At 68.7% G+C, this 42,831-nt stretch carries 40 protein-coding genes; 23 read left to right on the top strand and 17 right to left on the bottom strand.

What is annotated here, in order from left to right; all coding sequences use genetic code 11:
* Window positions 1-196 precede the first annotated feature (196 nt).
* Window positions 197-583, bottom strand: a complete 387-nt coding sequence (locus tag C667_RS03330) for a hypothetical protein (RefSeq protein ID WP_004356982.1) — start codon at window positions 581-583, stop codon at window positions 197-199.
* 371 nt (window positions 584-954) lie between these two features.
* Between C667_RS03330 and C667_RS03325 the strand changes: the two genes are divergently transcribed.
* The 4 genes from C667_RS03325 to C667_RS03310 are packed head-to-tail and all read left to right on the top strand — an operon-like array spanning window position 955 to window position 4,878.
* Complete coding sequence (locus C667_RS03325; protein WP_004356979.1) at window positions 955-1,623, top strand: ABC transporter ATP-binding protein; 669 nt, start codon at window positions 955-957, stop codon at window positions 1,621-1,623.
* The gene (locus tag C667_RS03320) at window positions 1,617-2,417 is read left to right on the top strand and encodes an ABC transporter permease (protein WP_004356977.1); all 801 of its coding nucleotides are present in this window, start codon (window positions 1,617-1,619) and stop codon (window positions 2,415-2,417) included. The genes C667_RS03325 and C667_RS03320 overlap by 7 nt, the downstream gene beginning before the upstream one ends.
* 14 nt (window positions 2,418-2,431) lie before the next feature.
* Complete coding sequence (locus C667_RS03315; protein WP_004356975.1) at window positions 2,432-3,805, top strand: polysaccharide pyruvyl transferase family protein; 1,374 nt, start codon at window positions 2,432-2,434, stop codon at window positions 3,803-3,805.
* A complete protein-coding gene (locus C667_RS03310) occupies window positions 3,802-4,878 on the top strand; it encodes an alkene reductase (RefSeq protein WP_004356973.1) in 1,077 nt (358 codons plus the stop codon). The genes C667_RS03315 and C667_RS03310 overlap by 4 nt, the downstream gene beginning before the upstream one ends.
* Before the next feature lie 38 nt (window positions 4,879-4,916).
* Here C667_RS03310 and C667_RS03305 read toward each other — a convergent pair whose 3' ends face one another.
* The 3 genes from C667_RS03305 to C667_RS03295 all read right to left on the bottom strand — a co-directional run bounded on the left by C667_RS03305 (window position 4,917) and on the right by C667_RS03295 (window position 9,615).
* Window positions 4,917-5,801, bottom strand: coding sequence for a universal stress protein (locus C667_RS03305; RefSeq protein WP_004356971.1), 885 nt, complete (start codon window positions 5,799-5,801; stop codon window positions 4,917-4,919).
* 16 nt (window positions 5,802-5,817) lie between these two features.
* Window positions 5,818-7,833, bottom strand: a complete 2,016-nt coding sequence (locus tag C667_RS03300) for a monovalent cation:proton antiporter family protein (RefSeq protein WP_004356969.1) — start codon at window positions 7,831-7,833, stop codon at window positions 5,818-5,820.
* Window positions 7,834-8,019: 186 nt separating this feature from the next.
* On the bottom strand, window positions 8,020-9,615 hold the full coding sequence (locus C667_RS03295) for a glycoside hydrolase family 19 protein (protein WP_004356967.1): 1,596 nt from the start codon (window positions 9,613-9,615) through the stop codon (window positions 8,020-8,022).
* A gap of 166 nt (window positions 9,616-9,781) precedes the next feature.
* On the opposite strand from C667_RS03295, the gene C667_RS03290 reads away from it, so the two are divergent.
* The gene (locus tag C667_RS03290; protein ID WP_004356965.1) at window positions 9,782-10,357 is read left to right on the top strand and encodes a hypothetical protein; all 576 of its coding nucleotides are present in this window, start codon (window positions 9,782-9,784) and stop codon (window positions 10,355-10,357) included.
* A 137-nt stretch (window positions 10,358-10,494) separates the two neighbouring features.
* Here C667_RS03290 and C667_RS03285 read toward each other — a convergent pair whose 3' ends face one another.
* From C667_RS03285 to C667_RS03275, 3 genes are all read right to left on the bottom strand, one after another.
* The gene (locus C667_RS03285) at window positions 10,495-11,445 is read right to left on the bottom strand and encodes an AEC family transporter (protein WP_004356964.1); all 951 of its coding nucleotides are present in this window, start codon (window positions 11,443-11,445) and stop codon (window positions 10,495-10,497) included.
* The gene (locus C667_RS03280) at window positions 11,445-12,380 is read right to left on the bottom strand and encodes an AEC family transporter (protein ID WP_004356962.1); all 936 of its coding nucleotides are present in this window, start codon (window positions 12,378-12,380) and stop codon (window positions 11,445-11,447) included. Before C667_RS03280 ends, C667_RS03285 begins: the two co-directional genes overlap by 1 nt.
* A gap of 72 nt (window positions 12,381-12,452) precedes the next feature.
* Window positions 12,453-13,148 carry a FadR/GntR family transcriptional regulator gene (locus C667_RS03275; protein ID WP_004356960.1) on the bottom strand — a complete coding sequence of 232 codons (696 nt, stop codon included), beginning with the start codon at window positions 13,146-13,148 and terminating at the stop codon, window positions 12,453-12,455.
* 462 nt (window positions 13,149-13,610) lie between these two features.
* Here C667_RS03275 and gudD point away from each other — a divergent pair, with 462 nt between their 5' ends.
* From gudD to pyk, 12 genes are all read left to right on the top strand, one after another.
* On the top strand, window positions 13,611-14,960 hold the full coding sequence (gene gudD, locus C667_RS03270; RefSeq protein ID WP_039920678.1) for a glucarate dehydratase: 1,350 nt from the start codon (window positions 13,611-13,613) through the stop codon (window positions 14,958-14,960).
* Between the two features lie 3 nt (window positions 14,961-14,963).
* A complete protein-coding gene (gene glxR / locus C667_RS03265) occupies window positions 14,964-15,893 on the top strand; it encodes a 2-hydroxy-3-oxopropionate reductase (RefSeq protein ID WP_370701704.1) in 930 nt (309 codons plus the stop codon).
* Window positions 15,894-15,992: 99 nt separating this feature from the next.
* Window positions 15,993-16,757, top strand: coding sequence for an HpcH/HpaI aldolase family protein (locus C667_RS03260; RefSeq protein ID WP_004356954.1), 765 nt, complete (start codon window positions 15,993-15,995; stop codon window positions 16,755-16,757).
* 28 nt (window positions 16,758-16,785) lie between these two features.
* Window positions 16,786-17,607: an NAD-dependent epimerase/dehydratase family protein gene (locus C667_RS03255; protein ID WP_004356952.1), complete on the top strand. Its 822-nt coding sequence runs from the start codon at window positions 16,786-16,788 to the stop codon at window positions 17,605-17,607.
* A gap of 86 nt (window positions 17,608-17,693) precedes the next feature.
* Window positions 17,694-18,686: a TRAP transporter substrate-binding protein gene (locus C667_RS03250; protein WP_004356950.1), complete on the top strand. Its 993-nt coding sequence runs from the start codon at window positions 17,694-17,696 to the stop codon at window positions 18,684-18,686.
* Between the two features lie 71 nt (window positions 18,687-18,757).
* Window positions 18,758-19,291, top strand: a complete 534-nt coding sequence (locus C667_RS03245) for a TRAP transporter small permease (RefSeq protein ID WP_004356948.1) — start codon at window positions 18,758-18,760, stop codon at window positions 19,289-19,291.
* The gene (locus C667_RS03240) at window positions 19,291-20,574 is read left to right on the top strand and encodes a TRAP transporter large permease (RefSeq protein ID WP_004356946.1); all 1,284 of its coding nucleotides are present in this window, start codon (window positions 19,291-19,293) and stop codon (window positions 20,572-20,574) included. Before C667_RS03245 ends, C667_RS03240 begins: the two co-directional genes overlap by 1 nt.
* Before the next feature lie 7 nt (window positions 20,575-20,581).
* A complete protein-coding gene (locus tag C667_RS03235; RefSeq protein ID WP_004356944.1) occupies window positions 20,582-21,607 on the top strand; it encodes a lactonase family protein in 1,026 nt (341 codons plus the stop codon).
* A gap of 201 nt (window positions 21,608-21,808) precedes the next feature.
* Window positions 21,809-24,121 carry a glycoside hydrolase family 3 protein gene (locus C667_RS03230; RefSeq protein ID WP_004356943.1) on the top strand — a complete coding sequence of 771 codons (2,313 nt, stop codon included), beginning with the start codon at window positions 21,809-21,811 and terminating at the stop codon, window positions 24,119-24,121.
* Between the two features lie 80 nt (window positions 24,122-24,201).
* Window positions 24,202-25,764, top strand: a complete 1,563-nt coding sequence (gene garD / locus C667_RS03225) for a galactarate dehydratase (RefSeq protein ID WP_004356942.1) — start codon at window positions 24,202-24,204, stop codon at window positions 25,762-25,764.
* An 81-nt stretch (window positions 25,765-25,845) separates the two neighbouring features.
* Window positions 25,846-26,844, top strand: a complete 999-nt coding sequence (locus C667_RS03220; protein ID WP_051174615.1) for a DMT family transporter — start codon at window positions 25,846-25,848, stop codon at window positions 26,842-26,844.
* Window positions 26,845-26,908: 64 nt separating this feature from the next.
* Window positions 26,909-28,348, top strand: a complete 1,440-nt coding sequence (gene pyk, locus C667_RS03215; protein WP_004356938.1) for a pyruvate kinase — start codon at window positions 26,909-26,911, stop codon at window positions 28,346-28,348.
* Window positions 28,349-28,407: 59 nt separating this feature from the next.
* Here pyk and C667_RS03210 read toward each other — a convergent pair whose 3' ends face one another.
* Both C667_RS03210 and C667_RS03205 read right to left on the bottom strand, forming a co-directional pair.
* Window positions 28,408-29,562 carry a glycerate kinase gene (locus C667_RS03210; protein WP_004356936.1) on the bottom strand — a complete coding sequence of 385 codons (1,155 nt, stop codon included), beginning with the start codon at window positions 29,560-29,562 and terminating at the stop codon, window positions 28,408-28,410.
* Between the two features lie 128 nt (window positions 29,563-29,690).
* The gene (locus C667_RS03205; protein ID WP_004356934.1) at window positions 29,691-30,830 is read right to left on the bottom strand and encodes a sugar diacid recognition domain-containing protein; all 1,140 of its coding nucleotides are present in this window, start codon (window positions 30,828-30,830) and stop codon (window positions 29,691-29,693) included.
* Window positions 30,831-30,967: 137 nt separating this feature from the next.
* Here C667_RS03205 and C667_RS03200 point away from each other — a divergent pair, with 137 nt between their 5' ends.
* The 3 genes from C667_RS03200 to C667_RS03190 all read left to right on the top strand — a co-directional run bounded on the left by C667_RS03200 (window position 30,968) and on the right by C667_RS03190 (window position 34,550).
* On the top strand, window positions 30,968-32,350 hold the full coding sequence (locus tag C667_RS03200) for a class II fumarate hydratase (protein WP_004356932.1): 1,383 nt from the start codon (window positions 30,968-30,970) through the stop codon (window positions 32,348-32,350).
* Window positions 32,351-32,586: 236 nt separating this feature from the next.
* Window positions 32,587-32,805: a YMGG-like glycine zipper-containing protein gene (locus C667_RS03195; protein WP_004356930.1), complete on the top strand. Its 219-nt coding sequence runs from the start codon at window positions 32,587-32,589 to the stop codon at window positions 32,803-32,805.
* Window positions 32,806-32,942: 137 nt separating this feature from the next.
* A complete protein-coding gene (locus C667_RS03190) occupies window positions 32,943-34,550 on the top strand; it encodes a peptide chain release factor 3 (RefSeq protein WP_004356928.1) in 1,608 nt (535 codons plus the stop codon).
* Between the two features lie 238 nt (window positions 34,551-34,788).
* Here the strand turns inward: C667_RS03190 and C667_RS03185 are convergent, their stop codons facing one another.
* The 7 genes from C667_RS03185 to C667_RS03155 form a co-directional block, all read right to left on the bottom strand.
* Window positions 34,789-34,980 (bottom strand): hypothetical protein, encoded by a 192-nt coding sequence (locus C667_RS03185; protein WP_004356926.1) that lies wholly within the window; start codon window positions 34,978-34,980, stop codon window positions 34,789-34,791.
* A 61-nt stretch (window positions 34,981-35,041) separates the two neighbouring features.
* Complete coding sequence (gene hemG / locus C667_RS03180) at window positions 35,042-35,566, bottom strand: menaquinone-dependent protoporphyrinogen IX dehydrogenase (RefSeq protein ID WP_004356925.1); 525 nt, start codon at window positions 35,564-35,566, stop codon at window positions 35,042-35,044.
* Window positions 35,567-35,686: 120 nt separating this feature from the next.
* Window positions 35,687-36,067 (bottom strand): hypothetical protein, encoded by a 381-nt coding sequence (locus C667_RS03175; protein WP_004356923.1) that lies wholly within the window; start codon window positions 36,065-36,067, stop codon window positions 35,687-35,689.
* Between the two features lie 79 nt (window positions 36,068-36,146).
* A complete protein-coding gene (locus C667_RS03170; RefSeq protein ID WP_004356921.1) occupies window positions 36,147-37,016 on the bottom strand; it encodes an SPFH domain-containing protein in 870 nt (289 codons plus the stop codon).
* Between the two features lie 30 nt (window positions 37,017-37,046).
* On the bottom strand, window positions 37,047-37,502 hold the full coding sequence (locus C667_RS03165; RefSeq protein ID WP_004356919.1) for an NfeD family protein: 456 nt from the start codon (window positions 37,500-37,502) through the stop codon (window positions 37,047-37,049).
* A 622-nt stretch (window positions 37,503-38,124) separates the two neighbouring features.
* Complete coding sequence (locus C667_RS03160) at window positions 38,125-39,123, bottom strand: recombination-associated protein RdgC (protein WP_004356916.1); 999 nt, start codon at window positions 39,121-39,123, stop codon at window positions 38,125-38,127.
* Window positions 39,124-39,368: 245 nt separating this feature from the next.
* A complete protein-coding gene (locus C667_RS03155) occupies window positions 39,369-39,836 on the bottom strand; it encodes an SRPBCC family protein (RefSeq protein WP_004356914.1) in 468 nt (155 codons plus the stop codon).
* Between the two features lie 127 nt (window positions 39,837-39,963).
* Here C667_RS03155 and C667_RS03150 point away from each other — a divergent pair, with 127 nt between their 5' ends.
* Complete coding sequence (locus C667_RS03150; RefSeq protein ID WP_004356912.1) at window positions 39,964-40,710, top strand: 16S rRNA pseudouridine(516) synthase; 747 nt, start codon at window positions 39,964-39,966, stop codon at window positions 40,708-40,710.
* 223 nt (window positions 40,711-40,933) lie between these two features.
* Here the strand turns inward: C667_RS03150 and C667_RS03145 are convergent, their stop codons facing one another.
* On the bottom strand, window positions 40,934-41,890 hold the full coding sequence (locus C667_RS03145; protein ID WP_004356910.1) for a hypothetical protein: 957 nt from the start codon (window positions 41,888-41,890) through the stop codon (window positions 40,934-40,936).
* On the opposite strand from C667_RS03145, the gene C667_RS25545 reads away from it, so the two are divergent.
* Entirely contained in the window at window positions 41,890-42,138 is a 249-nt protein-coding gene (locus C667_RS25545; protein ID WP_157302161.1) for a hypothetical protein, read from the top strand. The genes C667_RS03145 and C667_RS25545 overlap by 1 nt on opposite strands.
* A gap of 109 nt (window positions 42,139-42,247) precedes the next feature.
* On the top strand, window positions 42,248-42,831 hold a 584-nt coding region (gene earP, locus C667_RS24720; RefSeq protein ID WP_004356908.1), incomplete at its 3' end, for an elongation factor P maturation arginine rhamnosyltransferase EarP.

Below are 42,831 nucleotides of genomic sequence, written 5' to 3'. Positions count from 1 at the left end.
CCGCGCGCGCGGCGGGCCAGGCGCGCGAGCAGGGTACCCAGACGCACGAGGGGGCCCGACGGGCGAGGCGCGAAGCGGCGCGCCTCCGCGCGCGCCCACGACTCGGCCTGCGCACGGGCGCAACATTCGCCCGCGCTGGCGTCGGGCATCGCCGCGGTCGGCTGCGTGGCTGGCGGCGTGACGACGGGGACGGGCGTCACGACGGCGTACGGCCGCCCGGGCCTTCCCTGCGCCCCTCGTCCTCGACCTCCACCTCGCGGATCACCTCGCCCTCGATGATCAGCCCGCGGTTGCCGCCAGCCGGGCCGTAGCCCTCCGCGCGCGCGCCGCGTGCGGCAGCCTGCGCATCCATCTGCGCGCGCATCGCCTTGCGCAGGGCGCGCGTCTTCCACCACACCCAGCCCCAGATCGCCACGCCGGCGGTCAGCAGCACCGCGAAGAAAGCGACCGAGAAGGTCAGCGCGAGCATGAAGACGCCCGCCATGACGACCGCGCCGACCACCTTCTGCAGCAGCGTGGGCGGCTTGGCGGCCGGCCCGCCGAGGGTCTGGAAGAGGCCGGAGAATCGGGGATCCCTGTACATGAGTCAGTCCTGTCGGGGGGCGCGGACCATCCGCGCCGCATGCGGAAGTGTGAGCCCCCGCCGGAAAAAAGATTCCACGCGGGCGGATGCGCGCATGGATTGCTTACACATTCTCGCCCAAGCGGACCGCCCTTGCCGAGTGCACCGCTCGCGAGCCCCCCCTGTGGAGCGGCGGCAGCAGCGAAGGAGGCGGTGCGGCGGCAATGAGCGAGGGTGGTTGCGCCGACGCCGGGCGAAGGCGGTCGTGCCGACGCCGCATTCGCGCCTGCCGGCGCTCCTACAGGACACCGCCGCGGCTTCGGGGGGCGAACGTGCGATCCCGCCGGCGCTGCCGCATTGAAAACCTCGCCCGGACACGCGAACATCCCGCCATGCCCACCCTCTCCCTGCAACAGCTCCGCACTCGCCACGTCGGCCCGATCGACCTCGACATCGCCGCCGGCGAATGCGTCTGCATCCGCGGCGCCTCGGGTAGCGGCAAGTCCTTGCTGCTGCGCGCGATCGCCGACCTCGACCCGCACGCCGGCGCGGCCGTGCTGGACGGGCGCGCGTGCGCGTCCATGCCGGGGCCGGCCTGGCGGCGCCAAGTGGCGCTGGTGATGGCCGAGGGCCAGTGGTGGGCCGACCGCGTGGGCGAGCACTTCCCCGGCGGCTGCACGCCCGCCTGGCTGGACCGCCTGGGCCTGCCCGCCGACGCGCTCGGTTGGCAGGTGGCGCGCTGCTCCACCGGCGAGCGCCAGCGCCTCGCCCTGCTGCGCACGCTGATGCAGCAGCCCGCGGTGCTGCTGCTCGACGAACCCACCGGCAACCTCGACGAGGACAGCACCGCCCGCGTCGAGGCCCTGCTCGGCGACTACCGGCGCGAGCACGCCGCCGCGCTGCTGTGGGTCAGCCACGACCCGCGCCAGGCCGCGCGGGTGGCGCAGCGCCGCTTCGTGCTCGAGGACGATCGGCTGGTCGAGGAAGGCGAAGAAGACGGAGGCGAGGCCGCAAGCGTCGGCCACGCCAGGTCTCTTGGCGCAGGGGACGCGGCATGGTGATCGAGCTCACGGTCCTCGACCTCGCGCTCGCCGCGCTGCTGATCCTCGCGCTCGCCGGCGTGTCGCTGCGCCTCGGGCTGGGGATCGGGCAGCGCCTGGTGGTGTCGGCGGCGCGCACGACGATCCAGCTGCTGCTGATCGGCCTGGTGCTCAAGCTGCTGTTCGACAACGTGCACTTCCTGTGGGTCGCGGCGATGGCCGCGGTGATGATCACCGCCGCCGGGCGCGAGGTGATGGCACGGCAGAAGCGCCGCTTCGTCGGGTGGTGGGGCTTCGGGCTGGGCACGCTGTCGATGTTCGTGTCCTCCTTCACCGTGAGCGTGCTGGCGCTGCTGGTGGTGATCGGCAACACGCCCTGGTACACGCCGCAGTACGCGATCCCGCTGCTCGGCATGGTGCTGGGCAACACCATGAACGGCATCGCCCTCGGGCTGGACCGCCTGACCCACGAGGCGAGCACGCGACGCGCGGTGCTCGAGGCCCGGCTCGCGCTCGGCCAGGACTGGGACGAGACCATCGCCGACACCCGGCGCGAGGCGATCCGCGTCGGCATGATCCCGATCATCAACGCCATGGCCGCGGCCGGCATCGTCAGCCTGCCCGGCATGATGACCGGCCAGATCCTCGCCGGCACGCCGCCGGTGGAGGCGGTGAAGTACCAGATCCTGGTGATGTTCCTGATCGCCGGCGGCACCGGCTTCGGCACCGTGGTGGCGGTGAGCCTGGGCGCACGCCGGCTGTTCGACGAGCGCCAGCGCCTGCGCCTCGACCGCCTGCACACCAGCGCGGATTGACGGGGACGCGCAGGATGAGCCCGGCCGCCCCCGCCTCGACGGCCGCAGGCGTCGCCGGCACGCACGTCGCGCCGACCGGTGTCGCCGCCATGGAAACCGCCGATGCCGGCGCCCGACGCTCCGCGCTCCTCCTCTTCGGCGCCTTCGACCGCCACAACCTCGGCGACCTGCTGCTCGGGCGCATTGCCGCCGAGCTGGCCACACGCCTGCTGCCCGGGCGGGAAGTGCGCTTCGCGGGCCTCGCCGCGCGCGACCTGAGGACGGACGGCGGTGCCCGCGTTCAGGTGCTCGCCGAACTCGCCCGGGAATGGAATCCCGCCCCGCGCGAGGGGGCACCCGCATGGCCGCCCGCATCGCCCCCCGCGCTGCTCCAGGTGGGCGGCGAGATCCTCGGCTGCAGCGCCGGGGAGGCGGCGGTGATGCTGCTCGACGCCACCGGCGCCGCACACGCGATCGCGCTGCACGACCGCGACCCGAGCGCGCGCGAGGCCTGGGCACGCGGCGTGCTCGGCAACGTACTCGGGCTGCCCTACCTCGCCCCGCATGCCGCCTTGCCGCCCGGCACCCGCATCGTGCACACCGGCATCGGCGGCGTCGACTTCGCGAGCCTGCCCGCGGCGCTGCGTGCCGAGGCCCTCGACGAACTGCGCGCGGCCGCCTGCGTCCAGGTGCGCGACCGGCGCACTCGCGACGCACTCGCCGCGGCGGGCATCGAAGCCGAACTCGTCCCCGACCCGGCGGTACTGGTCGAGCGCCTGCTCGGCGCCGAGGTGGCACGCCACGCCGCGTTGGGCGAACCCGCGGTGCTGCGGGCGCGGTTCGCACAGGGCTACGTGGCGGTGCAGCTCGCGGCAGAACTCGGCGACGACACCACCCTCGCCGCGCTCGCGGACGACCTTGCCGCGATCTCCCGCGCGCACGGTCTGGGCGTCGTGCTGTTCTGCGCCGGACGCGCACCCTGGCACGACGACCCGGAACCGCTGCAGCGCCTGCGCCGCCGCCTGCCCGACGCGGCATCCGCGGTGGTGGCCGAGTCCCGCCACCTCCTCGACCTGTGCGCGCTGATCGCGAGCGCCGCGCTATGCTGCGCGAGCAGCCTGCACGCACGCATCGTCGCCGACGCCTTCGCGCGCCCCGCCATCAGCATCGCCTGCGGCACGGCGCAGGCCGCCAAGCTGCGCGCCTGGCTCGACACCTGGTACCCGCCGCAACGCCATCACCTGGCCGCGCCGGGGAACCTCCGCGCGCTCGCCCGCTCCGTGATGGAGCCAGCGCCTGGCCAACGCGAGGCGCACGCCGCGCAGCTCGCCGACCTCGCCGAGGCTGCGGCGCGCAGCGCATTCGCACACCTTTTCGATCCGCTCGACCCCGAGGACAAGACCCCATGACCGATCTCTTCACCCCGCTCCAGGCCGGCGAGCTCGCCCTGCCCAACCGCATCCTGATGGCCCCGCTCACGCGCTGCCGCGCCGAAGCCGGCCACGTGCCCGGCGAATTGATGGCCACCCACTACGCCCAGCGCGCCAGCGCCGGCCTGCTGATCGCCGAGGCGACGATGGCGATGGAGGGCAACTCCGCGTTCTGGCACGAGCCCGGCATCCACTCCGAGGCCCAGATCGCGGGCTGGAAGAAGGTCACCGATGCGGTGCACGCCGCCGGCGGGCGCATCGTGCTGCAGGTCTGGCACGGCGGCCGCGCCTGCCACCCGCTGCTCAACGACGGCCGCCAGCCGGTGGCGCCGAGCGCGCTCGCGATCACCGGCGACGAGGTGCATACGCCCAAGGGCAAGCAGCCCTACGTGGTGCCGCGCGAGCTGCGCGACGACGAGCTGCCGGCCATCGTCGCCGGCTTCGCGCGCGCCGCCGAGAACGCCCGCGCCGCCGGCTTCGACGGCGTGGAGGTGCACGGCGCCAACGGCTACCTGCTCGACGAGTTCCTGCGTGACGGCAGCAACCAGCGCGGCGGCCCCTACGGCGGCCCGCGCGAGCACCGCGCCCGCCTGCTGTTCGAGGTGCTCGAGGCGGTGTGCAAGGTGTGGGGCAGCGGCCGCGTCGGCGTGCGCCTGTCACCGCTCAACAGCTACAACGACATGGTCGACAGCGACCCTGTGGGCCTCGTCGAATGGCTCGCCGGCTGCCTCAACGACTACCGCCTCGCCTACCTGCACCTGATGCGCGGCGACTTCTTCGGCAAGCAGCAAGGCGACGTGGTGACGCCGGTGCGCGCCGCCTACCGCGGCGTGCTGATCGGCAACATGGGCTACAAGGCCGACGAGGCCAACGCCGCGATCGCCGCCGGCAAGCTCGACGCGGTCGCCTTCGGCACCGCCTTCCTCGCCAACCCCGACCTGCCCGAGCGCATCCGCCGCAACGCCGCGCTCAACGCGCCGGATCCGGCGACCTTCTACACACCGGGACCGCACGGGTACACCGACTATCCAACCCTGGCCGCAGGCGCATAAACCCCAGCACGTAACGCCGGCGCCCCACCAGGGGGCGCCTAGACCGCCACCAGCACGTCAGCCTGCGCCTCGGTCAGCACCTGCTTGGTGACGCAGCCCAGGATCAGGTCCTCGAGCGTGCTCTCGCCATGCTTGCCGACCACGATCAGGTCGCAGTCGCCTTCCTGCTCCTGCTCGAGGATGTTGTGCCGCGGCGCCCCGACCAGCACGCGTGGCAACCAGTCCGCGTCGTCCAGCCCGACCTCACGCGCAAGATCAACCAGGCGGGCGCGGTGCTGCTGCGATGTCAGCTGCCGATAGTGCTCGATCTCCGCCGTGTCGATACCGGCCTGGATCAGCTTGCCCTCGAAGGGGACCTCGAAGGCGTGCAGCAGCAACAGCGTGGCGCCGGGCGCGATCGCCCGCGCGAGCGCGATCGCCGGGCGCGAATGGGCCGAGAAATCGACCGCCACCAGCACCCGGCGATACGGCTCGTGCGCCATGCCCTTGACGACCAGCAGCGGACGCCGGGTGGTGCGCACCATGCGCTCGGCCGTCGAGCCGAGCAGCCGGTGGCGCAGATGGCTGCTGCCGCGCGCGCCCAACACCAGAAGATCGGGATTGCGCACGTCGGCGAAGGCGATCAGTTCGGCCAGCAGTGGCCCCGACGCGAGGTGGGTGCCGGGCGTGATGGCGTGCCGGGCCTGCACCCGGGTGGCGAGTTCGTGAAGTTCGCGGCGCGCCTCATCGACCAGCGTCTGCTCGAAATTGGCGGGCAGGCCGGTGAATGCGGCACGCAGCCGATCGAGCGCGCCCGGCACCTGGATGTGCAGCAGATCGAGCGCGGCTGCGGTGTCGCGCGCAACCATGGCGGCGCGCTCGGCTGCATGGCGCGCGGGCGCGGAGAAATCGGTCAGGGCCAATACGCTGTCGATCCGTGTCATTGCCGACCTCCTCTCGTCATTGGGTGTCTTCCCGCATCGGGGCGGATTCGGGCTCGGTCGATGCCACCCGCGCCAGCAAGGATGCTTCGGCCTTGCCGAGGCTGTCCGGCGTACCGAACAGCACGAGCGTATCGCCCGCTTCGAGCTTCAGGCCGGGCGAGGGGTGGAGCATGCGCTCGCCCGCCCGCACCAGCGCCTGCAGCCGGCAGTCGCCGAGCGCCAGCGCGCCGAGCAGTTGTCCGAGCGCGGCCGAGCCGGCGACGACTTCGACCGCATGCAGCCGATCCTGGCCCGGATCCTGATCCGCCTCGCCCAGCGCGGGTTCGTCCGAACGGTAGAGCTCGTGCAGGTGCTGGTAACGGTTGGCCTGCGCCGCGCGAATGCGGCGCAGCACACGCGGCGTCGGCACATCCGCCATGAGCAGCACATGGGCGGCGATCATCAGGCTGGCCTCCACCGTCTCGGCCACCACCTCGGTCGCGCCGAGTTCGAGCAGTTCGGCGAGCGGGGCCTCGTCGCGGGTACGCACCATGACCTTCACCGGCCAGCGACTCGCGCGCACCTGCTGCAGCACCTTGCGTGCCGCACCGAGGTCGTCGTGCGAGATCACGATCAGCCGCGCATGGTCTGCCCCGACCGCCTCCAGGATGTCGCGCTCGGAAGCGTCCCCATAAAACACAGGCATGCCTGCGGCATGGGCGTCGCGCACCCGCGCCGGATCCATGTCGAGGGCGATGAAGGGAATCCGCTCCACTTCCAGAAAACGCGCGAGGTTCTGACCGATCCGACCATAGCCGCAGATGACCACGTGGCCACGCTGGCCGGGCGGCGCGTCCCCGGCATGCGCCACCCCATTGGTGGCCAGCACCGGTCGCCGCACCAGGCGACTGGCGAAGGCCGCGTTGTAGCGGATGAGGAAGGGGGCGATCAGCATGCGGAACAGGACCGCCATCAGCACCACCTGCGCCACATCGGAAGCCAGCACCTGGCTGTCGAGCGCAATCGCCAGCAAGGCGAAGCCGAACTCGCCACCCACCGCCAGCACCGCGCCGGTGCGCACCGCCGTCGCCCGGTTGACCCCCGCGGAATGGACGATGAAGAAGACCAGCACCGCCTTCGCAACCAGCATGGCGACCGCACCCGCCAGCGCCAGGTGCCAGATCTCGGGCAGCGCCGAGACGTCGAGCAGCATGCCGATGGTGACGAAGAACAGGCCGAGCAGCACATCGCGAATCGGCCGGATGGTCGATTCGATCTGGTGGCGGAACTCGGTCTCGCCCAGCATCATGCCGGCCAGAAAGGCACCCAGCGCCATCGACAGGCCGAGGCTCTGCGTGATCGCCGCGGCGACCAGGCTCACCAGCAGCACGGTCAGCGTGAACAGTTCGGCCGAGCGCCGCCCCGCGACTTCGTGAAACAGCGGCCGCAGCATCCAGCGTCCGGCCAGGAAGACCAGCACGAAGGCCGCGCCCGCCTTCAACAGGGCCAGCCCGAGCGGCGCCGCGACCGACCCCGAGGCCATGCCGAGCACCGGAATGACCACCACGAAGGGGACGGCGGTGATCTCCTGAAACACGGACATCGCGACCCCGAGCCTGCCGTGCCGACTCTGGTCCTCGCCCTGTTCGATCAACTGCTTGCTGATGATCGTGGTCGAGGACTGCGCCACCACCGCACCGATCACGAAGCCCGTCTCCGGCGCATGGCCGAGCAGCCAGGCACCGACGCCGACCACGATGGTGGTGAAGCCGACCTGGGCGGTGCCGAGGCCGAACACCAGGTTGCGCATGGCAAGGATCTGCGGCAACGAGAAGTTCAGCCCGATCGTGAACAGCAGGAAGACGATGCCGAATTCGGCCAGCACGCGGTTGTGCTCGACATCGGGTACAAGTCCGAACGCGTGCGGCCCGACGAGCGCACCAACCAGCAGATAGCCCAGGCTGGAGGGCATGCGCATGCGCTGCAGCGCGACGACGGCGACAACGGAGAACACCAGCAGGATGAGGACGTGCAGTTGGACGCGGGGAAGCATCCGGAACTCGGGGCATTCGGAGAGGGACGGTGGATCCGGCCCCGCACAGGGCCCGAACGGCGACCCCCCAACCATACACGGCGGCAGACTGGATGTATCGTGCAGCCTGGGCACTGCAACGAGGCCATACCCACGTCATCCCGGCGCGCGCCGATCAATGCAGGTCTGCGCTACGGCGGCCGCGCCTCAGGGATGGCGCCAGAACGCAAAAGCCTGGAAACGGCTGCCCTGCCACCAGGCGCTCGCCGGTGTACCACGCAGCACGTTGCGCGTACCGGCCTGCGACTCGAGCGGGCGCAGCACCTCGTGCTCCGCACTGCGCACCGCCTTCGCGTCGCCGGTTTCGGGCACCACCGCGGTGATGTGGCCGGGGCGGTTGAGGTCCACCCGGCGGGCGACGATCACGCACACCTGGCCGGCATTGGCCGCCGCCTGCAGCGCGGTGAGCTCGACCTCGCGCCTCCAGCCGAAGGCGGGACCGTGGTCCTCGAGCCAGTCGTACAGCGAGTTGGCGTTGAGCTCGCGTACCGTGCGGCCGTATTCGACCGCCACCTGGGCGCCCTCGCGCAGCTGCAGCAGGGCGCGGTCGGTCCACCACACCCGCGGCAGATAGACGCCGCACAGGTAGGCCAGGTCGGTCGCGTAGATGTTGCAGTAGGTGGTGCTGCCCGCCGGCTTGTAGCGCAGATGGGCGGGGTTGGCCACATCCAGGTAATCGACGATCGCCGACACCGAGGCCGCCAGGCTCGCCGCGTCGCCGCCCGCACGCGCGGGGCGGCCGGCTTCGCCGAGCGGATAGGCGCGACCGCCGTCGCGGCGGCGGGTGATGTCGGCGCGATCCTGCTGCATGTGTGCCGCAGGAAGCGCGGCGGCCTGCGCCGGGGCGGCGGGCACGGTTGCCGCACCACGGCTGGTCGGCAACGCCTTGAGATAGCGCTCGGCGACCACGCCCTCGCGCAGCAGCCCGCTCAGGGACACACGGATGCGCACCCAGCCGGGCTCGCCGGCGGGCCCGAGCACCTGCACCTCCTTGCCCTGGTTCAGCACGCCGATCCGCGTGCGATCGGCGACCACCGGCGCGCTGCGCAGCATGAGCTGGGTAGCGCCGACACGATGCGAGGGCTGCAGCACCGCGGGCTGGGCGACGGTGTCGACCGTGCCGGCCGCCGTCAGCTCGCGCAGGGTGCGCTTGGCCGTGCGCAAGAGCTCGAGACGGTGCTCGTATCCGATCAAGCCGCCGTTGATCCGGCGCGTGATCGCGCCGAGGTCGTCGACATCGGCGAGCGCGTTGATCGCGTTGCGATCCCAGTAATACACCGCGGACTCGACCGCGTAGCGCTCGGCCACCCAGTCCGGGTTGGCCACCACGTCGGCGCCGCACCACTGCGCGAAGCTGCGGTAGTTGTCCTTGCCGGTGAGCTGGATGAGGCCGCGGCCACGATAGCGGAAGCCGTCGCCGCTGGACTCCGGGCCGTTGCCCATGCGGCTGGCGTAGACGCGGTTGGCGATGTGCTCGGGCTGGCGCGCGTGGGCTGCCGCCTCGGCGTCGCTGCGGTAATACTTGCGGAAGACCCTGCGCAGGCCTTCGGCGGAATAGTTGAGGTTCTCTTCGGTCAGGCGCAGGCAGCCGGATTCGTGCATCACCTGCGCGAGAAAGTGGGCGATGCGCAGCTCGGTGTCGATGCCATGCAGCGCCATCGCCGCGTTCAGCGCATCGAGGTGCCGATCGGCATGCGCCGCCGAGGCCCCCATCCGGGTAAGCAGTTCGCGCGTGACCAACATGGCATTCTCCCTGGGAGGCATTCCTGCCTTCACTTAAGCCCATGGGGTCGGCGTTTTCAAGACCTGTCGCCCCGGACGGCGTTGGGCGACGCGAACGGCGGACGAAGCCGGCGGGAAAGTCGGCCATAATCCGTTCATCCCGCTCTCGCGGACGGAGGCGATGCCCATGTTCTCCATGCCCTCGCGCTCGACCCCCAGGATCGCCGCCGCCACACTGTGCGTGCTGGCCAGCCTCGTGTTCGCGGGTGGCTGCGACGCCCGCACGCCATCGGCCGGTGCCGCGCGCTCCGATGCCGCGCCGCTCGCGACGCGCTGGCTCGTGGTGTGCAGCAGCACGGACGACGCCAACGACACCCGGCTGCTGCTCGGCCTGGCCGCAGACGGACGCCGGGTGACCCGCTTCGAGATCGTCACGCCGGATTTCCTGTGGAACATTCCCGGCCAGCCCGAGACGCCGCGCTTTCCTGCCGGCCAGAGCGATGCCTCGCCCGACCTCGCCGGCGCGCTGCGCTTCGAGGCGATCATCGACGCGACGGGCGAGCTGCGCCTGCTCGACTTCGGCGCACCGGAGCCCGACGCGGTGCAACTCGAAGGCCTGCGCGGTTCGCTCGCGCTGCATGAAAGCTGGCAGAACGGTCGCGCCCTGGGCTCTCTGTTCCACGCCGCGACGGGCAACCTGGTGGAGGTCGCGCCGGTGCAGTGCCGACGCTCCGAGGAAACGCGACCACCCGCACGGCCGTGACGCGTGCGTGTGATTGCCGGACCGCCGGGTTCGCAGCGGCCGCAGCTCCTACAGGCGGCTCCGGGACGCGCGGCGGTTCATGTAGGAGCGCCGGCAGGCGCGAAAACAGTGGCGGGAGCACGCCGCGCACTTTTACCCTAGATCAGCCCGAGCCCGCGCAGCAGCCACACCCCCGCGCTGGTGGTGAGCAGCGAGCCGAGCGTGGTCAGCGCGATGATGTTGGCCGCGAGCGTGGCGTTGCCGCCCATCGCCCGCACCATCGAATAGCTCGCCGCCGCCGAGGGCGAGGACGCCATCAGCATCAGCACGCCGAGCTCCATGCCGCGGAAGCCCGCCGCCCACGCGCCGAGCGTGAACACCAGCGGCATCGCCACCAGCTTGCCGAAGCCGGCCAGCGCGGTGTTGCCGGCTTCGGCCCGCAGGCTGCGGAAATCCAGCGTCGCGCCGGCGCACAACAGGGCGAGCGGCAGCGTCATGTCGGCGATGTAGCCGGCCGACTTCATCGCCACCGCCGGCAGCGGGATCGCGAACGCCGACACCGGCAGCGCGAGCAGGATGCCGAGGATCAGCGGGTTGGTGGCGATGCCGAGCAGGACCTTGCCCGGACCCTGGCTGCGGTGCAGCGAGCGGCTGAGCGTGATCACCCCGAGGATGTTGACCAGGATCGTCAGCACGCCGACGTAGAGCGAGGCCATCGCCAGCCCCGGCTCGGCGTAGGCGTTGCCGCAGTAGGCCAGGCCCACGACACCGAAGTTGGAGCGGAAGGCGCCCTGCACCACCACGCCGCGATCGCGCTCCGGGTGCACGACGAAGCTCGCCACGATCTCCATCAGCAGCCAGATCGCCACCGTCGCCACCAAGCCGTAGACCAGCATGCCGGCGCTCGCCGAGTCCGCAAGCCGCGTGCGCGCGATGTTGACGAAGAGCATGGTCGGCAGGCCGACCACGAACACCAGCCGCGAGCCCGCCGCGATGAAGCCCTCGGTGATCAGCCCGACCCGGCGCAGCAGCACGCCGAGGCCGAGCAGGGCAAAGATCGGCCCGGTGACGCCGAGCGAGAAGTCGAGCAGTTCGAGGAAACCGGACATCAGGGCCGCAGCACGAACAGCAGCGCCGACAGCGTGCCCACCGACACCAGCGTGGACAGGAAGACCGCCGAGGCCACCGTGGACTGGCAGGCGCCGTAGCGCTGCGCGAACAGGTAGGGCGTGATACCCGCCGGCAGCGCCGCCAGCAGCACGCCGGTCGCCACCCACAGCGGCGGCACGTCGAACACCTGGGTGGCGAGCAGCCACACGATGAGCGGGTGCAGCACGGTCTTCAGCCCCACCAGCAGCGCCGGCTCGCGCAGGTTGCCGCCCAGGCTGTAGCGCGTCAGCGAGGCGCCGAGCGCGAACAGCGCGCACGGCGTCGCCGCGCTGCCCAGGCCCTTGGCCACCGCGTCGAGCGGTCCGGGGATTTCGATGCCGAGCAGCGCGAAGGCCAGCCCGCTGGACAGGCCCCAGATGATCGGGGTGCCGAGCACGCTCTTCGCCAGCTTCAGCGGCATCGCGCCGCGCCCTTCACCCTTGCCCTGCGCGGCCTCGATCAGCGCGGTGGTGGGTGGCAGCAGCAGCAGGCTGTGGCAGGCGATCATCACGAACAGCGGCAGCGCCGCATCCGGACCGTAGGCGGTCATCACCAGCGGGATGCCGAGCATGCCGGTGTTGGAAAAGCCCCCGCCGAGCCCGAGCACCGCCTGCTCGTCGAGCCGGCGCCCGAACAGCACCCGGCCACCGATCATCGCCAGCGCATACACCCCGAAGGCGCCGATGTAGTACGACAGCAGATAGCCCCAGGGCATCGCGTCCGGCAGCTCGGCCTGCGCGATCGCGCGGAACAGCATCAGCGGCAGCGCGAAGTTGAACACGAACAGCGACAGGCCACGGTTGGCCGCCTCGTCGAAGGCGCCGTGGCGTGCGGCGGCGTAGCCGAGGCCGAGCGTGCCGAAGACCGGCAGGATGATGCCGAAGATGATGTCCATTGCGTCCCCTGGAAAAGCGCGCGTGATGATCGGGCGAACGGGCGGCCGACAGCCACCGACGTCGGCGGGGCGCTATTCAGCTCGGCCGCGTTCCGCCTCTTCCTGGACCCTGGCCAGGCGTTCACGGCTGTTCGACAGGTGCGTGCGCATCGCTGCGCGCGCGGCTTCCGGGTCCTGGCGGCGGATCGCGTTGTAGACGTCCTCATGCTCGCGGTTTACGCGGTAGAGGTACTCGGCGAAGTCGTCACCAGCCAGGCGTGCCGTGTTGACTCGCGAGCGCGGGATGATGGTCTCGCCGAGATGCTTCATGAAGTCGGAGAAATGCGCATTGCCGGTAGCGTCCGCGATCGCGAGATGGAAGCGAATGTCGGCGCCGATGCAGCTCTGCTGGGTACCGACCGCCGACTGGAAGGCATCGAGCGCCGCCCGCATCTCGTCGAGTTGCGCATCGTTGCGGCGCAGGGAAGCAAGCGAAGCCGCCTCGGTCTCGAGGGCGATGCGCAGTTCGAGGATCGCGATGACGTCGCGCACCGTGTTGAGGGTCGCAGGATCGATCCGCAGGGTTCCCTGCGTCTGCGACGGCGTTGACAGAACGAAGGAGCCGATGCCGTGGCGCGTCTCCACCAGTCCGGCAGCCTGCAGGCGCGAGATCGCCTCACGCACCACGGTGCGGCTGACCCCGCGCTCTCGGACGATCTCCGACTCCGTGGGCAGCTTGTCGCCGGCGCTGAGTTCGCCAGCCTGGATCCTCCGCGTCAGTTCCGCCATCAACTCATGAGCGAGACCACGTGCGGGACGGCGGCGCGGGCGGACGGTGTCGGGTGCGGCGGCAGGTGCGGGGTTCATGGCAACAAGCGCGCGATGCGCTCCTGGTCGAGGGTTTCGCAAGGCCCGAACGAAGTGACGTGGCAAGCCGGGCTAGAACAGCTTGCGGTTGATTGTATGTTGTCTGACGTCTTGAGCCAAGCTAATGCCCCGCCTGATTGTCAGACATCCGAAGCCCGCACCTCCAAACCTGAAGAGTCATCGGACCACATCGAAACCAAGTCCTCCCCGAATTGCGCGCTGCAACAATGACTTATTCACTAAAAACGAGCGTGAAAGCCGAGATTCAGGGTCTTCCGTGCTGCACTGCAATAGAAAAAATCATTCTGAGGATCAAAAAAGCACTTGCATTCCCGTCTTTCGATTTATAGGATGTCATACATCTTCAGCAGGCGTGATAAAGACATGACTTCCTCCAGATCCAGCCTCAAGGCCCCGGTCGTTACCTCCATGCGCGTCGTTCCGGTCGCCGGTCGGGACAGCATGCTGCTTAATCTGAGCGGCGCGCACGGTCCGTACTTCACCCGCAACATCCTCATCCTCGAGGACAGTGCGGGCAACACCGGCCTGGGCGAGGTGCCCGGCGGCGAGAAGATCCGCCAGACCCTGGAAGACGCGCGCAGCCTCATCGTCGGCCAGCCCACTGGCAACTGGAACGCCATCCTCAACGCCATGCGCCAGCGCTTCGCCGATCGCGACGCCGGCGGCCGCGGCCTGCAGACCTTCGACCTGCGCGTGACCATCCACGCCGTGACCGCGGTCGAGGCCGCGCTGCTCGACCTGCTCGGTCAGCACCTGGGCGTGCCGGTCGCCGCGCTCCTCGGCGAAGGCCAGCAGCGCAGCGAGGTCGAGATGCTCGGCTACCTGTTCTTCGTCGCCGACCGCAGCAAGACCGATCTCAAGTACCGCAGCGAGCTCGACGCCGAGGATGCCTGGTTCCGCGTGCGCAACGAAGCCGCGATGACGCCCGAAGGCGTCGTGCGCCTGGCCGAAGCCGCCCACGCGCGCTACGGCTTCAACGACTTCAAGCTCAAGGGCGGCGTGCTGCGCGGCGAGGAAGAGGTCGAAGCCATCCGCGCCCTGCACGAGCGCTTCCCGCAGGCGCGCGTGACGCTCGACCCCAACGGCGGCTGGCGGCTGAAAGACGCGGTGCGTCTGCTGCGTGACCTGCACGGCGTCCTCGCCTACGCCGAGGACCCCTGCGGCGCCGAGAACGGTTTCTCCGGCCGCGAGGTGATGGCCGAGTTCCGCCGCGCCACCGGCCTGCCCACCGCCACCAACATGGTCGCCACCGACTGGCGCCAGATGGGGCATTCGATCCAGCTCCAGTCGGTGGACATCCCGCTCGCCGACCCGCACTTCTGGACGCTTGCCGGCTCGGTGCGCGTGGCGCAGATCTGCCACGAATGGGGCTTGACCTGGGGCTCGCACTCCAACAACCACTTCGACATCTCGCTGGCGATGTTCACCCACTGCGCCGCCGCCGCGCCCGGGCGCATCACCGCCATCGACACCCACTGGATCTGGCAGGAAGGCAGCGAGCGCCTGACCCGCGAGCCGCTGCAGATCGTCGACGGCAAGGTGGCCGTGCCGCAGAAGGGCGGGCTTGGCATCGAGCTCGACGAGGACCAGCTCGAGCAGGCGCACCGCTGCTACCTCGAAAACGGTCTCGGCGCGCGCGACGACGCGGTCGCCATGCAGTACCTGATCCCGGGCTGGATCTTCGACAACAAGCGCCCGTGCATGGTGCGCTGAGCCCTGCCCTCCACCCCGAAACCGCTTCAACGATCACGGAGAACTCACATGAAACTCGGATTCATCGGCCTCGGCATCATGGGCGCACCGATGGCGGGCCACCTGCTCGCCGCCGGCCACGAACTCTTCGCGCAGTCGCATGGCGGCGTGCCCGCCGAACTGCAGGAAAAGGGCGCCAAGGTTTGCGCCAACGCACGTGAAGTCGCGCAGCAGGCCGACATCGTCTTCGTCATGGTCCCCGACACCCCGCACGTCGCCGACGTGCTGTTCGGCGCCAACGGCGCGGCCGAAGGCCTGTCCGCCGGCAAGACCGTGGTCGACATGAGCTCGATCTCGCCGATCGCCACCAAGGACTTCGCCAAGCGCATCAACGCGCTGGGCTGCGACTACCTCGACGCCCCGGTCTCCGGCGGCGAGGTCGGCGCCAAGGCCGCCAGCCTGACGATCATGGTCGGCGGCAGCGAGGCCACCTTCGCAAAGGTCAAGCCGCTGTTCGAGCTGATGGGCAAGAACATCACCCTGGTCGGTGGCAACGGCGACGGGCAGACCTGCAAGGTCGCCAACCAGATCATCGTCGCGCTCAACATCGAGGCCGTCGGCGAGGCGCTGCTGTTCGCCTCCAAGGCCGGCGCCGACCCCGCCAAGGTGCGCCAGGCGCTCATGGGCGGCTTCGCCTCCTCGCGCATCCTCGAGGTGCACGGCGAGCGCATGATCAATCGCACCTTCAACCCCGGCTTCCGCATCGAGCTGCACCAGAAGGACCTCAACCTGGCCCTCGAAGGCGCGCGCGCGCTCGGCCTGTCGCTGCCGCACACCGCCAGCGCGCTGCAGCTGATGAACGCCTGCGCGGCCCACGGCGGCGCCGGCTGGGACCACTCCGGCCTGGTGCAGGCGCTCGAGATCGCCGCCAACCACAAGATCGCCGGCAACTGAGCCGCGCCCGATCCCACCGCTCTCCCACGGCGGGCGCCGTGGATGACGCAAGTCGCCGCAGTGCCCGCCACCTTTTTGCCTAGCGCATCGGAAACGACCATGGACCTGCCCATCAACCGTTTCAAGCACGCCATCCAGTCCGGCCAGAAGCAGATCGGCCTGTGGTCGCACCTGTGCAGCAACATCAGCACCGAGATCCTCGCCCACTGTGGCTACGACTGGCTGCTGCTCGACATGGAGCACTCGCCCAACGAGGTCGGCACCATCCTGTCGCAGCTGCAGGCGATGAACGGCGGCAGCGCCACGGCGATCATCCGCCCCTACTGGAACGACATGGTGCTGTTCAAGCGCCTGCTCGACATCGGTGTGCAGACCCTGCTCGTGCCCTACGTGCAGACCGAGGAAGAGGCGCGCAACGCGGTCGCCTACACGCGCTACCCGAACCGCGGCGTGCGCGGCTACGCCGGCGCCCCGCGCGCCTCCAACTACGGCCGCATCAAGGACTACGCCCACCGCTGCGAGGACGAGATCTGCGTGCTGGTGCAGGTGGAGACCGTCGAGGGCCTGAAGAACATCGAGGCGATCGCCAGCGTGGAAGGCATCGACGGCGTCTTCATCGGCCCGGGCGACCTCTCCGCCGCGCTCGGCCACCTCGGCAACCCCAAGCACCCCGAGGTGCTGGCCGCGATCGAGGACGCGATCCGCCGCATCCAGGCCTGCGGCAAGGCCGCCGGCATCCTCACCGGCGACGAGACCCTGGCCAAGCGCTACGTCGAGCTCGGCTGCCTCTTCGTCGCCGTGGGCGCCGACCAGAACGTGCTGCGCGATGGCGCGCAGGCCCTGGTGCAGCGCTTCAAGGCCTGATCCAACGACTCACACCCGGACGACCACCATGCTCGAAAAGCCCGCTTCTCCCATCCGCTTCAAGCGCCTGCTGCTGACCGGCGCGGCCGGCAACCTCGGCAAGGAGCTGCGCCCCCGCCTGCGCGCCTATTGCGACGTGCTGCGCGTCAGCCATCGCTCCGACCTCGGTGCGCCGGGCGCCGGCGAGGAAGTGATGACGGCCTCGCTCGAGGACAAGGACGCCATGCTGGCGCTGCTCGACGGCGTCGACGCCGTGGTGCACATGGGCGGCGTATCCACCGAACAGCCCTGGGAGCCGATCCTGGCCGGCAACATCGTCGGCGCCTACAACCTCTACGAGGCGGCACGCAAGAACGGCGTCAAGCGCATCATCTTCGCCAGCTCCAACCACGTCACCGGCTTCTACCGCCAGGACGAGGTCATCGACACGCGGGCCCCGGTCCGACCGGACGGCTTCTACGGCCTGTCGAAGGCCTTCGGCGAGAACCTCGCACAGCTCTACTTCGACCGCTGGGGCATCGAGACCGTCAGCCTGCGCATCGGCTCGTCCTTCCCCGCCCCGGTCGACCGCCGCATGCTCGCCACCTGGATGAGCTTCGACGACCTCGAGCGCCTCGTGGTCGCCGGCCTGACCGCACCGATCGTCGGCCACACCGTCATCTACGGCATGTCGGACAACGCCACCACCTGGTGGGACAACACCCATGCCCGCCATATCGGCTACCGCCCGCTGGACAGCTCCGACGTGTTCCGCGAGGAGGTCGAGGCCCGCCAGCAGACCATCGACCGCAAGGACCCGGTCGCGCTCTACCAGGGCGGCGGCTTCGTGGCCAAGGGGCCCTTCGACTGATCCGACCGGCTTCTTTCATCACCGGCCTCGAGCCGCCAGCGGCGGCAAGCGGCCCGCAGCACCCCATCCACAGGAAGGAGACTCACATGAAAACTCGCAGGAAATTCCTCGCCACCGGCGCCCTGATGGCTGCGCTGGGCCTCGCCGGTTTCGCCCCGATGGGTGCGAACGCACAGACGGTCATGAAGGCGGCCGACGTGCACCCCACCGGCTACTCGACGGTGGTAGCGGTCGAGAACATGGGCAAGAAAGCCGAGGCCGCCACCAACGGCCGCATCAAGTTCCAGATGTTCCCGGGCGGCGTGCTCGGCGACGAGAAGACCATGATCGAGCAGACCCAGTTCGGCGCGATCCAGATCCTGCGCACCTCGCTCGGCCCGGTCGGCAACGTGGTGCCCGAGGTCAACGTCTTCAACATGCCCTTCATGTTCCGTGACGAGGCCCACCTGCACGCCGTGCTCGACGGCCCGATTGGTCAGGAGATGCTCGACAAGATCAGCGCGTCGTCGGCCAAGATGGTCGCGCTCGCCTTCACCGTCGCCGGCAGCCGCAGCCTGTACACCAAGAAGCCCGTGCGCACGCCCGACGACCTCAAGGGCCAGAAGATCCGCATGATGGGCAACCCGCTGTTCATCGACACCATGAACGCGATGGGCGGCAACGGCATCTCGATGGGCTACGGCGAGGTGTTCACCGCACTGCAGACCGGCGTGATCGACGGCGCCGAGAACAACGAGCCGAGCCTGCTCACCTCGAACCACTACACCACCGGCACCAAGTACTACACCCAGACCAAGCACCTGATGATTCCCGAGATCATCGTCATGTCGAAAGTCACCTGGGACAAGCTGTCGGCGGAAGACCAGGCCATGTTCAAGAAACTCGGCCGCGAGGCGCAGATGGAACAGCGCGATCTGTGGAACAAGAGCGTGGCCGAGAGCACCGACAAGCTGAAGGCCGCGGGCGTCGAGTTCATCGACGTCGACAACAAGCCCTTCTACGACGCCACCGCACCGGTGCGCGCCAAGTACGGCGAGAAGTACGCGGACCTGATCAAGCGCATCGAAGCGGTCAAGTAAGCGTCAAGACGTCTCTCCCAGGGGTCGATGTACCGCATGGGCATCGGCCCTACCTCCGGAGTCCTCTCCAAATGAGTCATCCCTTCATCCGGCTGATGGACCACGTCTATCACGCCTGCATCTGGGTCGCCGGCCTGTCCATCCTGGCCATGTCCCTGATCATTCCCTGGGGCGTCTTCTCACGCTACGTGCTCGGCACCGGCTCGCATTGGCCGGAACCCATCTCGATCATGCTGATGGTGGTGTTCACCTTCATCGGCGCCGCGGCCAGCTATCGGGCCGGCGGGCATATCGCCGTGGCCATGCTGACCGAACGCCTGCCCGCGAGCCTCCAGAGCGTGTGCGCCAAGCTGGTCGATCTGCTGATGGGCGGCATCAGTGTGTTCGTCGCCTGGTACGGCATGGATCTCGTGCTGGCGACCATGGAACAGACCGTCGCCGAGTTGCCGTCGATGCCGGTCGGCTACACCTACCTCGCCCTGCCGGTCGGCAGCGCGATCACCCTGCTGTTCGTCATCGAACGCGTCGTCTTCGGCAGCCAGCACACGCGGCCGATCGTGCGCTTCGACGAACACCACGAAGAACCCGCCGAAGGAGGCGCATGATGGACGCCCTGGTCCTGCTCGGCAGTCTTGCCATCTTCATCGCGATCGGCGTCCCGGTCGCCTATTCCCTCGGCCTCGCGGCGCTGGTCGGCGCGATGTGGATCGAACTGCCACTCGAGGCGGTGATGATCCAGCTGGCCTCGGGGGTCAACAAATTTTCGCTCCTGGCGATCCCCTTCTTCGTGCTCGCCGGCGCGATCATGGCCGAGGGCGGCATGTCGCGCCGCCTGGTCGCCTTCGCCGGCGTGCTGGTAGGTTTCATCCGCGGCGGCCTGTCGCTGGTGAACATCCTCGCCTCGACCTTCTTCGGCGCCATCTCGGGCTCGTCGGTCGCGGACACCGCCTCGGTCGGCTCGGTGCTGATCCCCGAGATGGAACGCAAGGGTTACCCGCGCGCCTTCGCCGCCGCCGTGACGGTCAGCGGTTCGGTGCAGGCGATCCTGATCCCGCCCAGCCACAACGCGGTGATCTATTCGCTCGCCGCCGGCGGCACGGTGTCGATCGCCAGCCTGTTCATGGCCGGTGTGGTCCCAGGCCTGCTGCTCGGGCTGACCCTGGCGATCATGTGCCTCTTCATCGCCAAGAAGAAGAACTACCCGAAGGGCGACCCGATCCCGCTGCGCCAGGCGCTGCAGATCGTCGGCGAGGCGATGTGGGGTCTGCTCACCATCGTCATCATCCTCGGCGGCATCCTCAGCGGCGTGTTCACCGCCACCGAGTCGGCGGCGATCGCGGTGGTGTATGCCTTCTTCGTCACCATGTTCATCTATCGCGACTACAAGTGGAGCGAGTTGCCCAAGCTGATGCACCGCACCGTCAAGACCGTGACCATCGTCATGATCCTGATCGGCTTCGCGGCATCCTTCGGCTACCTGATGACGCTGATGCAGATCCCGATGAAGGTCACGGCCGCCTTCACCGCGCTCTCGGACAACCGCTACGTGATCCTGGCGCTGATCAACGTCATGCTGCTGGCACTCGGCACGCTGATGGACATGGCGCCGCTGATCCTGATCCTGACGCCGATCCTGCTGCCGGTGGTCACCGGACTCGGCATCGACCCGGTGCACTTCGGCATGATCATGATGGTGAACCTGGGTATCGGCCTGATCACGCCGCCGGTGGGCACGGTGCTGTTTGTGGGCAGCGCGGTCGCCAAGCTGCCGATCGGCGTGGTGACGAAGGCGGCGATGCCCTTCTTCTTCGCCCTCTTCATCGTGCTGCTGTTCGTCACCTACGTGCCCGGCCTGTCGCTGTGGCTGCCGCGCGCCCTCGGCCTGTGAGCCCGCGATGAGCACCGTGGTCTATGTCTCCAACGCCGACAGCGGCGACCTCTCGCTGCTGTCGATGGCGGCCGACGGCACCCTGGCGCCGCTCGGCACGGCGGAAGTCGGCGGCACGGTGATGCCGCTCGCGGTCAGCCCCTGCCGCCGCTTCCTGTATGCGGCGCGGCGCAGCGAACCGATGGCGGTCGTCAGTTTCGCCATCGATCCGGCCGATGGCGCGCTGAGCCGGCTGGGCGAGGCACCGCTGCCGGCGAGCATGGCCTACATCGCCACCGACCGCAGCGGGTGCTGGCTGTTCGGCGCGTCCTACCAGGGCGACGTGCTCACGGTGAGCCCCATCGGCCCCGACGGCATCGTTGCCCCGGTACGGCAATCGATCCCCACCGGCCGCCACGCCCACGCCGTCCTGCCCGCCCCCTCCAACCACCACGTCCTGGCCACCAGCCTGGGCGGAGGCGTGGTGATGCAGTTCACGTTCGACCCCGACCGCGGCAGGCTCGATCCGAACGAACCCGCCACCTTGCCGATCCGGCCCGGCGCCGGCCCGCGCCACCTGCGCTTTCATCCGGATGGCGGAGTCGCCTATCTGCTCAACGAACTCGACGCCTCCCTCGACGTGCTCGCCTTCGATGCAAGGAGCGGGACGCTGCGTCCAGTACAGACCGTCGACACCCTGCCGCCCGGCTTCACCGGCGAACCCTGGGCCGCCGACCTGCAGATCACCCCCGACGGCCGCTTCCTGTACGCCAGCGAGCGGCGCTCGAGCACGCTCGCCGCCTTCCGCGTAGAGGACGCCGGCACGCGCCTGGTGCCGCTCGGCCATATCGCGACCGAGACGCAACCGCGCGGTTTCGCGATCGACCCGGATGGCCGCTTCCTCCTCACCGTCGGCCAGCTTTCCAACCGTCTTGCACGGTACGCCATCGACCCTGCCAGCGGCATGCTCGAAGCGGTGCAGTCGCTGCCAGTGGGGCGCAATCCGAACTGGGTGGAGATCGTCGAATTGCGCGGTCACGAGCCCCCGGACTGAGATTTTCTCCACTACCCGGAGCCCCCGGCTCCGCTCCAACGGACTCAGCCGAACGGGCAGAGTCCATTGCGACGCACCCGGATCGTGCAGGCGGAAGACCCCGTCCTGGCGGTTCGACGCGCCCCCGATTTCCGGCAACCCTCCGGCAATGCGGGACAAAAAGCACACGAAAAAGTACGCAACGACTCCAGGAGACCCTCCATGCAACCCAACTTCCCCCGCAGCCGCCCGCTCGCCCTCGCGGTGGCCGCAGCAATGACCAGCCTGCTCGGTGGCTGCTTCGGCGACTCGGATCCGTCCTACGAGCAACCCACCCTCGATGTCCGGGTAAAGAAGATCGTCGGCGAGAGCGGCTACGAATTTCGCGACCTGAACGGCAACGGCAGCGTCGACCCCTACGAGGACTGGCGCAAGCCGATCGACGCCCGGGTCGATGACCTCGTCGCCCGCATGACCCTGGAGGAGAAGGCCGGGCTCATGCTCATCCAGACCCTGAATGGCGGCTGCGCCGGCGCGGCTCCCGCCCTCGCCGACAACTACATCGGCGTGCAGATGATGCATCGCTTCATCTTCCGCAACGTGGTCGACGCCGTCGGCACCTGCGCACCGGACAGCGGCATCCGCGCGGGGTCACGGCTCACCCCGGCCGAAGCAGCAAAATACATGAACACCATCCAGGCGATGACCGAGGCCACCCGGCTCGGCATCCCCGCGCTGTTCAAGTCGAACGCCCGCAACCACTTCGAGCGCGATGCCCGCACCGGCATCAACAACTCGTCGGGCGTGATGACCGAATTCCCCAAGGAGGCCGGCATCGCCGCCGCCGCGCTGGGCGAGGAGTTTCGCAACAAGGGAACGACCACGGTCGGCGACATGGCGGTGGTCGAGCAGTTCTCCCGCGTAATGGGCGAGGAATGGAAGGCGATCGGCCTGCGCGGCATGTACGGCTACATGGCCGACCTCAGCACCGAACCACGCTGGTATCGCGTACATGAGACCTTCACCGAGGATGCCGATCTCGCCGCCAACATCATGAAGACGCTGGTCGTTCATCTGCAGGGCGGACCACTCAAGCCCGAGTCCCCGGTCGCGCTGACCATGAAGCACTTCCCCGGCGGCGGTCCGCAGGAGCTCGGACTCGACCCGCACTACGCCTTCGGCAAGAACCAGGTCTATCCGGCGGGCCAGTTCGGCTATCATCTCAAGCCCTGGCAGGCCGCGATCGACGCCGGTGTCTCCTCGATCATGCCCTACTACGGCGTGCCGATCAGCGTGACCTACGACGGCGTCACCTACGACCAGACCGGCATGGCTTTCTCGAAGCAGATCGTGACCGATCTGCTGCGCGGCAAGCTCGGCTTCGACGGTTACGTCAACTCCGACACCGGCATCATCAACGACCGTGCTTGGGGCCTGGAGGGAAAGACGGTACCCGAGCGGGTCGCCGCGGCGATCAACGGCGGAACCGACACGCTATCCGGCTTCAACGACGTCAAGACGATCACCGATCTCGTCGCTGCCGGCCTGGTGACCGAACAGCGCGTGGACGAAGCCGCGCGCCGCCTGCTGAAGCCGCTGTTCGAGCTCGGCCTGTTCGAGAACCCGTACGTCGCCGAAGCAGCTGCAACCGCCAGCGTGGGAACCGGAGCCAACCGCACCGCCGGCCTGGACGTCCAGCGCAAGTCCGTCGTGCTGCTGCAGAATCAGGGGGACGCGGGCGCGAAGACGCTGCCGGTACCGGCGGGCGCACGCATCTATGCGATGGGCATCGACACCGCCGACCTGCGCAACTACTTCGCCGACGTCACCAACGGCGAGGCCGATCCGTCCGGTGCCGCCCTCCCGCGCGATGCCCAGGGCAGGGTCGACGGCCGCCCCTCGGCCGCCGGATACGACCGCGCGATCATCCGTGTCGAAGTGCGCAACGTCGGCACCAACGGCTATCGCTCCCTGGATCCGGCAACGGGGGCGAACCCGTCCTTCCTGAATCCGCTCACCGGCGCCGTCTGGGGCGCGCAGGACCCCTGCGTCACGCATCCCGCGCAGAACCCGCAGTGCGTGGACGACGGCTACCTTGGCGGCCCGGTCGCCAACGGCCTGGTCTTCGGCGGTGCGCTGCCCTGGGAGGCGAACAATCTGTCGTTCTCCACGATGGCCTCGTCGAAGTCCTGGCAGATCTCGCCCGCGCTCGCCGACATTCAGGCGGTCATGAACGAGATCGGCGCCGAGAAGACCGTGCTCAGCGTCTACTTCCGCCAGCCCTACGTGCTCGATGACGCCAGCGGCCTGAAGGATGCGGGTGCGATCGTGGCCGGCTTCGGTGTGAGCAACACCGCGCTGCTCGACGTGCTGACCGGCAAGATCCTGGCGACCGGCACATCGATCGCCCCGCAAGGCAAGCTCCCGTTCGCGCTCGCCAAGAACCTGCAGGCGGTAATCGACAACGACCCCGACGCACCGGGCTACCCGGAAGCCAACACCTTGTATCCGTTCGGCTTCGGTCTGAGCTACTGACGCGGCAAGCGGGGCGGGCCGATGCTGCCGGCTCGCCCCGACATTCGAACGGAAGGCGCAACCGCACAAGGAGGATCCAGATGCAATCACCGCTCACCATCCGCATGCACCCCGCCGACAATGTCGCCATCGTCGCCAACGACGGCGGTCTGGCCGCGGGAACGGTCCTGCCCGATGGCCTCGTGCTGCGCGAGAACATCCCCCAAGCCCACAAGGTCGCGCTGATCGACCTCCCTGCCGGCACCGCGGTGCGGCGCTACGACGTCGCCATCGGCTACACCGTACAGGACATCCCGGCCGGCAGCTGGGTGCATGAGCGCCTGCTTCGCATACCCGCTGCGCGCGAACTCGACGGCCTGCCGATCGCGACCCGCAAGCCCGCGCCACTGCCGCCGCTCGAGGGCTACACCTTCGAGGGCTACCGCAATCCCGACGGCTCGGTCGGCACGCGCAACCTCCTCGCCATCACCACCACGGTGCAATGCGTGGCCGGGGTGCTCGACTTCGCGGTGCGGCGCATCAAGGCCGAGCTGCTGCCGAAATACCCGAATGTGGACGACGTCGTCGGCCTCGAACACAGCTACGGCTGCGGCGTGGCCATCGACGCGCCCGACGCCGTCGTGCCGATCCGCACCCTGCGCAACATCAGCCTCAACCCGAACTTCGGCGGCGAGGTGATGGTGGTGAGTCTGGGCTGCGAGAAGCTGCAGCCCGAGCGCCTGCTGCCACCGGGCAGCATCCCGATCGTGGATGAACGCGCCCCGGGCACCGGCACCGATGCCGGGCTCGACGTCGTCTGCCTGCAGGACGAGCGCCACGTCGGCTTCCTGTCGATGATCGACTCGATCCTGAACAGCGCCGAGGAACACCTCAAGCGCCTGAACGCCCGCCGGCGCGAGACCGTACCCGCCTCCGAGCTGGTGGTGGGCGTGCAATGCGGCGGCAGCGACGCGTTCTCCGGCGTCACCGCAAACCCGGCGGTCGGCTTCGCCACCGACCTGCTGGTGCGTGCCGGTGCCACCGTGATGTTCTCGGAGGTCACCGAGGTGCGCGACGGCATCGACCAGCTGACCGCGCGCGCCATCGATGCCGAGGTCGCCGCGGCGATGATCGCGCAGATGGCCTGGTACGATGCCTACCTGGATCGCGGGCGCGTCGACCGCAGCGCCAACACCACGCCCGGCAACAAGCAGGGGGGCCTCTCGAACATCGTCGAGAAGGCGATGGGCTCGATCGTGAAGTCCGGCACGGCACCGATCTCGGGCGTGCTGGCGCCGGGCGAGAAGCTGAAGCAGAAGGGCCTGATCTACGCCGCCACCCCCGCCAGCGACTTCATCTGCGGCACCCTGCAGCTCGCCGCCGGCATGAACCTGCACGTGTTCACCACCGGCCGCGGCACACCCTACGGCCTGGCCGAATGCCCGGTGATCAAGGTCGCCACCCGCAGCGACCTGGCGCGGCGCTGGCACGACCTGATGGACGTCGACGCCGGTCGCATCGCCACCGGCGAGGCGACGATCGAGGACATCGGCTGGGAGCTCTTCCACCGGATGCTCGACGTCGCCAGCGGCCGCAAGACTTGGGCCGAACACTGGAAGCTCGCCAATGCGCTGGTGCTGTTCAACCCGGCGCCGGTGACCTGATCCTTCATCCCCCGCTTTGCCCCCGCGCGCGCCTTCCGCGAGGAAGCTGCGCGCAAGCCACTTTTCAGGGAGCCCGATCTCGTGGATAGCCGCAACTTGTTCTCCGGCCCGAAGGCCGTCTTCCTGCTCGCCACCCTGTGCTGCCTGCTGTGGGGCAGCGCCTACCCCGCGATCAAGAACGGCTACGCGATGTTCGGCATCGCCGCCGACGACATCCCCGGCAAGCTCGTGTTCGCCGGCTGGCGCTTCCTCTTCGCCGGCTGGGTGCTGCTGGTACTGGCCCGGATCATGAACAAGCCGGTGTTCTGCTTCGGCGCTCGTGATCTTGGCGCACTGGCCCTGCTTGGCGTCACCCAGACCACACTGCAATACGTCTTCTTCTACATCGGTCTCGCGTACACGACCGGGGTGAAGGGATCGATCCTGAACGCCACCGGCACCTTCTTCAGCGTGCTGCTGGCGCACTTCATTTACCACAACGACCGCCTGAGCTATCGCAAGGCGCTCGGCTGCGCGGTGGGCTTCGCAGGCGTCATGGTGGTGAACCTCGCCGGGGGCGGCGCCGGGCTGGATTTCGAGTTCACCCTGCTCGGCGAGGGCTTCATCGTCATCGCGGCCTTCGTTCTGTCTGCGGCGACGATCTTCGGCAAGCGCATCTCGCAGCGCATGGATTCGATGGTGATGACCGGTCATCAGCTATCGATCGGCGGCGCGGTGCTGCTGCTGATGGGCTATGGCGGCGGCGGCACGCTCGAGGGCTTCACCCTCGCCTCCACGGCACTGCTGGCCTACATGGTGGTCCTGTCCTCGGCAGCCTTCGCCCTCTGGGCAACCCTGCTCAAGTACAACCGCGTCGGCATGGTCACGGTGTACAACTTCCTCATCCCGGTGTTCGGAGCCTTGCTGTCGGCGATCTTCCTCGGCGAGGACATCCTTCAGTGGCGCAATGCGCTCGCCCTGGCGATGGTGTCGGCCGGCATCTGGTGGGTGACCACCGAGAAGACACCCTCGCTCACCGTTGCGTCGGCGCCGATCCAGCAACCGCAAACCACCCGCAAGACCGGCGGGCCCTCGCACTGAGGCGCCCTGACCCGCCCACCACCTCTCAATCCCGTACCCGAAACCTGCCCCGAGAACGCTCGCAATGACCCGCCAGACCAAGATCGTCGCCACCCTCGGCCCCGCCTCGTCCGACCCGCAGATCCTCGCCCGCATGGTACAGGCCGGGGTCGATGTGGTGCGCATGAACTTCTCCCATGGCAAGGCCAGCGACCACATCGCGCGCGCCGAGGCGATCCGCAAGGCGGCCGCGAACGCCGGCCGCCCGGTGGGCATCCTCGCCGACCTGCAGGGGCCCAAGATCCGCGTCGGCAAGTTCGAGGAAGGCCGCGTGACGCTGACCCGCGACGCGCCCTTCATCCTCGACGCCCGCTGCGAGCTCGGCAACGCCCAGCGCGTCGGCCTCGACTACAAGGACCTGCCCAAGGACGTGAAGCCGGGCGACGTGCTGCTGCTCGACGACGGCCGCCTCAAGCTCACCGTGCAGCGCGTGGTCGGCCACGAGATCCACACCCTCGTGAAGGTCGGCGGCGAGCTGTCGAACAACAAGGGCATCAACCGCCAGGGCGGCGGGCTCACCGCGCCCGCGCTCACCGCCAAGGACATGGACGACATCCGCACCGCCGCGCTCATCGGCGTGGACTTCGTCGCGGTGTCCTTCCCCAAGAGCGCGGCCGACATGTACATGGCGCGCCAGCTCATGCGCGCCGCCGGCTGCGCCGCGCTCTTGATCGCCAAGATCGAGCGCACCGAGGCGGTGGCCAACCTCGACGAGATCCTCGACGCCTCCGACGGCATCATGGTGGCGCGCGGCGACCTCGCGGTGGAGGTCGGCGACGCCGCGGTGCCAGCGCTGCAGAAGAAGATGATCCGCGCCGCGCGCGACCGCAACAAGCTCACCATCACCGCCACGCAGATGATGGAGTCGATGATCACCAGCCCGGTGCCCACCCGCGCCGAGGTCTCGGACGTGGCCAACGCGGTGCTCGACGGCACCGACGCGGTGATGCTGTCGGCCGAGACCGCCGCCGGCAAATACCCGGTCGAAGTGATCGAGTCGATGAGCCGGGTGTGCGAGGAAGCGGAAAAATCGGCCGAGATCGGGCTCGATCGCGAGTTGCTGAACCGCGTCTTCACCCGCATCGACGAATCGATCGCAATGGCAGCGATCTGGACCGCCTATCACCTCAAGGTGAAGGCGATCGCCTCGCTCACCCAGACCGGCTCCACCGCACTGTGGATGAGCCGACTCAATGCCGGCGTGCCGATCTACGCGCTCACGCCCGAACCCCGCGCCCACGACCAGATGACGCTGTACCGCGACGTGCGCCCGCTGCTGATCGAGCAGCGGACCGACGACCGCGACCTGTTGCTGTGGGAAGCGGAACAACTGCTGCTGCGTCGCGGCATCGTCGACCGGGGCGACCTGATCGTGCTCACCATCGGCGAGCCGATCGGCAGCAGCGGCGGCACCAACACGATGAAGATCGTGCGGGTCGGGGAGCATCCCGAGCCGGCACGCTGACCGCAGCGCAAGGGCGGCCGCACGGGGCCGCCTGCCCGGCATGCGGTGCGAACGCGCGCTCAGGCGCCGGACGGGGCAGCCGAGCCGAGCCGTAGCACCGCCGCGACGTTGCGCGCCGTGAGCTCCACGTTGGCGGCCGCGTCGCGCAACGCCTCGTCCAGCGTGCACGGCTTGCCCAGCACGCTGAACACCGCGTCGATGCCGTGCGCGTGCACCACGCCGACGTCGGCGCCGAGCGAACCGGCGATGCCGATCACCGCCTTGCCATGGCGCTTGGCGACGCGGGCGACGCCGATCGGCGTCTTGCCATGCACGGTCTGGAAGTCGATGCGGCCCTCGCCGGTGATCACCAGGTCGGCGTCGCGTACCTGCGTGTCGAGGTCCACCGCCGCGGTGACGATCTCGATGCCGGGCTTGAGCGTCGCGCCGAAGAAGGCCAGCATCGCCGCGCCCATGCCGCCGGCCGCGCCGGCGCCGGGCACCGTGTCGACCGCCACGCCGAGGTCGCGCTCGACGATGCGGGCGAGGCGGGCGAGGTTGGCGTCCAGCGCCTGCACCATCTCGGGCGTGGCGCCTTTCTGCGGGCCGAACACCGCCGAGGCGCCGCGCGCGCCGGTGAGCGGGTTGTCCACATCGCAAGCGACTTCGATGCGGCACTCCTTCAGGCGGGGATCGAGCGCGGAGACGTCGATGCGATCGAGGTCGGCGAGCGCACCACCGCCCGGGCCGAGCTCGAGCCCCTGCGCGTCGAGCAGGCGCGCGCCCAGCGCCTGCACCATGCCGGCGCCGCCGTCGTTGGTGGCGCTGCCGCCGATGCCGAGGATGAAGCCGCGCGCGCCAGCGTCGAGCGCGGCGCGGATCAGCTCGCCGGTGCCGCGCGAGGTGGTCACCAGCGGATTGCGCCGGTCCGGCGGCACCAGCGCCAGGCCGCTGGCGGCCGCCATCTCGATCACCGCGGTGTCGCCGTCGCCAGTGAGGCCGTAGAAGGCCTCCACCGGCTCGCCGAGCGGGCCGCTCACGGCGACGACCTCTCTGCGCCCAGCGGTGGCGGCCACCATGGCGTCGACCGTACCCTCGCCACCATCGGCGACCGGCACCAGCACGTACTCGGCGGCGGGGAAGACCTGGCGAAAGCCGGCTTCGATCGCCTGCGCGACCTCGAGCGCGGACAGGCTCTCCTTGTAGGAATCGGGGGCGATGACGATCTTTTTCATTGGCAGGGTCTCCGGTCGCTGCGGGTCGAATGCCCGCTGAAGTGGAGCTTATTCCCAGCCGGCCGACAATCAATCGTCTGTTTGCACAAACAAAGTACCTTGAATACAGGTTTTATTGTCAAACCCGACTATGCCTCACCAACATCCAGTTCGAGGCCGATGAACAGCAGCAGGCAGTCGTTCAGACGGGAGAGGTCCAGTGCGGTGATCTCTCCAATGCGGCGCAGGCGGTACTCGAGGGTGTTTCGATGCACATGGAGCGCGCCGGCGCTCGGCGCCGCCTTCATGTCGTGCGCGAACCACGCCGCCAGTGTGCGCCGCAACTGGCCGTCGCGGTCGTGCCGCGCGAGGCGGCGCAATGGAAGGCGCAGTTCGTCGGCCCGCCAGCCCTCGCCCAGGCCGGCGAGCAGCACCGGCAGGGTGAGTTCGTCGTAGCAGTGGATCGCCGCCTGCGGGCGATGGCGGCGCCCGGCCTGCAGCGTGGCGCGCGCAGACTGCCAGGAACGCACGAGGCCATCGTCGCCACCGAAATACCCACCGAGGGCAAGACAGGGCTGCCCGCTGCCCTCACCGCGCAGGCGTTCGTGCAGGCTCTGGAGGCGGCCCCGCAGATCGGATGCCGCAGCGGGCAAGGGCATCAGTACGGCCAGCTCGCGCAGCGTCACCGGGGCACAGGCCAGGCCGGGCTCGTGCTCGGCAAGCAGCCGGCGCAGGCGCTGCTGCGCGGCGAGGACGGCATCGGCCGCCAGCCCCGCGTCGGCGATGTCGATCAGCAAGGCGACGCACGGTCGGGCGAGATCGACGCCGAGGCGGCGCGCCCAGTCGTCCAGCCCGGCGCCCGGCGGGGACACGCCGATCCGCTGCAGCACCAGCTCCTCGCGCAGGCGCTGGTCGCGCGCGAGCATCTGCATCCATTGCGCCTGCTCCAGCATGGTCTCGGCCGCCAGTCGGACCAGCTCGGCGTGCTGGCGGACAGCATCGGGTTCGCCGCTCAGGCCCACCACCCCCACCACCCTGCCTTCCGCACGCAGGGGCAGGTTGATGCCCGGTCGGGTATCGTGCAGGCGCTGCGCGACCGCCTCGTCGACCTCCACCGCCCGCCCCTGCGCGAGCACCAGCAGCGCACCCTCGTGGCGGGTCCCGAGGCGCGCGCGGTCGCCGCTGGCGATGACCAGCCCGCGCTCGTCCATCACGTTGACGTTGGTGTGCAGAATCTGCATCGCGCGATCGACGATGGACTGGGCGAGCGAGGCATCGAGCAGGAACATGGCGGTGCGCCGGTGACGGATTGGACGGGAACCGGCCACATGCTGCCGCGCGGCGTGCCGCGGAACAAGAGCGGCTTCGGCGGCGTCCGACGTGCAGGGTCCGGAATTTCCCGTCAGCCCGCCCGTGGAGGCCGAACATGACCCGCACCGAAACCGACAGCCTCGGCCCGATCGAAGTCCCCGCCGAAGCCTACTGGGGCGCACAGACCCAGCGCTCGCTGCTCCACTTCGCCATCAGCGACGAGCGCATGCCGCTCGCCATCGTGCAGGCGCTCGCGCTGATCAAGAAGGCGGCGGCGCGCGTGCATGCCCGCAGCGGCGAGCTCCCGGCGGACCTTGCCGAGCGGATCGAACACGCAGCCGACGAGATCCTCGCCGGCGAGCATGACGCGCAGTTTCCGCTCGTGGTGTGGCAGACCGGCAGCGGCACGCAGACCAACATGAACGTCAACGAGGTCATCGCCGGACGCGCCAACGAGCTCGCCGGGCAGGGCCGCGGCGGCAAGGCGCCGGTGCATCCCAACGACCACGTGAATCGCGCGCAGAGCTCGAACGACTGCTTCCCGACCGCGATGCACATCGCCGTCGCACGCGCAGTGCACGACGAACTGCTGCCGGCGCTAACGGAGCTGTCGAACGGGCTCGCCATCCAGGCCGAACGCCATGCAGACGTGCTCAAGACCGGACGCACCCACCTGATGGACGCCACGCCGATCAGCTTCGGCCAGGAGCTGTCGGCCTTCGTCGCCCAGTTGAACACCGCCGCGCATGCGATCCGCGCGACGCTGCCCGCGGTGTACGAGCTCGCCCAGGGCGGCACTGCCGTCGGCACGGGGCTCAACGCGCCGGCCGGCTTCGCCAATGCGATCGCTGCAGAACTGGCTGCGCTCACCGGCTTGCCGCTCACCAGCGCACCCAACAAGTTCGCCGCGCTCGCCGGCCACGAGCCGCTGGTGGCGCTGTCGGGCGCGTTGAAGACGCTGGCGGTCGCGCTGATGAAGCTTGCCAACGACCTGCGCCTGCTCGCCTCGGGCCCGCGCGCCGGCCTCGCCGAGCTCAGGCTGCCGGCCAACGAGCCGGGCAGCTCGATCATGCCCGGCAAGGTCAACCCGACGCAGTGCGAAGCCTTGTCGATGCTCGCCTGCCAGGTCCTCGGCAACGACGCCACGATCGGCTTTGCCGCCAGCCAGGGACAGCTTCAGCTCAACGTGTTCAAGCCGGTCATCGCCCACAACCTGCTGCAGTCCATCCGCCTGCTCGCCGACGGTTGCCGCAGCTTCCAGCGCCACTGCGTAGCCGGCCTGGAACCCGACACCACGCGCATGGCCGAGCACCTCGATCGCGGCCTGATGCTGGTCACCGCGCTCAACCCGCACATCGGCTACGACAAGGCGGCGCAGATCGCGAAGAAGGCGTGGGCGGAAGGCACCACGCTGCGCGCTGCGGCGCTCGCGCTCGGCTTCACGACCGCGGAGGAGTTCGATGCCTGGGTGCGGGCGCAGGACATGCTCGGCAGCTGAAAGCTGCATCCGGATGTGATCGTGATCGCTCGAGCACGCGCACGCGCACCCGGCAGGGCTGCGGCAAGGGCGCCGAATGGCGGCTGTGCGCGGGTCCCCACCCTCTCGCGGGTGAGAAACAATTCGCAACGCTGTGCCGGGATCCCGGGGTCGATCCCGCACTCATACTGCGCACACCCCGACAGCGCGGCGGAATCCCCTTTCCACCGCGCACCGACCATCACAAGGAGGCCATCATGAAAGCCCGTACCCTCATCCCCGCCCTGCTCATCACCTTTGCGGCGAGCGGCTGCGCCACCTGGGACAACCTGTCTTCGCGCGAGAAGAGCGCGGCTACCGGCGCCGCGGTCGGCGGCGTGGCCGGCGCCGTGGTGAGCAACGGCGGCATCCTCGGTACCGTGGGCGGTGCCGCCATCGGTGGCGTCATCGGCGACCAGGTCGGCAAGCAGAAGTAGGCACCACGTCCCCTCGCGGTGCCGCCCGCCGTTCACCCCGCGGCGCGGCATCCCCCTGATTGCTTGATAGAATCCCGCTCGTCCCGCCGCGCCCGACCTCGGGCAGGCGGTTTTTGCTTTCCTGCCGACGAGCCCCGATGACCACCACCCCCTTCCCGCCCGAGCTGCTGCGCGACGTCGAAAAGCGCCGCACCTTCGCCATCATCGCCCACCCCGACGCGGGCAAGACCACGCTCACCGAGAAGCTGCTGCTGTTCGGCGGCGCCATCCAGCTCGCCGGCACGGTGAAGGCGCGCAAATCCGCCCGCCATGCCACCTCCGACTGGATGGAAGTGGAGAAGCAGCGCGGCATCTCGGTGTCGAGCTCGGTGATGCAGTTCGAGTATCAGGGACACACGGTGAACCTGCTCGACACCCCGGGTCACGAGGACTTCTCCGAAGACACCTACCGCGTGTTGACCGCGGTGGATGCCGCGGTGATGGTGATCGACGCCGCCAAGGGCGTGGAGGCGCAGACCATCAAGCTGCTCGAGGTCTGCCGCCTGCGCAACACGCCGATCATCACCTTCGTGAACAAGATGGACCGCGAGGTGCGCGAGCCCTTCGAGCTGCTCGCCGAGATCGAGGACGTGCTCAAGATCACCTGCGCGCCGGTGACCTGGCCGCTCGGCATGGGCAAGTCCTTCCGCGGCGTGTATCACCTGCTGCAGCACCAGGTGCTGACCTTCACCCCAGGTGAGGAGCGGCGCACCGACGGCGAGATCATCAAGGGCCTGGACAACCCCGAACTCGACAAGCGCTTCCCGATGGAAGTCGGCCAGTTGCGCGAAGATGTAGACCTGATCGACGGCGCTTCGCCACCCTTCGATCTCGACGACTTCCTCGCCGGCAAGCAGAGCCCGGTGTTCTTCGGCTCGGGTATCAACAACTTCGGCGTGCAGGAGATCCTGCAGTCGCTGATCGACTGGGCGCCACCGCCGCAGGCCCGCGACGGTGGCGCGCGCATGGTGCAGCCGGCGGAACCTGCCTTCACCGGCTTCGTGTTCAAGATCCAGGCCAACATGGACCCGAGGCACCGCGACCGCATCGCCTTCTTCCGCATCTGCTCGGGGCGCTACAGCGCCGGCATGAAAGTGAAGCACGTACGCGCCGGGCGCGAGATGAAGCTCGCCAATGTGCTCACGTTCATGGCCAATGAGCGCGTGATCATGGAAGATGGTGTGGCCGGCGACATCGTCGGCATCCACAACCACGGCCAGTTGCAGATCGGCGACACCCTGACCGAAGGCGAGAACCTCGGCTTCAAGGGCATTCCGTACTTCTCGCCCGAAATGTTCCGCGCCGCGCGCCTGCGCGATCCGCTCAAATCCAAGCAATTGCAGAAGGGTTTGCAGGAGTTGGGCGAAGAAGGCGCCATCCAGGTCTTCGAGCTCGAGGGCGGGCAGATGCTGCTCGGCGCGGTCGGCGTGCTGCAGTTCGAGATCGTCGCCCAGCGCCTGAAGGACGAGTACAAGGTCGATGCGATCTTCGAGCCCGCCGACATCCACACGGCACGCTGGCTCACCTTCCCGGACGACGTCACCCGCCGCAACTTCGAGCGCGAGCAGGCGCTGCGCCTGGGCAAGGACATCGACGGCAACCCGGTCTATCTGGCCACCAGCCGCTACAACCTCGAGGTGACTGCGGAGAAGTGGCCCAAGGTCACCTTCCACGCCACGCGCGAGCACGGGGAAGTGCTGGGCTGATCCCTACGGCTGCGTCTCTGGCGGCGCGGCGCCCGGCGGAGGCCTCGCGCTGCGAAGGTTCGCGACTTGCGTCGCTCCTACGGACTTCTGCGCAAGCGTACGGGGCCCTGTAGGAGCGACGCAAGTCGCGATACGGCGGTCCGGCGGCCAGGTATCGCGATGTGTGATGGGGCGGGCTGGAAGGCCGCAATCGCGACTTGCGTCGCTCCTACAAAGCCGGCTCTCAAATCCGGGCGCGTCACGGTGCGGCACCGTGCGCAAGCTCCACCCAGTAGGTCTGCTTGTGCCCGTGCGCCTCGAAGGCGCGCGCGACCGCTTCGGCCTCCTCACGGCGCGCAAACACCGCCACCACGAAGCGGTTGTCGTTGTCGTCGAGCCGCCACAGCGCCCAGCGGGTCGGTTCCGTATCCGGATCGCGGGAATTCTTCAAACTGGCTCCCGGATTCGACGATCCCCCTCGCAGGCCATTTGCCGCCGCGATCGCAGCGACATCAGCCCTGGACCAGCCGCCGCGCGAAGGCCTCGACCTGTGCCCAGTCGGTGAAGTCGGTGACCGAGCGCGGGTCGGTGGGGCCACCGGTGATCCACATGATCAGGCGGATCATGTTGCGGTCGAAGAAACCGTAGCGCGGGTACTCGATCTTGCCGCCGAACACCTCGATCTGCTGTGGCTTCCAGCGGATCTGGCCGAGGAACTTGCGCACGTAGGGGTTGGTGTCGGCCTGGCGCTTGTGCGGCTTGCGGCCGACCGCATTGACCGAGAAGAAGGCGTTGGGCCGCGCCTCGAGCGCCGCCTGGTGGCGGTCGATGAAGGCCTTCACGGCAGGACGATGGTGGCCGTAGCGGATGCTGGCGCCGATCACGACACGGTCGCAGGCGTCGAGCTGGGCAGCGGAAACCGCAGCGACCTCGGCCAGTTCCGCCTCGTGACCGGCGTCGCGCACGATCGCTGCGATGCGCTCGCAGATCTCGAGCGTGTGGCCGTCGATGGTCGAATAGATGATCAGCAGACGCATTGTGTAACCTGGATGGACGTATCCGGAGCGCAAGGCGCGCTCGAGCGCCCCCGGCCAACCGGTGTTTGCCAACGTGAATGGCGGGTCTGCCGAAGCGTCCCGCCATCCCCGACGCCCACCTTACTTGCCGGTGACGATGCCCTCGACCACCTTCTTGCCCTCGGAGTACAGCGCCACCTGGCCGTCCTCGAGCTCGAGGTTCATGCAGCCAGTGTTGCCCTTGAGCTTGCCGTCCAGCCACTCGCGGCAGTAGCGCGCCTGATCATCGACCCACCAGCGTGCCTTGGCGCCGGTGGTGTCGGTGAGCGTGCCGTCGGTGCCGAACTGGAGCGTGTAGGCCGCTTCGGTGCGCAGATACACGCCGATGAAGGTGGCGCCCGTCAGCAGCTTCTCGACCTCGGCCTTGTCCTTCATGAAGTTCTGCGCCAGCGCGCCGCCGGAGGCGGTGGCGAGCGCGACGGCGGCGAGCAGGGTGCGGACGGTGTGCGAGGGTTTCAGCATCGTTGTCTTCCTTTTTTCAGGTGCGGATCCGGGGGAAATCGATCGTAGAGGCCTGGTGGGCGGTCTGGATGGGCGCGGCTCAGCCGCGTACCCCCAGCCGACCGACGAGGCCGCGCAGGGTCTCCTGGAGGTCGGCGGGCATCACCACGATCTTGGCGCTGCCAGACTCGCCGAGCTTCTCGAGCGCGCCGATGTACTTCTCGCCGAGCAGGTACATCATCGGCCCCGCCTGGTCGCCGATGCCGGCGGTCACGCGGCGGATGGACTCGGCCGAGGCCTCGGCCAGCATCACCTGAGCGTTGGCGTCGCGCTTGGCGGATTCCAGCCGTGCCTCGGCCTCGAGGATGGCGGCCTGCTTGGCGCCCTCGGCCTTGGTCACCGCGGCCTTGCGCTCGCGCTCGGCGGCGGCCTGCATCTCCATCGCGCGCTGCATGGATTCGGACGGCTTGATGTCCTGGATCTCGACCGACTTCACCGTCAGGCCCCAGTCCACCGCCTCGTCGGCGATGCTCTCGCGCAGCCGCGCCTTGATCTTGTCACGCGAGGACAGCGCCTCGTCGAGCTCCATCTCGCCGACGATCGAGCGCAGCGTGGTCATGATCAGGTTGCGAATCGCCTCGGAGAAGTCGGTCACGCCATACACCGCCTTGACCGGGTCGGTGACCTTCACGAAGGCGATCGCGTTGGTCAGGATCACCGCGTTATCGCGGGTGATGACCTCCTGCTCCTGCACGTCGAGGATGATGTCCTTGGTCACCAGCTTGTAGGCGACGCGGTCGAGATAGGGGATGAGGATGTTGAGCCCCGGGCGCAGCGTGGCGTGGTACTTGCCCAGGCGCTCGACCACCCACTCCTCGCCCTGCGCAACCAAGCGCACGCCCTTGGCGATCGTGATCACCACGAACACCAGCACCGCGATCGCGATCGCAAGTCCTTCCGACATGATCATCTGCTTGCCTTCATTTTCCTGGAATTCGGATCAGGCCTTCGTCACCTTGACGTAGCTGCCTTCCACGCTCACCACCTTCACGCGCTCGCCGGCGGCGATCGCGCTCTCGGCCACGCAGGCCCATTCGTCCGCACCCAGCAGCGGACGCTGGAAGCGCACCTTGCCGCGCTCGAAGGGGGCGACCGCGCTCACCAGCAGCCCGACCTCACCGATCACCTCACCGGCGGCGGTGCCGATCAGGGTCTTCACGCGCGAACGGCGGGCGAAGCTGAACCACAGCACGGTCATCGCCATCGAGGCAATGATCCAGGCCGCGATCTGCTGCGACAGCACCAGATCCGGCACCGCGAGCAGCACGAAGCCGGTGAGCATCGCGCCGAGCCCGAACCAGATGATGAAGAAGGAGGGCAGGGCGAGCTCGAGCAGCACCAGCGCGATGCCGGCGATCTCCCAGTGCCACCATTCGAGGAACAGCGTGTCGTTCATGGGCAGACTTTAGCGCAGCTCGCCGGGGAGCGGGTTCGCAAGCGCTGATCGCTCCCTGTGCAAGGTTTATCGGGCGGTGGGAAAGCTGTGACCGCAGGGGGCAGGAGATTGTGGATAAGTCGCGAATGCGGCGACGGGAGTTTTTTCATCCACAAACCGTCCCTGCCTGAAACGTCGCTCGTGCACCGGGTTTTGCTTGATGCAATACGATGATTTTTCGTTGAAAAAGAGGCTTGTCCACAGAATTGGCACGTACATGATCTTTATGATCTTTTAAATCTTTAAATTCTGTGTACACCAAGAAGCAAACCCCTGCAGACGCCCCGCGCAAGCGCGGTGGTCCATGTAGGGGCGCCGGCAGGTGCGAAGACGGTGTCTGTACAATCGCCGACGCTCATCGCTGCTGCACCGCCCCATTCGCAGCTGCCGCAGCTCCTACAGGGGCTTGCGGAGGCGTGGTCCCCCTGTAGGAGCGCCGGCAGGCGCGAAGACGGCGTCTGTACAATCGCCGACGCTCATCGCTGCTGCACCGCCCCATTCGCAGCTGCCGCAGCTCCTACAGGGGCTTGCGGAGGCGTGGTCCCCCTGTAGGAGCGCCGGCAGGCGCGAAGACGTGCAGCGTTCAGAACGGCGGGTCGTCCGCGGTGGCGGCCTGCGCGACCGGCTTGTCCGCCTGCAGGCGCGGCAGCTCGGCGCTGACAGCGTCGGTCTCCGCCGGCGTGCCCGCCAGCTCACCCCCCAGCGCGACCACGACCGCCGGCAGCAGGTGGGCGAGCTCGCCGGTCATCAGCGCGAATTCGGCGTTGAATAGCGCCTCGGCGTCGTCCTTGTCGGCTTCGCCCACCTGGTCGCGCACGATGTCGAGAAAATCGAGGCGCTTGATCTCCAGCTTCTCGGTCAGCACGAAGCTGATGCGGTCGTCGAAGGTCAGCGCCAGGCGGGTCGGCAGCTTGCCGGCCTCCAGGTGGCCCTTGACGTCGTCCCCTTCGAGCGGGTGGCGCGCATAACGCACCGCGGCCTTGTCCTCGGCCACCGAACGCAGCTCGCAGTCCTGGTCGATGGTGAAGCCATCGGGTGCCTCGCCACCGGCCAGCCAGTCGGCCATCGCCGACGTCGGCGACAGCTCGGTGCGCAGCAGGGTCAGCGGGAAGCTGTCGAGCGTGTGGCGCAGCTGCTCGAGCATGTCCTCGGCCTTGCTCTGGCTGGCTGCATCCACCACCAGCCAGCCGTTGATCGGGTCGATCCAGGCGAACATGCGCCGCCGGCGGGTAAAGGCGCGCGGCATCAGCTCCTGCGTCACCTGTTCGCGCAGCTCCTTCAACTGCTTGCGGCCGAGCTTGAAGCCCTGCTGCTCGGCCAGCTCCTCGGCGCGCTCGTCGGCCTCCTGCTTGACCACGGACGAAGGCAGCAGGCGGTGCTCGAAGCCGAGGCAAAGCAGCCACTGGCCGCCGACCGCATGCACCAGCACCTCGTTGCCCAGCGGCGACAGCCAGCCGCGGCTCTCCATGTCCTGGCTGCCGCAGGGGTGGAAGGGCTTCTTCGCGAGCTGCTCCTCGAGGCGCTCTGCGCTCATGTCCCAGTTGGCGGGAAGACGATAGACCTGCAGATTCTTGAACCACATAAGGGGGTGTTTCCTGTCGGTGAAAGGATGAAGTCGACGCCGTGGTCCCGACCACGACGCGCGCGCGATGCGCACGCGAGGCGGTAAGCGGGTGCGGCGATGTCCGTCATGGACGATGCGCGGGAGCAAGCATTCACGGGAGCGGGCTTGCTGCCACGAAAGGGATTGCGGCGAACCTCGTGCGCGGACAAGGGCCGCTCTCCGCAGGCCGCCTGCAGCAGCGGTGTGCCGATTCCGCGCAGCGCCTACTGCGCGAGCCCGCCCGACGCGGCGATCATGCGGATGATGCGCACGGTGTCGAGGTCGGACTGATGGTAGGCCGAGCGCACGAACTCCGCGTAGCGCGCATCCTCGCCCTGGTCGGACAGCGAGGTGTAGTAGGCGAAACGCAGGAAGAGCGCACCAGGTTCGGGCTCCTCGATCGTGATGGTCAGGCTGCCGCCGGCATGCTGCGCGTTGGCTTCCGACTCGAAGCGGATCCAGCGCAGGGTGTCGAAGCTCACCCGGTCGCGGATCACCGCATGGCCAAAGTGCAGGTCGCGCACCAGGCTGTCCTCGCCACGCTCGACGACATGGCAGGCCTCGAGGCCGGGCAGGAAGGCGCGCGCATCCTCCGCGCGGCACAGCAGGCCGAACCACAGCTCTTCGCGGGTGAGCGGGGTCAGCAGCGGGTTGGCGAGATCATTGACCTCGATCAGGTGTTCGAATTTCAAGTGCATCTCCTGAGCGGGCAGGGCGGCAGTTTATCCCGCTCGACCGGTGCCCGGCACATCGAGGCACAGGGAGATCCCGGACGCCACGGCGTCGCGCCGGTCTTGGCGGCGGATCCGCCCTGCTAACATGCGCCCCATGCAACTCGAACGCCTCCTCCATGCCCAGGGCTTCGGCAGCCGCAAGGACTGCCGCGCCCTCATCCGTGCCGGCTACGTCAGCATCGCCGGCGAAGTCTGCGACGATCCCAATGCCGACTTCGACCCAGGTCGCCGCGATGGTTCGCCCGGGCTCGAATTCACCGTCGATGACCAGCCCTGGCGCTTCCGCGCCCAGGCCTACGTCGTCCTGCACAAGCCCGCGGGCTACGAGTGCTCGCAGAAGCCGACCTTCCACCCGTCCGTCTTTACCTTGCTGCCGCCGCAGCTACTCACCCGCGGCGTGCAGTGCGTGGGCCGGCTCGACCAGGACACCACCGGGCTGCTGCTGCTCTCCGACGACGGCCAGTTCATCCACCAGTGGAGCTCGGGCAAGAAGCGCACGCCCAAGGTCTATGAGGTCACGCTCAAGCATGCGGTGGAGCAGGATTTCGCCGACCAGCTGGTGGCCGGAGTCGAACTGCACGACGAGCCCGCACCGATCGCGGCGGCCGCCTGCGAGCTCGTCGGCCCGATCACGCTGCGGCTGACCATCTGCGAGGGCAAGTACCACCAGGTCAAGCGCATGGTCGGCGCGGCGGGCAATCGGGTCGAGGCGCTGCACCGCAGCCGCGTGGGCGGGCTCGAGCTGCCGGCCGAGCTGGCGCCGGGACAGTGGCGCTGGCTGGAGGCGGAAGACCTGGCTCGCCTGGCCGACTATACCGACCCGGAAGCCTGAACCCCCGCCGATTGCACGCGACGGGTCTGATGCAGGAGTTGCTCGCAGGCGGGAATGTGAACGCGGGTTTCCTCATCCAGATCGGTGGTCGAACCGCCTTGTTCGCGGCTGCCGCCGCTCCTACACGAAATCGCCGCAGCGGGGCGGGTTGCAGGAGCGCCTGCGGGCGCGAAAGCATCCGTCCAGGCGGGCACGCCGATCGATTGTCCGCCCCGTGCGTGGCTCAGAAACGCATCTCCAGATTCACCCCCACCCCCCAAGCGCGCTCGCGTTCGCGGTCCTCGCGCTGCGGCCAGTAGTGACCGACGATGAACTCGCCGATCAGCCACTCGCGATAGACCGGCTGGGTCCACTTCATCCGCACCCCGTATTCGTCGACGTTCTCTTTCGCGCCGGTTTCTCCGGTCACCACCATCTCGCCCGAGAGAATGCGATCGTCACCGAAGCGCTTGAACAGCCCCAGGCTGCTGCCCCAGGCGAAGTCGTCGGTCTTCTCGGAGATCGTGGTCGCGTTCTGCCAATGCAGCGAGAGCGTGGGCGTGAAGGCGTGCTCGTAATCGAGCGCGGTCGTCGAGCCGAACTTGTCCTTGTTGTTCCAGAAGATCGTCTCGCGGAATTCGATCCGGTCCTGCTCGGTCAGCGCCCACTGCTTGCGATAGCGCGCCTGGGTGTAGAACTTCATTCCCCCGCGCACGCCGACACGGAAATCGAGGTTCTTGCGCAGCGCCAGACCCACGCCGGCAAAGCCGGTCTGGTCTTCCTTGCGGCGCTCCTCGAGCAATAGCTGCTCGCGGGTGAAGGCCTCGGACTGGTCCGTCAGCAGCTCGCGCTCGTTCTGTCGTCCGATGAAGACGTAGGCCTTCTCGCGCAGGTTGGGCAGATCGAAGCGTGCGCGGAAGCGCACGTTGGTGTCCCAGCCCTCGTCCTGCCGCCACAGGTTACGCAGACCGAGACGCCCATGCGTCACCTTGCCGCCATCCTCGAAGGGACGGTCGCCGAACCAGTCATTCACCGTCTCCCCCAGCCAGACCGAGAAACCGCGCACCTGCGTGCGGCTCTGCTCGAGCAGGCCCTGTTCCTGCGCAGCCTCCGGGGAAGGCAGGTTTGAGCCGGATTGCGCGATCGCGAGCGAAGGAAAGGCGAGGAGCAGCGCGATGGAAAGTAGCGGTCGAACGGGCATTGGGAAAGATCCTGATTCGTGGGCCTGAGGGCCTCTTTAGCGGTTCATGGTCGCAGCCATGGCCACATCATGCCGGCAGTGTCGTGCACTGGGCAAGCTCGGCAGGCCGAGCTGAAGTGGGGCCAGGTTTGTTCTTCTGTTTTTCTATTGATTTAAATAACAAAGAAGTTAACAGTGACGCGCTTCTTGTGGATAAGTCTTCGGAGCGCATGTCGGCAGCGACTTCCAGCATTCTGGAAAGCGGTTGAAAAGACCCTTGGTCGACTGTGTGCGCATTGTTGAGCCTTTTCCGGCCGAGCCTTGGAAACGGGCTTGTTCACAAGCCATCCCCATTGTTTGCGCAGGATTGTCCCCATCATGCCTTTCCCCCTGTCCGCCAGCCGCCCGCGATGGGAGATCTTCTGCCAGGTTGTGGATAATTTTGGGGATATCGGCGTGTGCTGGCGGCTGGCGGCCGATCTGGCGCGTCGCGGCTGTGGATCGGTGCGGCTCTGGGTCGATGACTGGGCAGCGCTGCGGCGCATCTGCCCGGGCGCAAACGCGGTGGACGAGGCGCTCGGCGGGAGCCTGCAGGGCGTGGAGCTGCGGCACTGGACGAGCGCCTTCGTGCCGCTCGTGCCGGGCGAGATCGTCGTCGAGGCCTTCGCCTGCGAGCTGCCGCCTGCCCAGCTCGAGGCCATGGCGGCGCTGCGGCCGGCGCCGGTGTGGATCAACCTCGAGTACCTGTCGGCCGAGGCCTGGGTCGCGGGCTGCCACGGCATGGCCTCGCCGCATCCGCGCCTGCCGCTGGTGAAGCGTTTCTTCTTTCCCGGCTTCGACGCGGGCGGTGGCGGGCTGTTGCGCGAGGCCGACCTGCTCGCGCGCCGCGACGCCTGGCGGGTCCGCCCCGAAGGCCGGGCCGCCTGGCTCGCCGCGCGCGGCATCGACGGCGGCCCGGATGC

The organism is Thauera phenylacetica B4P (assembly GCF_000310225.1).
In the GTDB taxonomy this organism is placed as follows: domain Bacteria; phylum Pseudomonadota; class Gammaproteobacteria; order Burkholderiales; family Rhodocyclaceae; genus Thauera; species Thauera phenylacetica.
The sequence above is the reverse complement of the archived record's forward strand: the minus strand, read 5'-3'. Positions and strand labels throughout refer to the sequence as shown.

Excerpts from the sequence above, each read along its gene's own strand:
- C667_RS03320 (WP_004356977.1), top strand. The coding sequence starts at position 1,617 with ATGGTGATCGAGCTCACGGTCCTCGACCTCGCGCTCGCCGCGCTGCTG.
- C667_RS03315 (WP_004356975.1), top strand. The coding sequence starts at position 2,432 with ATGAGCCCGGCCGCCCCCGCCTCGACGGCCGCAGGCGTCGCCGGCACG.
- C667_RS03280 (WP_004356962.1), bottom strand. The coding sequence starts at position 12,380 with ATGGACATCATCTTCGGCATCATCCTGCCGGTCTTCGGCACGCTCGGC.
- C667_RS03150 (WP_004356912.1), top strand. The coding sequence starts at position 39,964 with ATGCGCCCCATGCAACTCGAACGCCTCCTCCATGCCCAGGGCTTCGGC.
- C667_RS03170 (WP_004356921.1), bottom strand. The coding sequence starts at position 37,016 with ATGATCATGTCGGAAGGACTTGCGATCGCGATCGCGGTGCTGGTGTTC.
- C667_RS03325 (WP_004356979.1), top strand. The coding sequence starts at position 955 with ATGCCCACCCTCTCCCTGCAACAGCTCCGCACTCGCCACGTCGGCCCG.
- C667_RS03275 (WP_004356960.1), bottom strand. The coding sequence starts at position 13,148 with ATGGCGGAACTGACGCGGAGGATCCAGGCTGGCGAACTCAGCGCCGGC.
- hemG (WP_004356925.1), bottom strand. The coding sequence starts at position 35,566 with ATGCGTCTGCTGATCATCTATTCGACCATCGACGGCCACACGCTCGAG.
- C667_RS03300 (WP_004356969.1), bottom strand. The coding sequence starts at position 7,833 with ATGCTTCCCCGCGTCCAACTGCACGTCCTCATCCTGCTGGTGTTCTCC.
- C667_RS03160 (WP_004356916.1), bottom strand. The coding sequence starts at position 39,123 with ATGTGGTTCAAGAATCTGCAGGTCTATCGTCTTCCCGCCAACTGGGAC.
- C667_RS03175 (WP_004356923.1), bottom strand. The coding sequence starts at position 36,067 with ATGCTGAAACCCTCGCACACCGTCCGCACCCTGCTCGCCGCCGTCGCG.
- C667_RS03190 (WP_004356928.1), top strand. The coding sequence starts at position 32,943 with ATGACCACCACCCCCTTCCCGCCCGAGCTGCTGCGCGACGTCGAAAAG.
- C667_RS03195 (WP_004356930.1), top strand. The coding sequence starts at position 32,587 with ATGAAAGCCCGTACCCTCATCCCCGCCCTGCTCATCACCTTTGCGGCG.
- C667_RS03245 (WP_004356948.1), top strand. The coding sequence starts at position 18,758 with ATGAGTCATCCCTTCATCCGGCTGATGGACCACGTCTATCACGCCTGC.
- C667_RS03250 (WP_004356950.1), top strand. The coding sequence starts at position 17,694 with ATGAAAACTCGCAGGAAATTCCTCGCCACCGGCGCCCTGATGGCTGCG.
- C667_RS03310 (WP_004356973.1), top strand. The coding sequence starts at position 3,802 with ATGACCGATCTCTTCACCCCGCTCCAGGCCGGCGAGCTCGCCCTGCCC.
- gudD (WP_039920678.1), top strand. The coding sequence starts at position 13,611 with ATGACTTCCTCCAGATCCAGCCTCAAGGCCCCGGTCGTTACCTCCATG.
- C667_RS03330 (WP_004356982.1), bottom strand. The coding sequence starts at position 583 with ATGTACAGGGATCCCCGATTCTCCGGCCTCTTCCAGACCCTCGGCGGG.
- C667_RS03145 (WP_004356910.1), bottom strand. The coding sequence starts at position 41,890 with ATGCCCGTTCGACCGCTACTTTCCATCGCGCTGCTCCTCGCCTTTCCT.
- C667_RS03255 (WP_004356952.1), top strand. The coding sequence starts at position 16,786 with ATGCTCGAAAAGCCCGCTTCTCCCATCCGCTTCAAGCGCCTGCTGCTG.
- C667_RS03210 (WP_004356936.1), bottom strand. The coding sequence starts at position 29,562 with ATGAAAAAGATCGTCATCGCCCCCGATTCCTACAAGGAGAGCCTGTCC.
- C667_RS03165 (WP_004356919.1), bottom strand. The coding sequence starts at position 37,502 with ATGAACGACACGCTGTTCCTCGAATGGTGGCACTGGGAGATCGCCGGC.
- pyk (WP_004356938.1), top strand. The coding sequence starts at position 26,909 with ATGACCCGCCAGACCAAGATCGTCGCCACCCTCGGCCCCGCCTCGTCC.
- C667_RS03230 (WP_004356943.1), top strand. The coding sequence starts at position 21,809 with ATGCAACCCAACTTCCCCCGCAGCCGCCCGCTCGCCCTCGCGGTGGCC.
- garD (WP_004356942.1), top strand. The coding sequence starts at position 24,202 with ATGCAATCACCGCTCACCATCCGCATGCACCCCGCCGACAATGTCGCC.
- C667_RS03240 (WP_004356946.1), top strand. The coding sequence starts at position 19,291 with ATGGACGCCCTGGTCCTGCTCGGCAGTCTTGCCATCTTCATCGCGATC.
- C667_RS03260 (WP_004356954.1), top strand. The coding sequence starts at position 15,993 with ATGGACCTGCCCATCAACCGTTTCAAGCACGCCATCCAGTCCGGCCAG.
- C667_RS03235 (WP_004356944.1), top strand. The coding sequence starts at position 20,582 with ATGAGCACCGTGGTCTATGTCTCCAACGCCGACAGCGGCGACCTCTCG.
- C667_RS03205 (WP_004356934.1), bottom strand. The coding sequence starts at position 30,830 with ATGTTCCTGCTCGATGCCTCGCTCGCCCAGTCCATCGTCGATCGCGCG.
- C667_RS03295 (WP_004356967.1), bottom strand. The coding sequence starts at position 9,615 with ATGTTGGTCACGCGCGAACTGCTTACCCGGATGGGGGCCTCGGCGGCG.
- C667_RS03305 (WP_004356971.1), bottom strand. The coding sequence starts at position 5,801 with ATGACACGGATCGACAGCGTATTGGCCCTGACCGATTTCTCCGCGCCC.
- C667_RS03200 (WP_004356932.1), top strand. The coding sequence starts at position 30,968 with ATGACCCGCACCGAAACCGACAGCCTCGGCCCGATCGAAGTCCCCGCC.
- C667_RS03285 (WP_004356964.1), bottom strand. The coding sequence starts at position 11,445 with ATGTCCGGTTTCCTCGAACTGCTCGACTTCTCGCTCGGCGTCACCGGG.
- C667_RS03290 (WP_004356965.1), top strand. The coding sequence starts at position 9,782 with ATGTTCTCCATGCCCTCGCGCTCGACCCCCAGGATCGCCGCCGCCACA.